This window comes from Terrimonas pollutisoli (assembly GCF_029360765.1).
Classification (GTDB): Bacteria; Bacteroidota; Bacteroidia; order Chitinophagales; family Chitinophagaceae; genus Terrimonas_B; species Terrimonas_B pollutisoli.
Map to the genome: position 1 here is coordinate 1 of NZ_JARKNA010000013.1, position 57,671 is coordinate 57,671.

A 57,671-nucleotide genomic window follows, 5' to 3' on the forward strand; every position below is an offset into this window, starting at 1 on the left:
TTAAGCAAGTCGAGTATTTGCTGATTGTTTCGCCTGATACGAGACGACTTATTGGTAATTTGCTCCATGAGAGCAAATCTATTTGAAGTAAGGTTTGAAAACTATGTGTAGTTAGTCGTGTGCTTACGCTGCAGCAACTACAATCATTCAAATCCCCAGCGTATTAAAATGTATTATGTAGACCGTTTATAAACATATTATTCCTCTCGTACCGCTTTACATAGGAACCTCGCTGTTAGAGGTAGTATAATTATTTGCTCTTCATTTCTATTTTTACAACTTTCTCCGCAACTTTTGGAAACTTAGAAAAAATTAGCGCATCATGTCCCGGAATAATAAGTGCACTATCGGATACTAATCGTTTCATTCTTACCATAGAATTTACATATCCTTTTGGATCAAATGTTAGTGGAATTGGAAGTAAATGCTCCAGGTTATAATAATACCAAATATTATCAGACGCTATAATTGTATTTCCTGATGTTCCTTTTACCAGAATATACTGGGACTCATACGTGTGCCTTGATCCTATAAAGACCTTTATGCCTGGAATGATTTCAATGCTGTCACCTTTCACTAAAGTTAATTTGCCATCTATACTTTTTTGAATAAGTTTATTGACATCTTTTTTATTTAGCCCGGTCGTGAACCCATTCTTTTGCCAAGCTGCATTAACAAAGTAGTCAAAATCGTCTTTCTGCATCCATACCATAGCATTTGGAAAAAGATCAATTCCACCTATGTGGTCAAAATGCGGATGCGTTACAATTAAATCAGTAATGTCCTCTGGGGTTATATTAATTTTTTGTAGAACAATATCCGGCCTTACATAATCACTAAAAAAAGGATATTGAGCGGTGTCAGTAAATCCTGCATCAATCAAAACTATTCTTCCGTTGTTCCCTTTAAGCAACCACACCATCGCACATCCGGTTATGCTATCATTTCCTGTCGCACCTACGGCGATTTGAGAAACGGGCATTTTATTGTATCCCGTGTATGCAAGCGCAAAAATATTATACGTATTGTCTTGTCCGAAGGAATTAAAATGAAAAACTGTGAGTAACAGAACTGTTATCAACTTAAATGTCCCAAGAGATTTAACCTTTCTCATATGCAGTGTTTTTTATGTCAGGAGGTCAAATGGTATTACCGCTTTACATAGGATACTTTTGTTGGCAGTAGTGTTACTCTACCTGCCATGTGGTACCATGTCTGGAAGCTTCTTATTATCACGTACATAGTAGTCAAAGTGCTTTTTCATCTCGGCTAATCTTTCATCACGAAATTCTGTTATTCCGTGGTCTGCTCCTTCGTAAAGTATAAATCTTGTTGGGTGCTTGTATTGATATAACTTATTGACCAACTCTAATGATTCAGAAGGAAGAACTCTCCAGTCTGAGCTGCCATGCATAATTAAAAGAGGTGTTTTGTTACATATTTTATCAGCCCAAAATACTGCAGACCTTTCTTTCAACTCAATCTCTTTGTGTGCCCAATAATTTGGAACAAGTTGGCTAAAGACATTTTTCTCCATTTCTGGTCGGCTTGATATATTATTAAAGGCATTTGCTAATCCTGCAGTTACAACCGCTGCTTTGAATACACAAGTTTTCTTTAGTGCTAAATATGTCATCATACCACCTCGGCTAGTTCCTTCAATACCAATTCTTGATGTGTCAGCATTCGGTATTTGACCAAGCACTGGAATTAAGTTGAGTACATCATTAATGTCTTTTCCACCGAATTCTTCAATCCCATCTCCGCCATCATTCCCCCTGAATTGACTTGCTATTATGATGTAATCCCAACTCGCCAACACACCAAGAAATCGTCCAATACCCAATAGACTCCATTGCCCAAAGTCTCTGCTTCCACCACGATTTGATATTATACAAGGATACTTACCTTCTTTATTTGGCTCAACACTATAGGCTGTAACCTTTAAGCCGTCGGATAAATAAGTAATTCTATAATATTTTAGATTTAAAATTTTGACTGCTGTTTGCTCGTCAAATCTTTCTTTAATATTTGCTTTTACGCTGTCTGGTAAAACAAATTCTTTTCTCTCGATAATTTTCCCGTCAGTCTGTGAATAAACAGAGAATGTCAATCCAAAAATCAGGAATATCAGAATGAAATTTTTCATGTTGATGTTTTTGTTCTTGATAAATATACTACCTAGCAACATTACTGCCAACGACCGGGGCTTTGCGTTTGTTCCCGAATTTGAAAAACGTCAGCCCGGATATGTAGCCGAATAAAGATACAGAAGATGAAGATAGATTTATGTCGTTCATCTGTGATTCGGTCAGCCGGGACAGAAGTTGAGTAGAGTTCGATCAGGATATGTTCTGAAGCCAGCATAGCAGAAAGCCCCTTTAGCTGCTGGTTTATATTTGTTTGAATTCTGTTCCTGTCCATTCGTATTCTTCTGGAATGACATAGGGAACAGTGATGTCGTACCAATTTGTTGAATCGGGTGGATTAACGATCATTAGGCGACTATCTTTTCTGAAACTGTAGCCAATACCTGATGGTAGTCCGTTGTAGACTTTCCCTGTCTTTAAATCTACAACAGCACTTAGTTTGCAAGGTGAACCACAGCCCCAAAAAACGAAGCAATAATGTCCGGCGAAATTTGTTCCATTTTCTTTTACGAAGTCTGTTGTAACTGTGATGTACATTTTCTTGAATTCATAAGTCGAAAAGTCTAGTTTTTTGTCAAAATTGATGTCAGTGGGCTGCACGGAAAAGTCCGTGAAAGCAAGGGGTCTGTATTTCACCAATGTGTCATTCGATCGTCCGTCTTTGACTAAAATAGTGTCAGAAGTCTTGTATAAAGTGTCGCTGTCTTTAAAGTCCTTTGATGTTGCCGCGTCTACCGGAGTCGATGCCGACTTGTCTTGATTACAAGAAAGGAAAAAAGTCGCGATCGAGAATAATACCGTCTTTAGGATTGTACGCATAAAACTTGCAGCTAACGGCCAGAGCTTGGCGAAGTGGCGGTATTCCGTGATTCGTCAGCCGGGACAAAAGTAAAAATTGAAATTCGACTGTTGAAAGTTTATTCTAAAGCTGAATAGAATTGGGTCAGATGGAACTGGTGATGATAAGCGATATGAAGATGGGATTTCCCCACGTCGCCCCGCCATTTTGCCAAACTCCCTGTTATCGGCTTTGCTTTTTTACGGTCACTCACCGACAACGTCCCGTCACAAGTCAAGTAAATACTATCCGTTACGTATGTTTTGACTAATGCGGCTTTACATCATCTATTTTGTCGTCCGGCTTCGTCGGCTCGTAATTCCGAATTATCAACTCATGTAGGGCAGCACCAGACTTTAGAAAAACAGAAGCAGCTTGACGAAAATCTAAGTCATCCTTTAGTTGATTGTCATGTCCCTCTGGGTAGTAGTCCCTCAATAATTCAGAATGAGGAATGTTTGAATATCCCAAATGAACAGCCATCGCAGATAATAAAGCCGCTCGTTCAATCTCCCAATTCTTTTCAGAGTTTGCTTGGTTCTTTATTTGCAGAGAAGCGAAATGAGTCCGCCATGCCTGTATCACTTGGGGGACATCTTCGAACACCACCTCAATCTGATTTAAGCCTCTTACAAAATCGTAGTGGACAGGATGCCCTCTTAATGAAAATAGTAACAGGAAAAGACTACGTTTAGCGTCGTCTTTCTTTTGCTCTTTATTTAATTGTCTGCCGACTTTAACAGCATCTATTGGGGAATAGATTGAACGATAGATAAAATAAGCAGTAACACATAAAATACCAACATTTGCGAAACCAAATGCTATTTCAAAATAATCTTTTGTTGACATGAACGCTGAGTTATTAAATGATAATGATTTAATCTTTGGGAGGCCCGTTGAAGTTGAGTTTATATCTAATGTAGGCCGACCTTATATGCTTTTCAGAGTTTTCAACCGTTGGGTTTTGAGTGTAGAATTTTTGGAGTGTAAGAGTACTCTTGTTATTCTTAATATACCAGTTAAAATCAGGTATTGCGGATTTTATCGTAGCAACCGCAGTTAGCATAAAATCTGGATGGTCTGAACTATTCAAATCGTTATCCCAATAATAGTCGCTACAGGTTCTAAATTCATACATGGGTTCTTTGGTGTCATAGTTCATTACCCTAAAGAATAGTTGAACCTGAAAATATGTCTTTCCGTCTTGTCCAATAAAAATCGGCGTGCATCCATGTTGGGGGATGAATTGTTGCCCTAAGTGCATTTCAGGAAATGTGTTTATTACAATCCTTGTATGTTTTGGTTGTTGGTCTGCCATTTTAAATAATTTGTAATTGTCAAGCCAATAGTAAATGTGTCGCCTATCAGAATGTTGAATAGAATCCCTCATCTTGTTTAGCATTGCCACCAACACGTAAATTTATGGCACTCAAACCTACCTTTCAAGAAAACGACCTTTGATTTTCAAATCTTTGATCTTCGCCATTTCAATTGTTATTGTACCAATCCACCATTCGCCATTTTAATTGTTCAGTACCCATTATAACCTGTTATGGCTATAGTGAAAAATGCTGCATTGCAAATAAAAAGTCCCTCCGCTTTGGCGAAAGGACTTTCTATTGTCAAGATTCGGGGTTTTCGTTTTATCTGCGCTTCGATTAGCTATCCTTCGCCAGGCTCAGGATGACAATTTTTTATTTCGCAAACTGTGCTCTTATCACATTCAACGCACCACCTGCTTTAAACCATTCAATCTGCTGTTCATTATAGGTGTGGTTTGCTTCAATATATTCGCTGGTACCGTCAAGATGTTTGAGCTCGATACGCAAAGGTTTGCCGGGAGCAAACTCCGTCAATCCTTCAATATCGATATTATCATCTTCCAGTATTTTATCATAATCTTCCTTGTTGGCAAACGTGAGAGCCAGCATGCCCTGTTTCTTCAGGTTTGTTTCATGTATACGGGCAAAACTTCTTACCAGGATAGCCCTTACTCCCAGGTGTCGTGGTTCCATCGCCGCATGTTCACGGGATGAACCTTCACCATAGTTTTCATCTCCTACAACGATGCTTCCAATATTGGCGGCTTTATAAGCACGGGCCGTAGCGGGTACAGGTCCATACTCACCCGTCAATTGATTTTTTACAGAATCCGTACTATCGTTAAAATAGTTGATAGCACCGATCAGCATATTATTGCTGATATTATCCAGGTGACCACGGTATTTCAACCACGGACCTGCCATGGAAATATGGTCAGTCGTACATTTTCCCTTTGCCTTGATCAACAATTTTAAATTAAGCAAATCAGTTCCTTCCCAGGGTGCGAAAGCCGACAACAATTGCAAACGATCACTGTCAGGACTAACCACTACTTTTACCTGGCTGCCATCTTCGGCAGGCGCCTGGTAACCGGCATCTTCCACTGCAAAACCTTTGGGCGGTAATTCATATCCTTTTGGTTCAGCCAATAATACTTCCTCACCGTTTGTATTTTTCAATTTATCCGTGAGAGGATTAAAAGCAATGGTACCGGCAATAGCCATGGCTGTTACCACTTCGGGTGAAGCAACGAATGCATGGGTTGAGGCCAAACCATCATTACGTTTGGCGAAGTTGCGGTTGAACGAAGTGATGATGGTGTTCTTGCGTTTTGGATCATCAATATGTCTTGCCCACTGACCGATGCAGGGGCCACAGGCATTGGCCAATACCACGCCGCCTACACTTTCAAATGTATCAATGAAACCATCTCTTTCGATAGTAAACCTTACCAACTCACTGCCGGGGGTGATGGTAAATTCAGAATTCGCTTTTAATCCTTTGCTGACCGCATCTTTCACAATGGAAGCGGAGCGGCTGATATCTTCATATGAAGAATTGGTACAGCTACCAATCAACGCCACTTCCAGCTTAGCCGGCCAATCATTGGCTTTTACCGCTTCGGCCATTTTGGAAATCGGTGTAGCCAGGTCGGGAGTAAATGGCCCATTCACATAAGGCTCGAGTGTGTTCAGATCCAGTTCCAATACCTGGTCATAGTATTTCAATGGATCGCCCATCACTTCTTCATCAGGGCGAAGATGATCTTTGATCTTATCGGCCATTGCCGCTACTTCTTCACGACCGGTCGATTTGAGATAAGCACTCATTTTTTCATCGTAAGCAAACAACGAGCAGGTGGCTCCGATTTCAGCACCCATATTACATACGGTGCCTTTCCCGGTTGCGCTCATGCTATCCGCACCTTCCCCAAAATACTCTACAATAGCACCGGTACCGCCTTTTACAGTCAACTGACCAGCCACCCAAAGAATCACATCTTTTGCTGATGTCCAGCCACTCATTTTACCAGTCAGTTTTACACCAATCACTTTCGGCATTTTCAATTCCCAGGGCAAGCCGGCCATCACATCTACTGCATCTGCACCACCCACGCCAATGGCCACCATCCCTAATCCACCGGCATTTGGTGTATGGGAGTCTGTTCCGATCATCATACCGCCAGGGAATGCATAATTTTCCAACACTACCTGGTGAATGATACCGGCACCGGGTTTCCAAAAACCGATGCCATATTTATCTGAAATGGAGGCAAGAAAATCATATACTTCTTTATTCACTTCATTAGCGGTAGCAAGGTCAGCTACAGCACCTGTCTTGGCCTGTATCAGGTGATCGCAATGCACCGTGGAGGGAACAGCTACTTTACTGCGGCCGGCCGTGCTGAATTGCAGCAAGGCCATTTGGGCCGTTGCATCCTGCATGGCCACCCTGTCGGGAGCAAAGTCTACATAATCCTTTCCTCTTGTGTAAGCAGCCTGCGGCAGAGCACCATACAAGTGGGAGTACAAAATTTTCTCGGTTAGCGTCAAAGGTTTACCAAGCAGCTGGCGTGCAGCAGACACTTTGCCCGGCATTTCATCATAAGTTTTTTTAATGAGATCGAGGTCGAATACCATTGAGAATAGTTTGAGGTTTGAATGTCAAATTGCGACCACGGTCGATGGACAACGGACCACAGCATTGGATATTGCTGTCGACTATAGACTGCCGACTATGGACTCTTTTTAAAGTGCAGCGAATTTACGATAAAACAATCTTTTTTCCGGCTTGATTGGTCGCTTTGCAAGGATTTTTTAAATTTACAATATGAACAGGTTCAAAAGCTTTGTAGAATGGAATGCCTTTGGCGTTTGTTCAGCCATCGGCGACAAGATAGGTATTGCCCCCAGCCGCATCCGCCAGTATTTTATTTATACATCCCTGCTGACAATGGGATCTCCGATCATTATTTATATGATCCTTGCTTTCTGGAAAAATATACGCAGCTACGTAAAAGCAGCCAGAAGAAATCCGTGGTATTATTTGTAGGGCCGGGAATGGTGTATGGGAAGTGGCTAGTGGGGTATTCGAAAGTTTTAAACCCATATCATTTATAGCACATCTCTTACATCCCACTCACCACTAGCCAAGCCCTATCCCCCTTCCTAAATCAATTCCTTCACCTTCTCCACCACGGCATCCACTTCTTCTTTGGTGTTGAATTTGGAAAAGGAGAAACGAACGGTTACCAGGTTAGGATTGTTATTGATGGCACGTATTACATGCGATCCCTGGTCGGCGCCGCTGCTGCAGGCACTTCCACCCGATACACAAATATTGCTCATGTCAAGATTGAAAAGGATCATCTCGGATTTCTCCGTTTTTGGAAATGCTGCACTTAATACGGTGTACAAACAACTGCCCGTTTGGTCGCCATTGAAAACAACACCGGTTATTTTTTCCTGCAGTTGCTCCATCATATACGTTTTCAGCGACTGGATATATCCGCTATCCTTTTCATGATTGGCCATAGCCAGTTCAAGAGCTTTTGCAAAACCGACTATGCCATATAAATTCTCCGTCCCGGCACGCATATTACGTTCCTGTCCCCCGCCATAGATAAATGGCTTGGCTTTTACATTGTCATTAATGTATAAAATGCCAACACCTTTTGGCCCGTGAAATTTATGACCGGCGCCGGAAATAAAATGCACCGGTATTTTTCGCAGGTCGATGGGATAGTGACCCACGGTTTGCACACAGTCCGAATGAAAGATCGCATTGTATTTATTGCACAAGTTGCCCACTGCTTTTATCGGCAGCAGGTTACCGATTTCATTATTGGCATGCATCAGCGTCACCAAACATCTTTCTTTTTGGCCAGCAAGTTGTTCTTCCAAATCTTTGAGATCAATATGACCATCGGGCAACAACTTCACATAACTGTAACTTAAACCTTCACCACAGCCATAGTGCTCTACCGTGTGCAATACAGCATGATGCTCGATTGGCGAAGAGATGATATGCCTGCAACCCAAGTCACGGATAGCGGAAAGAATAGCGGCATTATTACTTTCAGTGCCGCCACTGGTAAAAAATATTTCACCGGGATGAGCATTGAGCAACCGGGCCACCGTTTTTCTCGCTGTTTCAATTGCCAATCTTGATTCCCGGCCATAGGAATAGATAGAAGAAGGATTGCCAAAATGCGTAGTCATATAAGGCAACATGGCATCCAAAACTTCCTTATCAAGAGCCGTAGTAGCAGCATTGTCAAAATAAATACGATTCATCATAAAACTGTGAGCTTTGAGCTGCGGGCGACGAGCGGGCAACTCATTATTTTAAAGAGCCGCAAAGATAGGTAAGTTCAAATGTTTGTTCGTAGCTCTTAAAAAGGAAATATTCGTACACATCATGCGAGGAATTTTCTTTTAGCTGATGGGGAAGCACTTGACAGGGTGCATTTCAAATGTTCGCATACCTAAACCCACGCCATTCGAAATTTTCTTATGCGAAATTGCTTTAGCCCCCGACGGAGGGGAGGCAGGGTTCTCTAATCGTAAATGCTAAGAAGCCAGCATTGCGAAATTTGAAATGCACCCCATTGGCAAGTTCACTGATCAAAATATTTCAGAATAAAGTAAATTTAGAGAGCAATGACAATCTGAATTTTATGGAAGAACGCAAAATGTCGTCGGGCAAAAAAAATGGCAATGGCGAAACCCGCCGCAGCTTTCTAAAAAAATCTACAGCCGCCGCGGCTATTGCTATGTCTCCTCCCCTTTTGGTAAAAGCCGGTGAAAAAGATGAAAAAATAGCGGGCATGTTTGAAAAGATCCCTCTGCAATTGACCATAAACGGTACGACAGTAAACACGGCCGTCGAGCCGCGGGTAACATTACTGGACTTTCTTCGTGAGCAGTTGGGCCTGACAGGCACTAAGAAAGGATGTGACCATGGGCAATGCGGCGCCTGCACGGTGCATGTGGACGGCAAGCGGATCAACTCCTGCCTCTCACTGGCCGTCATGAATCACGGTAAAACAATTACGACGATTGAAGGTCTCGCCAAGGGAGATGAACTGCATCCCATGCAAACAGCATTTATAAAACATGACGGGTTTCAATGCGGCTATTGTACACCGGGGCAAATTATGTCTGCCGTAGCCTGTGTTAGTGAAACCAATGCTGATAACCGTGACGAGATAAGCGAGTATATGAGTGGCAATATTTGTCGTTGTGGTGCTTATCCCAATATTGTTGACGCCATCATGGACGTAAAAAAAGGAGGGCAATAGCTATGATCAACTTTGAATACACAAGGGTATCAACCGTAAAAGATGCGGTCAATGCATTAACCAAAAATTCCACCGGTGGTTTTATTGCGGGTGGTACCAACCTGGTTGACCTGATGAAAAAAGGAGTCATGACTCCCACCCGTGTTATTGATATCAATAATCTTCCGCTCAGGCAAATTGAAGAAACGGACAAGGGAATATCAATTGGTGCCCTGGCCATCAACAGTGACGTAACTGCGCACGGTATAGTCAGGGAAAAATTCCCTTTGCTTATTATGGCACTAGAGGCCGGCGCATCCGGGCAGTTGAGAAATATGGCAACCGTGGGTGGCAATATAATGCAGCGAACCCGGTGCGTTTACTTTTATGATACGACAATGCCCTGCAATAAACGAAAGCCGGGCAGCGGTTGCGGCGCATTGCAGGGTTTCAATCGCATGCATGCCATCTTTGGCGCAAGTACCAGTTGCATTGCTGTTCATCCCAGCGACATGTGTGTGGCGCTGGCAGCATTGAATGCCGAAGTGAATGTAACCGGACCAAAGGGCGACCGGAAAATTTTATTTACCGATTTTCATCGTCTTCCGGGTGCAACACCTGAAAAAGACAACAACTTACAAAAAGGAGAATTGATAACCAGTGTCGCGATTCCCAAAAACAATTTTACCCATAGTTATTATTTAAAGATCAGGGACCGGACCTCCTATGCTTTTGCATTGGTTTCTGTGGCCGTGGCATTGGAATTAGATAACAACACGATTAAAACCGCAAGGCTTGCACTCGGTGGTGTGGCGCACAAACCCTGGCGGTTGAATGAGGTAGAAAAATTCCTGGCCGGTAAAACATTATCAAAAGAAACGATCAGCACGGCAGCCACGATGGCGATAAAAGGTGCAAAGTCGTATGGCCATAATGATTTTAAAGTAAAAATGGTTCCTGCGGCTATACAACAGGCATTACAATTAGTTTCTTCTCAAAAATCATAACTACAAACATGGATACTTTTTTCGATATAGAAACGCCGGGCTTTACCGACCGTGTGGATGGAAAGGATAAAGTGACTGGTGCTGCCCGTTATGCTGCCGAGCATAAGCTGCCGCAAATGACCTATGCCGTGATTGTCGGCAGCAGCATTGCAAAAGGAATGATCAAATTATTGGATACAAAGGCAGCGGAAAATGCTCCCGGTGTATTAGCCGTGATCTCACATTTAAATTCACCCAAAGTGCCGGGTTTCGCACCGGCTGATAAAAAAACAAATCCGGATGCAAGAGATTGGGAAGGGCTTAAAATTTTTTACAATAACCGTGTTTATTCAAATGGCCAGCCTATTGCCATTGTTGTGGCGGATACGTATGAGAGGGCTGTATATGCCGCTTCATTAGTAAAAGCACAATACGCCAAAGAAGAACATCATACAGACTTTTTAAAAAATCTTTTCAAAGCCAAAGGACCGAAAGAAGGCTGGGACCCTGCCGAATATAAAAGGGGTGAAGCGGATGCCTATAAAAAAGCACCGGTAAAAGTGGAAGAGGAATATATTCTTCCAATTGAAACACATAACCCAATGGAGATGCATGCCATCATTGCCAATTGGGAAGCCGATGATAAAGTAACCGTATACACAAAAACACAGGGACCAAAAGATACGCAGGATGCCATAGTGCAGGCTTTCAAATTGCCGGCAGCCAATGTAAAAGTAATTGCAGCATTTGTTGGCGGCGGCTTTGGCAGTGCCTTGCGCACCTGGCCGCATGAAATTGCAACAATAATAGCCGCCAAAAAAGTAAACCGCCCGGTGAAACTCATGCTGAGTCGCGACCAGATGTTTACCATGGTTGGTTATCGTCCCTGTGCCTGGCAAAAAATTGGCATTGGCGCCACAACGGATGGAAAATTATCAGGCATCACACATCATGCAATAGCTCAGACATCATCGTATGAAAATTTTACGGAAGGCATCGTGAATGTTTCAAAATTTTTATACGCTTGTCCCAATGTAAACACAAACTACAAACTATTGCCACTGGATGTAAGCACTCCCATCTGGATGCGTGGGCCCGGTGAAGCTACCGGCACTTTCGCATTGGAATCAGCATTGGACGAATTGTCGTATAAATTAAACCTTGATCCGATTGAGCTGCGCATTCGCAATTATGCCGAAACGGATCCGGAAAAAAATAAACCCTGGTCGAGTAAATACCTGAAAGAATGTTATCAAATGGGTGCAGAAAAAATCGGCTGGAGTAAGAGAAGTCAAACCCCCGGAGGCTTGACGGAAGAAGGTATGCAGGTTGGCTATGGCATGGGATCAGGAGTGTTTTTTGCCTTACGGTGGGCAGGCGCCGCCAAAGGAATTTTAAAAAACGACGGCTCGCTTATTCTGCAAAGTGCCGTAAGTGACATGGGGCCCGGTACGGCCACGGCTATGGTGAGTATTGCAACCGAACAAATGGGCATACCAAGAGAAAGGATACAATTCCAGTTGGGTGACACCAGTTTTCCGCCTGGTCCTACGCAAGGAGGTTCAGCAACGGTTTCCACTTTGGGATCTGCCGTTCATGAAGTATGTGAAGCGTTGAAACAACAATTGGTTCAACTGTCTTTAAAAGAAGGTACAGTATTTCATACCAAGGATATCCATACCGTAAAGCCGGAAGATCTTGTATTTGCAGATGGTAAAGTGGCATTAAAAACTAATCCTGCTGTGAATATGAGTTATGCCGATGTGTTGAAACAAAACAATATTCCGCAGATCGAGATTGTTAAGGAATCAAAAGGTGGTGAAGAACTAAACAAATATTCCATGTATTCATTCTCGGTTCATTTTACCAAAGTGCATGTGAATCCAATAACTGGCGTGGTGAAAGTAAAACAGGTAGTAACAACCGGCGATGCAGGAAAAATTGTCAATGAAAAAACAGCCCGCAGCCAAATGATCGGTGGTGTGGTCGGCGGCATTGGAATGGCATTAACGGAAGAAGCAATTATCGATCATCGCTACGGCCGGTATATCAATAACAACTTTGCCGACTACCATGTGCCGGTGAATGCCGATGTACCATTTATCGATGCATTATTTGTCAATAAACCTGACCCCGTCATCAACCCGATGGGTGCAAAGGGAATGGGAGAAATTGCGCTGATAGGCTATGCCTCCTCTGTAGCAAATGCTGTCTACAATGCTACGGGCAAAAGAATCAGGCAGTTGCCCATCACACCTGATAAACTGTTGTAGCAATTTATTGGCATTACCCTGCCGGTATGGCCCCTTTTTTGATCCAACATCATAAACACAAGTTTATGGATCAAAAAAAACTTGAAAAGCTGTTTGTAGACTACGAACATGCTTTTAACAAACTTGATATCGCCGCTATTGCCCATCACTATGCGGACAATTTCATCTCTGCCGGCCCCAAAGGAACAATTGCCCGGGATAAAAAAGATTTTTTAAGCAAGGCCAAACAAGCCAGTGATATGTATAAAAGTATCGGGCAAAAATCAGCCAAAATTTTAAGTAAGAAAATAATTCCTATTAGCAATGAATATGCAATGGTAACAGTTCATTGGGGCGTGACATTTGAAAAAACGGGTGATGAAGTGACTGAGTTTGATGTGAGCTACATTGTGCAGCAAATTGGGAATGAAACAAAAGTTATTCTTTTTGTTACTCACCAGGATGAAGAAGAAGCCATGAAAAAGCTGGGTTTAAAACCTGAAATGATCAGGTAATGTTTCAAAATACAAAAGTTCACAAGCTGAAAGTATATATTGTCAACTTGTGAACTTTTAACCCTGTTTGCCGACAGGCAGGCTTGTAAACTACAGAACTATATAAACTCCTTGATATCCTGCATCAGTCGTACAGCGATATTATTAGCTTTTGTTTCAAAATCACTTTCTGAATAAATGCGAATGATGGGTTCTGTATTGGACGTACGGAGATGCACCCAGTCGTTATCGAACTCTATCTTCAAACCATCATCAGTGTTAACGGGCTGATTCTTATATTTCTTTTTAATCTTTTCAAAAACAGCGTTTACATCAATTCCATCCTGCAGTTCCATTTTCTTTTTTGCAATGAAATAATCCGGGTACTGTCCCCTTAGTGACCGCATTCCGTTTTTGTGATTGGCCAAATGGCTAAGGAATAAACCAATGCCGATGAGGGCATCACGGCCGTAATGAAAGTCAGGAACAATGATGCCGCCATTTCCTTCACCACCGATCACAGCATTTACTTCCTTCATTTTTTTCACTACATTCACCTCTCCCACTGCCGACGGAAAATATTCCCCCCCGTTCTTTAATGTTATTTCTTTAAGGGCCTTGGTGCTGCTCATGTTACTGACGGTATTCCCTTTTGTGTTGCGTAACACGTAGTCAGCAACCGCTACCAGTGTATATTCTTCGCCAAACATGCTTCCATCTTCATTGACAAAACACAGACGATCTACATCGGGATCAACGGCAATACCTAAATCAGCCTTTTGTTTTACCACTTCGCTGCTAAGCTGTACCAGGTTTTCAGGCAACGGTTCCGGGTTATGAGCAAACTTACCCGTTACTTCACCATTCAGTACAATCACTTCTTTTATACCTAATGCTTTTAATAAGGCCGGAACATAAGTTGCGCCGGTAGAATTAACAGCATCCACTACTATCTTCAGCTTTTTCGCAGCAATAGCATCGGCATGCACCAGTGGATATGCCAGTACTGCGTCAATATGTTTTTGTAAATAGCTATCATCAATGGTAACGGTACCCAACTTATCGACAGGGATAAAATTGAATTCTTCTTTTGCTGCCAGCTCCAATACTTTGGCGCCTGTTTCGGCGGAAATAAATTCGCCATCGCTGTTCAGCAACTTCAGTGCGTTCCATTCTTTGGGATTATGACTGGCTGTAAGTATAATACCGCCATCCGCATTTTCCATCTTTACCGCAACCTCGACAGTAGGTGTAGTGGAAAGTCCGAGATCGACAACGTTTATCCCCAGGCCGGTTAATGTGCTTACAACAAGATCACGAACCATGGCGCCGCTAATGCGGCCGTCGCGACCTACAACGATCTTTGTTGATTTATTTTTACCGGAAATAATTGTACCGTAAGCAGCGGTAAATTTTACTACATCCAATGGAGTGAGATTTTCCCCTGGTTTTCCGCCGATAGTTCCCCTAATGCCAGAAATACTTTTAATTAATGCCACAAATTCCTAATTGTATGATTAAAGGTTTAATGATTGCTATCGCAAAACTGCGAACAAGCAAGTCGGGTTTCAAAGGTATGGATGTTGAAACCCTGTTCTTAATGAAGAGATTTTCAACGGGCAACAAAAATACGGATTTAAGCGGCAGGAAATTATAGCCTCCTTACATTTGTGCAAACGTTGCGATGGCGAAAGAATCCTGGTACAAAGAATGGTTCAATTCTCCTTTTTACCACAAGCTATATTTTGAAAGGGATGACAGTGAAGCTGAAGCCTTTATTCTTCAACTGGTTAAATATTTGAAACCTGTACCGAACAGTCGTATGTTAGATATTGCCTGCGGAAAAGGCCGTCATAGTAAAACATTGGCGTCTCTTGGTTATGATGTGACCGGCATTGATATTTCCCCTGATAGTATCGAATGGGCCAGGAAATATGAAAATGAAACCCTGCATTTTTTCCTGCATGATATGCGGCTGCCCTTCTGGGGAAACTATTTTGACTACGCTTTTAATTTCTTTACCAGCTTTGGTTATTTCAATACCCGTCGTGAACATGATGATACAATCAGGACGATCGCTTCCGGGTTAAAAGCCGGCGGATTGCTGGTGATTGACTATTTAAACACACATTACTCAGAAGACCACCTGGTAGCTAATGAAATAAAAAAGATCGGCGACACATATTACGAAATTCACCGATGGGATGACGACGCTCACTTTTATAAAAAAATTACGATCACTGATCCAACATTAAAATCGCCGCTTGAATTCACGGAAAAAGTTGTCAAGTTCTCGCTGGGTGACTTTACGGATATGTTCAGTTACCAGGGCCTGCAGGTGCAGGAAGTATTTGGTGATTATCATTTCCAGTCTTACGATATAAGGAAAACGCCGAGGCTTATCATCATTGCGCAAAAAAAGATCAATGAACCTGCAGATAAAGAAAAAAGATTATATAGCGATGGGCGAAGGACGGATGCGCTGACATGATAAAAAGTCAGGACCACTGCTTTTATTTTTTGAATACATTATTTTTAATAAAATATTCTCCTGATGAAAAGACAACTATGCTTGCTGATTGCAATCTCTTCCTTCGCCACTTTTGCGAATGCTCAAAACAAAGTAAATAGAGACACGATCAATCCCAAACTGACGGAAGTCTGGTCCCCTGTTCCCCCTATTGTTACACCGGGCAAGACCAGCAGTGATGCACCATCAGATGCTATTATTTTATTTGATGGAAAAAATTTGGATCAATGGCGTTCTGTAAATAATCCGGATCAACCGGCCGCATGGCCTGTAGAAAAAGGAGTTTTTACAGTGAAAAAAGGAACAGGCAATATAGAAACCAAACAATCTTTTACCGATTATCAACTACACCTTGAATGGCGCATACCGGAAGTAATACATGGCGAAGGACAGTCCCGCGGCAACAGTGGCCTGTTTCTCGCATCAACTGGTAAAGGTGATGAGGGATACGAAATACAAATACTCGATTGTTACAATAATAAGACCTATGTCAATGGACAGACCGGTAGTGTGTATAAACAAGCCATCCCATTAGCCAATGCCTGTAAAAAACCCGGTGAGTGGCAAACCTATGACATCATATGGACAGCCCCCCGTTTTAATGAAGATGGCACATTGAAATCGCCCGGCCGGGTTACTGTGATTCACAACGGCATACTGCTTCAAAATAATACTGAAGTAAAAGGTGAAACGGTCTACCGCGGTCAGCCTTCGTATGAAAAACATGGGCCTGCATCAATCAAACTGCAGGATCATGGCGATCCCAGCGAGCCAATCAGCTTTCGCAATATTTGGATTCGTCCATTGTAGTGTTATTGGCTAACGACCTCAGCTTCTTTATTGGTTATATTTTCTTCAGTAGCCGCGGGGTCAGGCATCGGTGTATCATTAATGATCCGCAATTGCAAATCGGCATTTAAAATAAAATGATAGTGATGCTCGCGGAGTAATTTTTTCGTTACCTCATCTTCCAACAAAACAGCAACCAACTCTTTAGCTGCTGCGGATTGACTAACGGTATTAAACCGGCCATTAGTGACCTTTACATTGAATGAACAGGATGGTTTCCTGTTACGGTTCCCTTTTTCAAAATCAGTTCTGTTTAAACCGAGTCTTTGTTCTTCAGTGGCCGACTTCTTCAATAAAATCCTAATAACTGGCAAGTACTTATTCCAGATTTGTGTGTACATACAAACTCATTTACAGGTAAAAAAATACTGGCAGCTCTACAAATTTACTGATCAATTGCTCCGAAACCATCATTTAATTTTGCCGGCTGGCAATTCCTTGAATGCAGGCAGGCCTTTTTGCTCGATCAAATTTTTTAAAAACTGGTGTAAGTTTTGCCGTCTCAACCTTTTATCCCCGGTTTTGCTTTGTTGAAAAAAAAGCCGGGTTACTTATTTTCTGCTCCTTAATTTAAATAAAAAAATCATGAAGCGACCTGTACTCGTTCTGCTATGTGCTTACGCATCTTCTGCGCAGTCACCATAGGAAGAAGTGTCCAATGCGATAAAAGATTATGTTGATGCGTTTTACTATGGCGACACCGCCAGGATTCATCAAAGCATCAGCCGTGATGTTGTAAAATATGGATATTATATCCCGAAAGGCAAAACGGTTTACGAGGGTGAGCCGATGTCATTCCAGGAAATGATTAACTACGCAGCTGATGTAAAGAAACGCGGCGTAAACCCTAACGTGGAGAAATTTCCCAAAAAAATAGAAGTGCCCGATGTGCAGGATCAAACTGCCAATGCAAAGCTGACGGCCTGGTGGGGAACGGATTATTTACTACTTGCCAGGCTACAGGGACGCTGGATGATCACACATGTATTGTGGCAGTCACCACCGCCAAAAAATAAATGCTAATTTGCCGTAAAAGGTTTTATGCTAACCAGCTTTTCCAAAACAGCAACTGCGTATATGATCATACTGCTCATTTTAGCCTGGCTGGCTCCCGCATTGCAACTATATATCTTGTTGCATAATGTTCCCGGCAATGGTCTTACTTACCTGCAGGCCGCGGGTCGGTTTCTACTTTTCTTTACCATACTCACCAACCTTCTTGTTGCCATCTCCATTACCTCAATCCTCTTAGCCCCGCAATCAAAGTGGGGACAATTTTTTTCAAAGCCCACTACGTTAACCGCCGTAGCGCTTTACATTTTTATCGTCGGCCTTGTATACAATATTATTTTACGCAACATCTGGGAGCCGGTTGGCCTGCAAAAATGGGTGGATGAAGCTTTACATGTGTTGGTACCCCTGTTATTTATTTTCTTCTGGTTATTTTTTGTGCCGAAGGGAAATTTGAAATGGCGTCATGCATTTTCCTGGCTCATCTACCCTGCACTATATCTTATCTATGCCGTGCTAAGAGGAGCCACGGAAGGATTCTATCCCTATCCTTTTATTGATGCAGGCCAGCTTGGCTATAACAGGGTCTTAATAAATGCAACAGGCCTGCTGCTTGTCTTTATTATCGCAGGCTTTTTATTTATAGGAATTGATCAGTTAAAGAGGCCAGCGCTAAAACCCGTTTAAAGGGCTGCTCGTTCAAATTTTTAAGAAAATATTTCGCAATGGCTATTTTTGGCAAAAGAATTTCATGATCTCTTACAACCCGAAAGATTGGTTCACTTACCTTTTTCGCTTTCATAAAGCTGATACCGTTCGCAAACTGGCGCCACTTATTATAGGAATTTGCGTTTATTCTGCACTCATCGCTTTTCTCGAGTTGGAATATTGGAAACTTTCAGCCAACAGTTATGTTAAGAATATCCCTGTGATGCATACATTATTGGGTTTTGCGATTTCCATGTTGCTGGTGTTTAGAACGAATACGGCTTATGATCGCTGGTGGGAAGGCCGCAAGCTTTGGGGAAGCCTGGTTAATAATAGCCGTAACCTCGCTTTAAAACTTTCATCTTTTTTGGCCATTGAGGAAAATGCACAACGCTCTTTTTTCAGGAAAATTATACCGGCTTACGCTTACAGCCTGCACAATCATCTGCATTCCGAAAAAATACGTATAGAGCTTTTTGAAGATGAAGAGCACGGCCATGTATTTAAAAAAATCGATCAAAACAAACATGTTCCTAACCAGATAGCATTGCTTATATTTCATCATGTACAAAAATTGTATAAAGAAAACAAAATCACCGGTGACCAATTGATCGTTCTTAATAGCGAACTACAATCCTTTACTGATATTTGCGGCGCCTGCGAACGCATCAAAAACACTCCCATCCCTTTTTCTTATAGTGTATTTATCAAGAAATTTATTTTTATTTATGTAATGACATTGCCGTTTGGGTATGTATTCTCACTTGGTTATTATGTTATCCCTGTAGTGGCCATTGTGTTCTATGTATTGGCAAGTCTTGAATTGATCGCAGAGGAGATTGAAGACCCTTTTGGCGGTGATCCAAATGATGTTCCATCGGAGAAATTAGCGGCAACCATTCATCGCACCATTGCAGAAATTATTTAAACGGTCCCCTCCTAAAAAGCAGAAAGCAATCACCATGACTAAAAAAGCCTGTACGGTCATTTTCATTGTAGCAATCACCTCTTCGCATGCACAGCAAAAGCCGGACAAACTCACTGTTGAAAAAATAATGCGTGATCCTAAGTGGATCGGCACTTCGCCTTCATCACCACAATGGAGCGCTGATGGGAAGACTATTTTCTTCAATTGGAATCCCGATAAGGCCATAGCAGATTCGTTATACTATATCACACTGGAAAATAAGGTGCCGGTTAAAGCCAGTGTTTTTCAAAAACAAGCTCTTCTTACTGCTAATTCCCTTGTATATAATAAAAACAGGACAGCGTATGCTTATACAAAAGATGGAGATGTTTTTTATACAGATATAAAATTGGCTAAAACAAAAAGGATCACCGAAACAACTGACAATGAAAGCAACCCACAATTTTCGTTCAATGATCGGAAAGTCATTTACAATCGCAGCCAAAACCTTTATGCCTGGAATATCGCCACGGGAGAAACACAGCAACTTACTAATCTTAAAAGTGGAACAGCGGGTCAGAGCGGAGGAGCAGCTACACGGGGCGTTGCCACTTCGTCAAGGACAAGCACCGAAATTCTCAGCCAGCAGGAAACCTGGTTAAAAAGAGATCAACTGCAATATTTTGAAGTATTGCGTTCAAGGAAAGAAAAAAAAGATGAAGCAGAAAAATACACCAACGCAACTAAGCCAAAAGAATTACGCAGCATCAGCATTGAGGATAAAATTTTGCAAGGCTTAGCCATTAGCCCTGATGGCCGCTTTGTGAGTTATCGTTTGTCAAAACCAGTATCAAATCAAAAGACAACGATTGTTCCCAATTTTGTAACAGAAACGGGCTTCACGACAGATATACCTGCCCGTACAAAAGTAGGTGCAGCAGAAGGCAGCACTGAATTCTTTATCTACGACCGGGAAAGAGATACTGTATATGCTGTGAAAATTGATTCTATCCCCGGTATTAACGATCTGCCCGATTATGTAAAAGATTATCCAAAACAGTTGGAAGAAAGAACAAAAGAACCTGTAGCCCGGGCTGTTACTGTTTTTGGTCCTTATTGGTCGCCAAACGGAACGCATGCAGTTGTTGATCTTCGTTCGCAGGATAATAAAGATCGCTGGCTGATGACATGGGACCGGTCATCCAACCAATTGAAATTATTAGATCGTCAGCGTGATGAAGCGTGGATCGGAGGCCCGGGGATCTTTGGCAATATTGGCTGGACAGATGAAAATACCCTTTGGTTTCAGTCCGAAGCAACTGGCTACTCCCACCTTTATACCATCAACGTAGTGAAAGCAGAAAAGAAAGCTCTGACGGCCGGCAACTACGAGATACAACGGGCACAACTTTCCAACGACAAGAAATATTTTTATATCACTACCAACGAAGTACATCCCGGAGAACAACATTTTTATCGCCTGACCATTGCCAGTGGTAAGAGGGAAAGATTAACTACGCAAATGGGGGCTAACCAGGTAAGCCTTTCACCTGACGAAAAATATTTAGCCATATTATATTCTTATTCTACTAAACCATGGGAATTGTATTTACAGGAAAATAAAGTAGGTGGCAAAACAGAGCAAATAACCGTCAAGGCTCAAAGCGAGGAGTTTAAAACCTATGCCTGGAAAGATCCTGAGGTAGTAACATTTCCTGCCCGGGATGGAGCCAATGTGTATGCAAGATTATACAGGCCCACCAACCCCCATTCCAATAAGCCAGCCGTTTTGTTTGTACATGGAGCCGGTTATTTGCAAAATGCTCATAAATGGTGGAGCCAGTATTTCAGGGAATACATGTTTAACAATCTGCTCGCCGACAATGGTTACTACGTATTGGATGTTGATTATCGTGGCAGTGCGGGTTATGGCCGGGACTGGCGCACAGGCATTTACCGGTTTATGGGTGGCAAAGACCTGAGTGATCATGTAGACGGTGTAAACTGGCTGGTAAAAAAATTTGGTGTTGACCCGAAACATGTCGGTTTATATGGTGGATCATACGGTGGATTTATTACGCTGATGGGAATGTTCAATGAGCCTAATACATTCGCCGCAGGCGCAGCATTGAGACCCGTTACAGACTGGGCAAATTATAATCACCCTTACACGTCCAATATTTTGAATGAGCCTTTTACCGATTCAATTGCCTATCGTAAAAGTTCTCCATTTTATTTTGCAGAGGGCTTGAAAGGCGATCTCCTTATCTGCCATGGCATGGTGGATGTAAATGTGCACTACCAGGACGCTGTAAAGCTGGCTCAACGATTGATCGAATTAGGAAAAGATAATTGGGAACTCGCATCTTACCCAATGGAAGATCATGGATTTATTGAACCCAGTAGTTGGACAGATGAGTATAAAAGAATCTTTAAACTGTTTGAGAGAGTATTGAAAAGTGAAAGGTGAAAACCAGAAAAGCCCCGTAGGGGCGTGATGTTTGTAGAAGGAATGGTGTTGATTGAATGAGCTCCGTAGGAGCGATATAATTGATGAATAGAATTACAGTTGTACAAGAGTGCAACAGACGATGATAGAAGCAATGCAGATAGAAACCATAAACCACAAACTTCTCTATATTTGTACCTCAACAAAAAAAGGTCATGGCCAAACAAATCGAAGATTTTGATGCGAACCTGGCAGGCGAAGAAGGAAAAACAGAAGAGACGAAAAGCAACTGGTTCAAACGCATAAAAAAAGGGATCAATACCAAAACCTCGGAAAAGAAAGAAACACCGGAGGGGCTATGGACAAAATGCCCTAATTGTAATTATATCTGTACGATCTCTGAACTGCGGGAACACCTGTTTGTATGCCCGAAATGCAACTATCATCACCGCGTCAACAGTGCGGAATATTACGATATTCTTTTTGACAATGGAGAGTACGATGAGTTGTTTGAAAATATCCGCAGCAAAGATTTCCTGGAATTTACCGACCTGAAACCGTATAAAAAAAGATTGGAAGAAATATGGAGTAAAACAGACCTGAAAGACTCAATGCGGGTGGCAGTCGGAAAAGTTGGCGGCTATGATATTGTAATTGCTTGTATGGATTTTGAATTTATCGGAGGTTCGCTCGGTAGTGTGATGGGTGAAAAATTTTCCCGGGCAGTTGACTACTGCCTCCAGCATAAGATGCCTTATATGGTTATAAGCAAAAGCGGTGGCGCCCGAATGATGGAAAGTGCATTTTCGCTGATGCAACTGGCCAAAACAAGCGGTAAACTATCACAACTGAGTGATGCCAAACTGCCCTATATTTCTTTATTAACTGATCCTACCTTTGGCGGTATCTCTGCCTCCTTTGGCATGTTGGGCGATTTAAATATTGCTGAACCCGATGCATTAATTGGATTTGCCGGCCCAAGGGTAATTAAAGAAACAATTAAAAAAGACCTGCCGGAAGGTTTCCAGCGAAGTGAATTTGTATTGGAGCATGGGTTTTTGGATTTCATCGTGCCGAGGAATGAGTTGAAACAAAAATTGGCAACCGTATTAGGTCTTTTTAAAAATTAATAACAACAATTTTGCATTTAGCAACCCTGGCCAAGGCCGGGGTTCATTATATTTAAAAGCCTTTAACCGGGCTTCCTATATTTGTAGATTAGTGGTGTATGAACGAAATAAAAAACAGGTCGGCCTATCATGAATACTTCATTGATACGAAATATGAAGCAGGAATGGTCTTGTTGGGTACTGAGGTAAAATCAATAAGAGGTGGCAAAGTAAGTTTTAATGATAGTTATTGTTTAATTCATAAAGGAGAAGTGTGGATTAAGTCGTTGCATATTGCTGAATACTCACATGGCAATCTCAATAATCATGACCCGGTACGTGACCGGAAGTTGTTATTGCAAAAGCGAGAGATCAAAAAAATAGAAGCAAAACTGAAAGAAAAAGGTTTTACCCTCGTGCCGCTCCGAATGTACCTGAATGAAAAAGGATTAGTAAAAATTGAGATTGGTCTTGCCAAAGGGAAAAAACTGCATGACAAACGGGAAACTCTCAGGAAAAAAGACGTGGAGCGGGAAATGAAGCGTTATATCAAATAAATAATATCCGCCGTTACCTTATTTAAGCATGGTTTTTGACAATCATCGCACCATACCGGGGCATGATTCTATGATGAAAATTGTGCGTGGCTTCTTCCATCAACGGAAGATCAACCGGCAAAAAAATAAACACTAAGTGGATGAAAAAACTGATCCTGCTCGCTTTTATAATTGTTTCAATACAATCCTCCTCCCAATCCGTTTTTGGATACTGGTATGGTAAAGCCAATGTAAAAACAAAAAGCTCGGCCAGCAATTATTTGGTCGAACTAATTCTGCAACCCGGCAAGGGCCAGGTAAATGGAATCCTTAGCTATTACTTTAAAAATACATTTCGCAGTGTACAGGTAAAGGGAACCTATGATACCAAAACCCGTCAACTAAGATTGTTTGACATACCGGTTACCTACTATGGTTCGTTGAGCACTATGGAAGTGGATTGTATGATGAACCTGCTGGCTACTTTGCGGGTAGCAAAAGCCGGATCAAATCTCGTAGGTAGCTTCCTGGGCATGCCGGATAATAAATACATGTGTGTTGATGTAAACTTTAATCTTGTACTCAGCGCTGATATGAGCAAGCAAGACTCAGTGCTGACAGCTTTACGAAACTTTAAAGAAGCCAACCAGGTTTGGAAACCTACTACATTCGATACACTGCCACCGGCAGTAACCGTATTACAGCGAAAAGTAATCAACTATGTGGTAGAAAATCAATTCAAAGAAAGAGAAAACGTGGTCGCTGACGAAATAGAGGTAGATTCTGATTCATTAAAAGTTGATTTTTACGATAATGGCGAAGTAGATGGGGATTCTATTTCTGTATTCTTCAACAACCAGCTGATGGCTTTTTCACAAAAGTTGAGTACAAGATCGCTTCATTTTGATATTGCGCTCGATAACAGCAAAGACTTAAATGAATTGAGTATGTTCGCCGACAATCTCGGCAGCATACCACCCAATACTGCGTTGATGATTGTAACAGACGGCGAGAAAAAACACCAGATACGACTGTCGAGCAATTTTGAAAAGAATGCCACGATCAGGATTCGAAAGAAGAAGTGATACCCTTCAAACCTCCCTAAAGGGGAGGCTTTGGACTCCGATTGAAAAGGGATATCTTCTTTAACCCGCAAGGTTTTTTCCTATTTTTTAAATACGAATAGTTTTATACTCACCTCTTCTTACCAATAGGATAATTATTCATCAAAAGCATCTTCAATAAGCAGGGGCTGTGCGATGGAGGCCTCCCTTTAGGGAGGTTGGGAGGGTTTACAATGAAAAAGCGGTAATATGCCTATTGTTCACCAGGTATTCTTCCAGCCATTTCAATTTTTTCACCCGGATGGATGCCTCTACCGAAATGATGATTTTATCATCTCTTAGTTCCAATCGTTTTTCTTCAACCGAAATTCCCTGGTCCCTGATAGCGGCCAGAATTTCATCCCTGAAATGACTGTTACTTTTTTCCATCTCAAAAACGAGATCCCTTCCCTGCTTTCGTGGCCGGAAAACTTTATTGATCCATTTGCTGGAAAAAACAATGAATAGGGCTGCCGCTATAAATGTTCCGGCTAGATAAAATTCGCCAAAACCAATCGCCATACCCACGGCAGCAGATAACCAGATGATGCCAGCTGTGGTCAAACCCGACACATCGATCTTATCCTTGAAAATCACACCTGCGCCAATAAAACCAATACCGCTTACAACGTAAGATGCAATACGGGTAGCTTCTTTGTCGCCGCCGCCAATTTTATAAGAAAGAATCGTGAACAGTGCAGAGCCGAGACAAATAACAGTAATCGTTTTTAACCCGGCCGCTTTATCCTTCAATTCCCGCTCGAGACCCAGAATCATACCGGCGGCAACAGCGAGCAATGCTTTATAAAGGTCTAATATTTCCCAATGGTCAATCATAAAACCACAAACCCCTAACGGGGCTTATCCTCCGTGTTTTGTAAGTTGCTTAAGTATCGAACTTTCAACACCAAAAGACAAACGAAATAATTAAGTATTTCACAGCTTCATTGATCGGCGGCCGTGAAAAAATAATACTATGCTTCCAGTCGGCTTTGTGCGGCGGCAAGCCTCCCTTTAGGGAGGTTTGGAGGGTTCGGGTTTTAAAACAACTCCGGCTGATTATCATCCTTTTTTTCTTTCACCCACTCCATCTGCACACTCTTATTGTAGTCAAGCAATTTCGTGCCAACTGTTTTCCATCCCATCACTTCAGCCACCTTCGCTATTTTGAACTTTGCTTTACGCACCTGGTCACCTCTTCCACTCTGTACTGCCAATATCGGCTCGGCATCTGTAGATACAGCTTCGAGATAGTTGCCATCTCCTTCTTTAATGAAGAAGAATTTATTTTTCAACGTAGTGGTTTCAATCCTGAACCGCTTTACATTGAATTGCAGATTTTTCTTGTCGAGATAAATGGCGGAAATCACTTTTTCCGGATCAAATTTTTCGATGAGCAAAATATTCTCCGCATCAAAACGCTGTGTCATTTCCTGGTCGGTGATCATATAGTTACCATCATTGAAAACAACCAGTATTTTATCTTCTGCTTCAAAGCTTCCCAGTAAGATTCCTTTTTCATCAGCATTAAGCCTGCCAAACTTATCGTCGAACCAAAGTTTTCTTCCGCTAAGAGTGGCCTTGCCGGCTTCCTTAAATTTGACGGACTTTATCGGGTATTTTGTTACGGTTATTCCTTTGCTGTTGCGCCCCTGGATATCTAATTCTTCAAAATAATAATCAAACTCTTTTTTATGCGCTGATGATGCCGGGCTCAGCACAATTTTTACCACTTCCGCTTCGCCATTGGGATTAACACTCAGGTAATGTACTTTACTCTTTTCTTCACCACCGGTAAGGTTATATTCTTTATCTCTTGTTATACCCGTAACATTAAATCGCTTTGCAAAGCTTTTTTGCTTTCCGTCAAAGTAAATCATGTTATAAGTAGTGCGTTCGTCGTTCTTCTGAAAAACCGCTGCATGTAAAATGTCCTTGCCGATGAAAACCTTTTCCTGCACCTTCACCACTTTCATCACGCCTTTTTTGGCAAAAACAATAATATCATCCAGGTCCGAACATTCCAGCAAAAACTCGTCTTTCTTCAGTCCTGTGCCGATAAATCCTTCTTCCCGGTTCACGTAAACCTTTGTATTGGCAATGGCTACTTGTTTGGCTTCGATTACTTCCAATTGTTTGATCTCTGTTTTTCTCTCCCGGCCCTTACCATATTTCTTCAACAGGTTTTCATAATACGCCACCGCAAAATCAACCAGGTTGTTCAGATCATATTTCACCTGTTTAATGTCAGCTTCGAGTCCCTTGATCTGTGCATTCAGTTCATCAATATCCAACCGGTAGATACGACGTACCGGTTTTTCAGTAAGCTTGAGGATATCTTCCCTTGTGATTTCTCTTTTTAATTGCTTTTTGAAAGGAACAAAAGCTTTGTCGATAGCATCAATTACTTTATCCCATGTCTCGTGTTTTTTCTCGAGTTCCTTGTATATCTTTTCTTCAAAGAATATTTTTTCTAGCGAAGTATAGTGCCATTTTTCCTGAAGTTCACCCAGTTTGATCTTCAGCTCCTGCTCCAGCAGATCCTTCGTTTTATCGGTTGAAATCTTCAACAGATCCTCTACACCCAAAAACTGCGGTTTCATATCCACGATCACACAGGCGTTGGGTGAAATGGACGTTTCGCAATCGGTGAATTTATACAGGGCATCGATGGTAATGTCGGGAGAAATCCCCGGTGCCAGGTCAACCTGGATCTCAACATCAGCCGCTGTATTATCCGTCACCTTTTTGATCTTGATCTTTCCCTGGTCATTGGCTTTTACAATGGAGTCCATCAATTGTGATGTAGTAACACCATAGGGAACACTTTTAATCGCCAGCGTTTTTTTATCGACTTCTTCAATATGGGCTCTTACTTTTATTTTGCCACCCCGCTTACCCTTGTTATAATCGGTGACATCGATCATTCCGCCCGTTTGAAAATCGGGATACAATTCAAACTTCTTTCCGCGCAAATATTTTATCGATGCGTCGATCAGCTCGCAGAAATTGTGCGGCAATATTTTCGTTGACAAACCTACCGCGATACCGTCTGCGCCTTGCGCCAACAGCAGCGGGAACTTCATGGGCAACGTAACAGGCTCGTTCTTGCGACCATCATAGCTCAATTGCCATTCAGTGGTTTTATTATTGAACGCCACCTCCAGCGCAAACTTGCTGAGTCTTGCTTCAATATAACGGGGAGCGGCGGCATCATCTCCTGTTCTTACATCACCCCAGTTACCCTGTGTTTCGATCAACAGGTCTTTCTGCCCCATATTCACCAATGCATCACCGATACTGGCATCACCGTGCGGGTGGTATTGCATCGCCTGGCCAATGATATTGGCTACTTTGTTGAAACGGCCATCGTCCATTTCCTTCATGGCATGAAGGATACGGCGCTGCACCGGTTTCAATCCATCCTCTATTGCAGGAACAGCTCTCTCCAATATTACATAGGAAGCATAATCCAAAAACCATGTTTTGTACTGGCCATGAATACCGCTGTCGTTGTTTTCTATCTGTTCTGTATTTTTTGCTTTGGACATAATTTTTTAAATGCAATAAAATGTTCAATGATCAATGTTCAATTTTCAATGCTCAAAGAAAATACCCGTGATCAGCTCTGTACATCTAATATTCAAATTTTATTTATTGTCTTTGCCTTTTTTGAGCTTATTCTTTTCAGCAGTTTCAATACTCCTTGCAAATATGGCAATTAACTCTTCAGTCTCTTTATATACACCATCGACTTTTGAAACAGGCTTTATCAATGCTTTCTTGATAATTATTTTTAATGCCGACCGGCATTCTTTGAGTTCCTTCAAAACAACACCCAGCTTATGGATAAAATCATTTCTGGATTCCGCTCCCTGTACCTCACCATAATTAAATGTTGGTGAGATGCATGATTTTATCAACTGTCCTGCAATATAATTCCCAGCTCTTGAATTGGGCAATGCTTCAACCACATCAATCATCCTGCAACTTTAATTTACCAACCTGTCCTCAAGATCATATTTTCGATTCTCCATAATTGAAAATTGCGCATTGAAAATTGAACATTGAACATTTCTACGATTTTCAACCAGAAATCTCTCCTTACCCTTCCGCCTCTTTCGTCTCACTCACCACTTCTTCTTTTCCCTTTGCACCGGCCAACTTCACATCAAAATCTTTCCATCCTTTATTGACATCGCCGGTTACTTCAATTTTTCCTTCGCTGATCAATTGTTTCATCCGCCACATCAGGAACACGTCGCCGGTCTTTATCTTCATCCGGTGCAGCGTATTGGTCAGCACACGGGTCGCTTTTTGCCATTCACCAGTGAGGTTCTTGATGATCTCCGCATCATAAAATGTTTCGTCCTTGCTGGCAATCTTCTTACCGCCTTCCAATATTCTTACCAGCCCATTTTCTTCACACAACTTTCTCCATTCATCCGGATCCACTTCAAACTCACTCAATGTAATAGGGCGGGCCAGTTTTTTGGCTTTCAAAAACTCTTTCGGCTGAATTTCACTCAGCCACGAAGGATAAAATATTTGCCCTTTTTCATTGATGAAAGGCAGATTGTTCAAATACAACACCATCACTCGTCCTGCAAACTCACTCATTTGTGACATGAGCCAGTAATAGCCGCTCACATCATGCTGGTTTTGCCCCATCCAGATCCAGAGTTGTTCGGCCGGTTCGTTGGCTAGCTTTTCTTTGATGGTCTTTACGGTTTCGCGGTCATCAAATTTCACTTGATTAGTACCTGCATAGTGTGAACCTTCCAACAATCCCATCCACCAGTTATAACGTGCCTGCCAGCCTTCTTCGGTTTCGAGAGCAGTCAAAGGTCCTACGGCAAAATCATCTTTTATCTGGATCACTTCACCCGCCAGGGTTTCATCCTGTTCGATCACCTGTTTCATCAGGTCTACCTCTGATTCATTAAAAACGATATGTATCATACTGCTTTGTCTTTATGTATAAAAATCAGATCACCCGGTGCATCTTCTTTGCCCGCAACGGCTTTCTTCAGCGATGATCCTTCCAGGTAATATTTTTCAAAGCCGGCACTGTTCAGCGCAGCTTCTACAATGGGTTTATGACTTCCCCATGTTTCTATCTGTATCGTCGGTTTAAATCTTTCCAATACCGGCAATATCTCCGGTATCACCACTTCCTCATAACCTTCGATATCACATTTTAAATAATCGATCTTTTCAAAACTCTCAAACAGCTCTTTGGCTTTTTTCATTTCCGCTTCAAATGAAAACTCATACTCTGAAAGAGCCTTATTATTCTTCTCATCATAAATATGTGGCAACCCTGTGCGGAGATAACCAAAATGATCCGGCGTTACCAAATGCACTTTTTTATTTTCTTTTCCGAGTGCATAAGGAAACAGCGTTATGTTCTTTCTGTTCTTACAGGTCCAGTGGATGATTTTTGTGTAAAGCGGTACCGGCTCGATGGCAATCACTTTGCCTTTTTCTCCTACCCATTTGGAAAACAATTTGGTGAAATAGCCGAGGTTAGCACCAATATCCACCACGGTATCCCCTTCTTTGATCAGTTGCTTGGCGAAGTAGTGATACTTATACCCCTCATCCGATTTTAACAACCCCGTATTGTATAAAAAAAAGAATCCCCTGTTGAGCAGTTTCAAATAGTTCTCCTGGCCCAGCAACCTGAATAAATATGCTTTGATCTTTTTTTTCATAAATTAATATGACAGTTGACCGATGTCAGTTGACAGTTAAAGGCCTAAGGCATATAATTGCAATTACTGATAACGGCTATTGAACTTTTGAACCTCTTAAACTTCCTTTTCCTCCACTATATCCAGCTCCACTTTCAGGTTATTGATGATAAACTCCTGCCTTTCCATGGTGTTCTTGCCCATGTAATATTCCAGCAATTGCTGAATATGATCGCCATGCTCCAGGTTCATTAGCGTGGTCTTCATTTCAGGGCCAATAAAACGGCCAAACTCATCAGGCGATATTTCGCCCAATCCTTTGAAGCGGGTGATCTCCGGTTTGCCGCCCAACTTTTTGATCGCCGCTTTTTTCTCTTCCTCGCTATAGCAGTAAATCGTTTCCTGTTTGTTCCTTACCCGGAACAATGGCGTCTCCAGTACATGCACATGATTATGCTTTACCAGGTCAGGAAAGAATTGCAGGAAGAAGGTCATCAGCAACAAACGGATGTGCATACCATCCACATCGGCATCGGTAGCAATTACGATATTATTAAAACGCAACCCATCCAGTCCATCCTCAATATTCAAGGCATGTTGCAGCAGGTTGAACTCTTCATTTTCATACACCACTTTCTTCGTCAGGCCATAACTGTTCAGTGGCTTACCCCGCAAGCTAAACACTGCCTGCGTTTCTACATTCCGGGATTTGGTAATAGAACCACTGGCACTATCACCTTCGGTAATGAAGATGGTCGTCTCCGCCTGCTTCGCTACAAAATCCTCCTTGCCCCTCGATGGCGGATCATCATTCAGGTGAACACGGCAATCACGCAGTTTCTTATTATGCAGGTTGGCTTTCTTGGCTCTTTCATTCGCCAGCTTTTTAATGCCTGCCAGTTCCTTACGTTCCCGTTCGCTTTGTTCGATGCGTTTCTTCAAACCATCCGCCACCATCGGATGCTTGTGCAGGTAATTGTCCAGTTCTTTGGCAAAGAAATCAATCATAAACTGGCGCATGCTCTTACCCCCTTCTTCCACGTATTGCGAACCCAGTTTTGTTTTCGTCTGGCTTTCAAACACCGGTTCTACCACCCTTACTGACACCGCCGCTACAATACCCGTGCGGATATCCGAGGCATCATAATCTTTCTTATAAAACTCCCGGACTGTTTTTACATACGCTTCCCTGAAGGATTGCTGGTGTGTACCACCTTGTGTAGTGTGCTGGCCATTCACGAAGCTGTAAATGTCTTCACCATAATCATTGTTGTGCGTTATGGCTACTTCAATATCATCACCACTCAGGTGAATGATAGGATAGCGTATCTCGTCTTCATTGGTCTTGCGTTGCAGCAGGTCGAGCAAACCGTTTTTGCTCATGTAGGTCTTACCGTTGAAGATGATTTTCAACCCCGCATTCAGGAAACAATAATTCCAGATCTGGTTTTCTAAAAACTCGGGGTGAAACTTAAAATTCTTAAACACCGATTCGTCGGGGATAAAGCTCACCATCGTACCATTCTGCTCACCGCTTTTTCCTTCCTTATGTTCTTTGATCAGGACACCTCTTTCAAACTCGGCCGATTTCTCCTTGCCTTCCCTGAAAGCGGTTACCTTAAAATAATTGCTCAGGGCATTCACGGCTTTTGTACCCACGCCATTCAACCCCACGGATTTTTGAAAAGCCTTGCTGTCGTACTTAGCGCCGGTATTGATCTTGCTCACCACATCCACCACCTTGCCCAGCGGGATACCCCGGCCATAGTCACGCACTGTCACCGTTTTGCCTTCAATCGAAAGCTCCACGGTTTTACCATAGCCCATGGTGTATTCGTCAATGCAGTTGTCCATTACCTCCTTCACCAGTACATAAATACCGTCGTCGGGGCTGCTGCCATCGCCGAGCTTGCCGATATACATGCCCGGCCGCAGGCGGATATGCTCTTTCCAGTCGAGGCTCTTGATGCTCTCTTCCGTATACTCAAATAAGTTCGTGTCTTTTTCTTTTGCCATAGCTCACATTATTTTCAAAAGATATTTGTTTGCCATCGTTTGGTTCATTGGGCATCGTCCCTTGCGTCGCACTCTTGTACGTCCGGTCCGCTGCTCAGCATTTTTGTCTGAACCATGATTTTGAAAGATTTAAGAGATTTTGAGGAGATCCCATTTCCCATAAATCCCAATAATCCACCCCAATCCCCGTTCAGACCATTCAACCGCCTGCGAATTTAGCGGATTGCAAATAAAGAAGGACAGTCTGATTTCCAATGGCCTGACTTATCCACAGGGAGGGGATAATTGTGGAGAACCTGTATGATTCAGCATAGAAACCGAAAGTCAAGCCAACATATTCAGTAACAAAAAAATATTAGTATATCTAAAAAAACATTGGCTGCAATGGATTCCAGAAACTTACCTGCAATCCTATATTTGCTTTACCATTACAAAAACCAATGAAATATTATTTACTCACAGGAATTTTTCTTTTTTCAGCCTTAACAACTCGGTGCCAAGATTTGCTCGTACCATATCGTGTGAAAGACAAATGGGGTTACTCGAACACTGAAGGCAAAATAATTATTCAACCAATTTTCCAGCTAGCTTGGTTTTTCGAAGTGGAGAAGGTTGGAAATACGACTCTTGAGTTTGCAAAAGTTCAGCTCAACAACAATAAGGGATTAATTAATAGACAAGGAAAGCTAATTATTCCCTGTGCCTTCGATTGGTTTGATATCGTTATTGGGTCATTCTGTATTCCATTTACCGCAAGCGGCGGGCATGGTCTTTACTCCTTACCAGATGGTAAAATGCTTTTAGACACAATCTATACTCACATTCAACAGGAAGCTGGAACTGGCGGTGATTTTAGTTTATTTTTTCCAACAAACCGAGCCGGCAAAGTTGGAATTTATGATGGGAATAAACGTAAGTGGATTACAAAACCAGATTTTGATGGAATTGTTGCTTATAGCACAAGAGAAGTATTTATTAGAAAGGGGAAGAAACAATTTGTTGTAAATCTAAAGTCCGGGATAATAAATCCCTTTACCCCCAAAGAGGAAACACTTAAAGCCGCAAAAATTGGAGAAAAGATTTCTGTGAATGGAAGTTCAAACCAGACCAAAGAGATTGATAAAAATCATCAGCAAATATCCTTTGATTTGAGTCAGCCGGAGGTCATATACGAAAATGGCAAGTACGGATATCGGTTTATAGAAAGTTTCAAAAGAAGATACAGACACCCTGACTCGATACTAGTAACGCCAGATATTATAAATCCGCAATATGATAGTATAGATGCTATACGCGGATTTATGAACCGCCTTGCTGTTAAACAAAATGGGAAATGGGGTATCGTTGATAACAAGAATAGAGAGATTTTACCTATTCAATACACTGAATTTGACATGTCGGCATCTAATGCGAATGAAGATATTTATGCTATTAAAGTTGGTAAAAAATTAGCACTAATAAGTCAGAACAGAGATACTCTTGTGTACGACTGCGATGAAATTCGTTTTAAGGGAGAATACCAACTGTTACGTCGTGGTAGGTTGTATGGTGCCTATGTCGCAGGCAAGGGCAGTGATTACGAGTACACCTTCCGGCACACTTTAATTCCTATACGCTATAATAGAATTGAAAAAGAGGTGATAGGCTATCGTGGAAAGGCGTATCCTTTTTTTTATGTTCAGAGCCAAACTGGCAGTGGTTATCTAAGCCCCGAAGGCAAAGAATACTTCGAGTAGTAGGTATATAGATGTAAAAACATCGGCTTAATAACCAATCTCCGCAAGTTATGTCTTTGCCGGTGTTTCCTCACCGGCAAACGTTGAATAACAACACGACAAAAAAACCAGCCGAAGCTGGTTTTAACTTTGATGTTCAATTTCTTTTTAAGAATTGTACCAGGCCCAAACCGTAATAACGGTTGTAATCAGGAATACAGCCGCAATGACTAAAGTAGCCACTACGTTTTCATTGTGCAAAATGGAGTTGAATTTTTTCATCCGCAAAGAATTTAAGTGAACAATACATTAAGCGTCTCAACGGGAAACGGAATGATGAAAACAATTAAATCTTTGTGTTTTACAAGGGCGGGCTGTATAAAGTTAACTGATTCTTAACTGCCAACAGGATTTTTTTCAGGACAAGGCTTCATACAATACTTCCACGGGGTGCAACGCTTTTCTGCCGGTGCCGTCCTTTACCTGGTGACGGCAACTGGTACCGGGAGCAGCAATGATCGTATGTTCTGCTTGCTTACGAACAGCGGGAAACAATACCAGCTCCCCGATTTTCATCGACAGCTCATAATGTTCCTTTTCATACCCAAAGGAACCGGCCATACCACAACAACCGGATGGGATCACTTCCACCGAATAATTTTCCGGCAACGATAAGAGTTTTACCGACGGAGCAACAGAAGACAAAGCTTTTTGCTGGCAATGCCCGTGCAACTGGATCTTTCTTTTTTCTTTGGTGAACTGAGCAGCGCTGATATTTCCTTTTTCAATTTCGCCGGCAATAAACTCATCTATCAAAAAAACATGTTTGGCCAGTTGTCTTGCCGTGGTCAAATGTTCGTCATCAGCCAGGTCAATATACTCGTCTCTGAATGTAAGAATAGCGGATGGCTCAATACCTATCAACGGTGTATCCGCAGTGATGAGTGGATGCAATAAAGCGATGTTCTTATTGGCGATCTTTTTAGCTTCACGAATCAATCCTTTTGACAGCCATGATCTGCCACTTTCAATATGTTCCGGTATCACCACTTCATAGCCCAGTTTTTCCAGCAATAAGATCGCCTTAATGCCTATTGAAGTATCATTATAATTAGTAAACTCATCGCAAAAAAGATATACTCTTTTTAGTCCTTTTGAAACTGCTTCCTTGCCCCCCTTTAGGGGATGGGGGCTTCTTTTCCTATACCAATTTTTCAAAGTAGTTTTATACAGCGTGGGCATTGATCTTTTGACAGCAAACCCCGAAACTTTTTTTATCAACGCACTGACGCCACGGTTGGTCATCATAAAATTATAGATACCGGGTGCTATGGCCCCCAGCCTCGCCGATTTGGTAAAATTGGCAATCAGCTTCGAACGAAAAGGAACGCCATTGGCATCATAATAATGCTGCATGAACTCGGCTTTCAGTTTGGCTACATCTACATTGCTCGGGCATTCCGACTTACAACCTTTGCAGCTTAGACAAAGATCCATCACCTCGTAGATCTCTTTATGATCAAAACGGTTGAGCTTATCGGAGTTTGTCAAAAACTCTCTCAGTATGTTGGCCCTTGCACGGGTCGTATCTTTTTCATTGCGGGTGGCCATAAAGGAAGGGCACATCGTTCCTCCCGATAAATGTGTTTTGCGGCAATCTCCTGACCCATTGCATTGCTCGGCATGTTGCAATACATCCTGGTTATGAAAACGAAAAATGGTTTTGAATGCAGGCGTTTGCTGGCCGGGTGCATAGCGCAGCATCGTATTCATCGAAGGGGTATCAACGATCTTGTTGGGGTTAAAAATATTATCAGGGTCCCAGCTTCTTTTTACCTCTTTCAGCAGTTGATAATTTTTTTCTCCGATCATTTGCCGGATAAATTCACCCCGCAGCCGTCCATCGCCATGCTCGCCGCTTAAGGAGCCATTGTATTTTTTAACCAGCGTAGCAATTTCTTCCGCAATTACACGGAACAACTGGTTGCCTTCTTTGGTCTTGAGGTTAATGATAGGACGTAAATGTATTTCACCGGAACCTGCATGCGCATAATGCACAGAAAACAGATTGTGCTTCTCCAATATCTTATTGAAGTCGCTGATAAAATCCGGCAGGTCGTTTACATCAACCGCCGTATCCTCGATCACCGGCACGGCTTTATCATCGCCGGGCAAATTGCTTAGCAATCCCAACCCGGCTTTACGCAATGTCCATATCTTTTTGGTGTCGTCACCAAACAACAAAGGAAAATGATAACCCAATCCTGCGGCCCGCATCTCAGTTTCTACCTGGTGAGCAATAGCAATCACCTCTTCCCTGTTTTCTCTGGCAAACTCCACTACCAATATCGCACCCGGGTCTCCCTTGACAAAAAAACGATTTTTGATTTGCTCTTTATTCTCTTTCGTACATTCCAGGATATAATGGTCTATCAGTTCGCTGGCGCTGGGTTTATATTTTAATGCAATCAAATTGGCTCTTAATGATTCATCAATCGTATTGAAATGCACACACAATAAGCCGACTTCTTTTGGCGGCAGCGGAACCACATTCAATTTTATCTCGGTAATAAAAGCCAGGGTACCTTCCGAACCGGCAATCAGTTTGCAGAAATTAAAATCAGGCTCACCGGCTGTAAAGGGTGCGGTGTCTAACAATACATCAATGGCATAACCGGTGTTTCTTCTTTCCACCGTTTTCTTGGGAAACTCTTTTCGGATCTCCACCTGGTTTTCATAATTACTCAACAGGCTGCGCAGCGACCGGTAAATAGTTGCTTCCAGGTTACTGCCTTCACATTTTTGATGAAACTCGTCTATGTTCAGCGATTTAAATTCCGTTTCACTGCCATCACTGAGCAGCGCTTTTACTTCCAGCAAATGCTCTCTTGTACTTCTGTACACTACCGAATTGGAGCCGCAGGAATTATTGCCGACCATGCCGCCGATCATCGCCCGATTGGCGGTGGACGTCTCGGGCCCAAAGAAAAGACCATGCGGTTTCAGGAACATGTTCAGTTCATCACGGATTACGCCGGGCTGTACCCGCACCCATTTCTCTGCTGCATTCAATTCGATGATTTGGGTAAAATATTTGGACACATCTACGATAATGCCGTTGCCCACCACCTGGCCGGCCAATGAGGTGCCGGCTGTCCTTGGTATCAGCGATGTTTTTTCTGCCCTGGCAAAATGGATGAGTTTTTTAATATCGGCAACCGACCGCGGAACTGCAACCGCCAACGGCATCTCCCGGTAGGCTGAGGCATCGGTAGCATATAAGGTACGGATCGTGACATCATCATACAGTTCTCCTTCCAATTCACTGGCCAGGCGCCGCAGTTTTTCTTTCATTGATCACTGGTTTATTCATCATGATGACTTGATTCTTAAGTGAAACAAATCATGAAGTTATTGTAGCTGAAATTTTTGCAAATATATTAAAATGGGGCTCAGGTTTGCCGGTTGGATATTTGGCCTTATAGAAGTTGATCTGCCCCTATTGTACAAAGCACTTAGCCATTTTTCTTCTATCCGTTTTAATGAAGTTAATTCTTGTATATCTAAAAACTGCGCTGGTTTTGGGTGTCCTTTTGTTGGGTTATATCCTCTTGGATAGGATAGCCAGGTTCAGACATAATTGCATCGTTATTCATCATTCATACTTATCCAATCAATTTTCTTTGTTTTATATCCTGAAATATTTCCCTTATTGAACAAGTTTTTAAGTCTTTCCGTAATTATCCAATTAAAAGAAAACCCGCCGATTTGAAAAATATCATAATTGATTTCTTTTGCAAACGATAGCGATTGCCCATGTACCCTTAAACGGCTATTTTGGCTTTCAAAACTTTTAATATTTGAAATGTTTTTAAACTTGACATTTTTCGTCACAACTTGATTTGGCAAAAACCTATGACTTATTAGAAAGTTTGATTTCGAAAAATCAATTAACGAATACATGTTCCCAATTGGAAAGAACCAATAATAGTTAGCCAACATTCTATTGTCGACTTCTATATGTAATTCGAAAAATCGATGTTGCGGCAAATTGCAATTACATAGAATATTCTTCACATTTTCACTTACAATAAATCCCCAAAATAAAATGCTATCGGATACAAAGTCTGTGAGTTTAGCTCCCTTATGTAAAACCAGATAATCTAATATTAATGACTCTTCAGGTAAAACATCGGGTCTTAGTTGTGAAAGAAGGCTATAATTATCATAGCACCACCCTTTATGTTGTGAAATTTGCGGAAAAACTTTTCCAGTTGTATTCAGTTCGTTATCATTGTTAAGTAAGTAAAAGCCTGGCATTCTATGTGTAACGATTTATTTCAATAAAATAAAATGGCGCATGAATTACTGCTAAAAATTTTATTTCTGCTAAAATACTCTACTTATAATAGTAAACAATTTTTTCAATTTCTTCTTTTTTGGCTACCAAGCAACGAAAAAAAAGTGGCAGCTGATATTGCTGCCACTCCTAAACAAATTTTTCAACTATTTCTTTTTCGTTGTATCCATAGCCGGCATTTGCTGCATCCATTTCATCATCTCTCTTGGCTCCATAAACCCCCAATGCTCTATGGCTTTGCCATCTTTGAACTTAACTACTTCGATTGATCGCATATCATATGGCCCCGCAGGCATACCCATAGAACCATCGCTGGTACCGGTGAACCGCATCCAGGAAAACACGTATTCATCGTCAGCCAACTCCTTAATTATTTCCATTTTGTTGTCCTTACTGGCGCCATGCCACATTTTTATCATGGATTTAAGGCTATCCCTGCCCATATCACCCCGCTCCGTATGGTCAACAAAATCACTTGCTACCGCATCGTCAATTTTACTGACATCACCTGACTGAAAAGCATCGACGACAACATGCGAGGCAGCGATATTTTTCTCTGTCTGGTCACTCATTTTACCAGCACCCATTTTATCATCGCCGGCTTTATTATTGCAGGACATGCAAAAAAGAAATAAGCATGATGAAATTGCTAGAAGAGACTTTTTCATGTTACGTTTTTATTTAGGTTAAAAAAAATACATGCAAAAGGGCAGGATTGATTTGTAAAACCTCAAGGAAAGAAGTAGAAAAAAGGCAGGCTTGTAAAGAAAGGTTAAGATAAACAAATTTATGTAAATAACCCCGGAAGAAATAATCGCAGTAATGCAGGCAATGATTTACGCGTTGCCGTTGTTTCCCACCGGCAGCCGGATTAGAGTGAACTTTGAATATTAAAGAAGGTCCACCGACGTCATTTGTAACAATACAAGATATCTAACACTATTTTGCTGGTTATGAATATTGAGTATTAGTAAACATATTGCGAATTTATTAAGAACAATGTAGGCGAAACGAAATGAATAAGATTCCCATTATTTTTTTCCTTATTGCTATTGGCCTAGTTCTATTCGTTCTTTGCTTATCTTCCTATGACTCTAAAGAGTGGGAGTTTTTTTCAGGTATTTTAGCACTATACACAGGATCTATTATACTGCTACATAGTATCAAATATAAGAAGACCTCTATGCACGGATTGAGGTTTCGGGGAATATTAGCTGGTCTAATGGGAGTTATTATCGGACTAATTTTAGTAATTGAATATTTCAAATAAGAACACTAGCTTTCCTTCAGCAATCCCTCCACCGTTGCATAAAACTCTTTTTTAAACTCTTCATAATACTTCCCACTACCCGGTCCATAAAAAGAAGAATGAATTTCCTTTACCGTTCCATCCCTGCTGAGAAAGATAGTAGTTGGAAAGGCTTTGATCGGCGTTATTTGAGGCAACGTTTTTTCGGTACGTAAGGAATCACCAACAGCTACTCCTGTTATCAGCATCGGGTATTTTATAGCAAACAACTGCTGAAATTTCCTCACACTTTTCTGCGACCGTTGAAAGTCCGTGCTGTATTCATAGGCCAGCGAAACGACCTCTACTCCCCTACTTTGGTTCTTATCATAGTAATCACTCAGAAATTTTGTTTCATCCAGGCAATTGGGACACCAGCTTCCCATAATTTGGATGATGACCACTTTATTTTTAAACCGTTCATCGTTGATGGAGACCTTATTGCCATCAATATCATTGAAGGTAAAATCAAGTGTCGAATACCCTGCTTTCAATTGCGGTGCAAGACTCTCCGGCAACTTCGCTGCAGCACTCTTTTCAGCCACCCAGCTTTCTTTGCCCGCAATGCCCGAACCAAAAAAGCCTTCAACAATTTTATTATTGCCGGCAATTTTTGCAGAGAAGGTGTAAGCATGGGCGCCATCAAACGTGGAAAGCAATAACAAATCGCCTGTAACAATTCCCTGCAGGTAGCGGTAGTCACCCGTAGGTGTCAAAAAGGTACCCGTGAGCTGGTTGCCTTTCTGAACAAACTCCGCTACGGCCAGTCTCGTAGTGCCATTCGGTCTTGTAATGGTCACCGCCCACCGGCCACTGATATTATTTTTCGCAGCACCCTTTATCGCATCAAATCTTTTTTTACCGGGAAGAGCTACAAAGGGCCATTGCTGCGTTTTGCCGGCTATAGCTTTCAACCATATTCCTTTTAACGAACCATCTGGTTGCACCCTGGCTTTGAACTCCGATTCAAATACCGGCATCCGGAAAGTAACGGAATCACTATTTATGTTTAGATCTCTGACCTGTATCTTTTCTGTTGCATTGATGATGTACAATTGAGTTTGATTACCGGTCCCTTTTATCGCCATATTGAAAACAACTTCTTTTCCATCTTCCCGGTAAAGAATGCCACGGTAGTCACCGGGCTTTGGCTGGGCATTTGAAAAAAATGAAACACAACATAACCCGGCTACAACGAATAAAATCTTCATGCACATTTTTTTGAACTGCAATACTAAAATAAAACATCGGTTACCGACCGGTTACATGACTTAAAAAACTGTTTAATTGTTCCGTTTCAGCAGCTACCAGTATGTAAATTTCAGCTCGATCTAAACAATAAATCCTTAACTTTTACCACTTAAACCAGGGACTATTTTCAACGGCTAATCTGGTTACCCTGTTATTTCTTATTAGTAGCACCGTTATTTCAATCTTTAAACCTTAATCAAACAGGATGAAAAAAACAAAGCTTCCACTTCTACTCTTCTTCATTTTAATAGGGCTGTCATCCTGCAAGGGAAAAAATGCAGCGGTGGCAACACAAGCCATCAGCGAACTTGATCTCAAACGGGGTGATGTGGTTGTATGTGGCCCGGCAGATAAACAATTTGGAACGGTTGAATTCAGCACTTCCTGTTCACCCAAAACAAAAAAAGATTTTGACATGGCAATCGCCCTGCTGCATTCTTTTGAATATGACGAAGCGGAAAAAGTATTTGCAAAAGTGATTGAGCAGGATCCGGAATGCGCCATGGCCTATTGGGGTGTAGCGATGTCAAATTATCACCCGCTTTGGGCGCCGCCGACCCCACAGGAGCTGGAAAAAGGAGCGAAAGCCATTACGATGGCGCAATCGCTTTCCCAACAACCCGGCGTAGAGACTGAGTACATCAATGCGATGGCTTTGTTTTATAAAAATTGGAACACAACAGACCATCGTACCCGCAGCCACAATTATAAGAATGCGATGGAAAAAATCTATACCGCCAGCCCTGCCAACAAAGAAGCGGCTATATTTTACGCATTAGCACTTAATGCAACGGCTGATCCGGCCGATAAGTCGTTTGTCAATCAAAAAAAAGCTGGCGACATTCTCACCACATTATATCCCGAAGGTCCTGATCATCCCGGCATCGTTCATTATATCATTCATAGCTACGATTATCCTGAGCTGGCAACCCTGGCATTGCCAGCTGCAAGAAAGTATGCGGCCATTGCTCCTTCCTCCGCACATGCACAGCATATGCCATCACATATCTTCACCAGGCTTGGGTTGTGGGATGAATGTATTCAGTCGAATCTTGTAGCCGCATCTTCGGCCAAATGCTATGCTGAAAACGCAGGCCTGAAAGGTCACTGGGACGAAGAATTGCATGCCCTTGACTATCTCGTGTATGGGTATTTACAAAAAGGACAAAATAAGAAAGCCAAAGAACAATGGGATTATCTCAGGACGATGAAAGAAGTTCACCCTATAAATTTTAAAGTGCTATATGCCTTTGCCGCCATTCCTTCACGATACGTGCTGGAAAATAAAATGTGGAAAGAAGCAGCCAGCCTGGAACCCTATCCCGCCAACTTTCCCTGGGAAAAATTTCCGTGGCAAAGAGCGATCATTTATTTTACCCGGCTATTGGGTAATGTTCATACCGGCAGGCTGGATTCCGCAAAGATGGAATTAAGAAAAATGCAAATACTTCGGGACACATTACTGGGACGAAAAAATGCTTACGAAGCCAGTCAGGTAGAGGTACAGCTAAAAGCGGGTGAAGCCTGGATACTTTTCGGTGAGGACAAAAAGGATGAAGCATTAAAATTGATGAGCAATGCTGCGGACCTCGAAGACAAAACCGAAAAACATCCTGTCACCCCGGGTGAAGTAATTCCTGCAAAAGAATTGTTGGCCGATATGCTGTTAGAAATGAACAGGTCGGCCGATGCATTAATAGCCTATGAAGCCGACCTGAAAAAACATCCCAACCGGTTTAATGGTTTATATGGAGCAGCACTTGCCAGTGAAAGAACAAACAACACCGGGAAAGCAAAATACTACTACGGACAATTACTAGCCATTGCAAACTCCTCTGATGCAGGCAGAGCTGAGTTAGAACAAGCAAGATCGTATTTGAAAAAATAACAAACACTATCTCGTAGGTTTGAATCTTAAAATGTTTCTTATATTTTTGAGACCATTCCACTTTCCAAATCCACTAACATATTAAATAATGATTATTTACGGAACCAGGTCTAAAGAACTTGCCAAACAAGTATTAACCGACAAATGCCCTAACTGCGGCACACAGAATAGTATGGAAATATATGTTTTTCAGAAATATGCCCATGTTTTCTGGATACCGCTTTTTCCAATGAGTAAAACAGCCCTGAGTCAATGCAACCATTGCAAGCAGGTGTTAAAAGAAAAACAAATGTCATCCTCTTTGTTATCGTCTTATTCTACTTTAAAAGAACAAAGCAAAACTCCTAAATGGACGTTTTCAGGACTAGCTCTGATTGTGGCCCTGGTAGCATTCGCATTCGTAAGTGAAAAAAAGAAAGATGAAAAGAATGCAAAGCTGATTTTGTCACCACAAAGCGGCGACATATTCGAAATTAAAACGGAAGACCATCAATATACTCTTTATAAAGTGGATGGCCTGCGGGGAGATTCAGTTCTTATTCGGGTTAACAACTATGAGACAAATAAAGTGTCCGGGTTAAATGACCTGAAGAAAAAGGGTGAGGCTGCTTATTCAGAAGATTTATTCGCTATTCTTAAAAAAGATTTGCAGCAAATGCTCGACAAAGGTGAAATTATGGATATTGAAAGAAAATAGATGATCACATCTATTCACTCCAGGGAACTGTGAATTTTATTATTTATAGAATAAAGTCTGAGAAATTATCTGCGATTTTTTATTCGCAAGGCTGTTTTGGGAAAAGAAAATCAGTAAGTATTTATTCATCGGCTATTCTTTCAAACTCTTTATCGTGACTTCAAAAGTTGTTTCACCGCATAGGAAAAACATAAGTGGCACATAGAATCTGTTACAAAACATCTATGTGTGTTCTTTCTATGTTATTATATACCTATGTGGTGAGTTTTTGATTTGCAGGTTTTTCAGGTTGATTCAAACTTGCGTTATGTATGTCCGGCAAAGCATTCGCGGATTTGTATTTATAATTGAAATATGCATAGGCAGTTGCCAGTAAAAAAATAAGAGCCAATAGTAACCCAACGATCAACCAGGGACGCTGATTAATTAATGGCTGACGGGGCAGCTTTACAGATAGTTTTCTATATGCCACTGCTTGCAAATTGTTGTTTGCTGAAATTACCGAAAGACGGTCAAATCTTTGCAAAATAACATTCAAGCTAAAATATTAAAACAACGTACCAGGATGACGGTTTGAAACCGTGCCGTCCCTAGCCAGGCAACTTGCCAACTCACCGTTTTTCCGGTTACCGCTAAACTTCCGTACCTTAAGTATGAGTCTGTGAGTAATGGAAGGATTATATGTGCGAAAGAAATACTCATCCCATAAAAAGAATATTTTTCCTCCTTTGCATTTTACTATGGCAGTTCGCCAATTCGCAAAGCCCTTCAACCATTTTATGCCGTGATACGGCACTTTATGTTTCAAAAAATAAATCTTCTGTAAAGTGGCATCAAACCAATGCATTCAGGATCACTGCTGCGCCTGCAATTCTCATCGGTTATGGCATTTCCACTATTGGCAACAATGGATTATTTCTATCAAGCCATGAAGTGCAGCAATGGAGACACAAAAACTTTTCCTCTTTTAAAACGGATATTGATGATCACATGCCCTCCGTTCCAATTGTCGTCATGTATGTATTGGACCTGGCCCGTGTCAGGCATAAAAATAATTGGGTGAATCAAACTATTATTTTTGGCATTGCCAATGCACTGAATGGTTTTCTCACAGATCAAACAAAACGCATCTCTCATATCCAACGACCTGACGGCACCGATTACCTGTCTTTCCCTTCTGCTCATACTACCTCAGCTTTTTTAGCTGCTGAAATACTGCACCAGGAGTTTAAGGATGAAAGCGTTTGGATTTCTATCGGCGGTTATACATTTGCTGCTACTGTAGCAGCATTGCGAATACTGAATAATAAACACTGGCTATCCGATGTAGCAGCAGGAGCCGGCATAGGAATATTATCAGCAAAAATTACCTATTTCGCTTTTAACTGGATTCAAAAAAAGATTTGCGAACGAAGAAAGAACTAATGAATCAAATCCTAAAAAGTCTTCCAAAAGGATATTCTTTCCTTCTTCACCTTTACCACTTTTTATACTTTACAAACACAAAACCCCGCAGTGCGGGGCTTTGCTATAAGAAGAGAAACGTTTATCAAAAGCTGTATCGCAATCCCAACTGGAATTGATAAGGGTCGCCGCCGGGATTGGCTACACCTGCTGTATTAACGCCATAGTTAAACCGCTTGTTGGCTGCATCAAATCCTTTGTTGGAATAAAGGGCTTGTGTGCCCAGATTTTCACTGTTGCCTTTATTCTTATCAATCAGGTTCATCACATTAAACAGGTCGGCTGATATTTCAAGGCTTTGCTTTTTACCAAACGATATTCTTTTAATGGCACGCAGATCAAAGAAACCATAAAAGCCATTGATGCCACCGTTTCGTTCAGCTATTTTACCTGCATATTTGGTGATATAATCTTTGATGCTCTGGCTTGCATTAGGATTGTCCAGTATAGCCTGCAAACCTTTTTGCACATCTGCTGATGTAGCGCTGTTTTTCCAATCGAAAATATAGGCCAGGTCGTTGGTGCCGGATACAAAATCGGCATTGCTGTTTACACCTGATAAAAGACTATAACGTGTGCCGCCAATGCCTGAATAGCGAAGGCCAATGCTAACACCCCAAAAGGTAGGCGATGTGCCATAAAATACTACTTTGTGACGGAACTGGTTGTCTGAATAGGTGATATTGCCAAGGTCTCTCGGATCGTCTTTCACCGGTAATACCAGCGTTGCAGTATTGGCTACATTTCCGTTATAGGAAGTGTTGTCTTTGGTATCATTCCATGTATAGCTTACGGATATTTCACCGTCTTTAAAATACTGCCAGCTTGCGTCAGCTACCAGAGCCATTTGATTTACTTTACCATCGCTGTTAAGTTGCAGCACTCGCCCCAGTTTATTGCTGATGCGTCCCTCTTGCCAGTCGCCATTACCATTAGCAGGCATGGTAGCCAGTGGCACATACACACCGCGGCCACCTTCAGCATCCAGTGTGAAGAAAGGAGTATTCACCATATTTCTGTCCACATACACATAATTATTTCTGCCCAATGTAAGATAACCGCTGAGGGTCACTTTCAATTTATCGGTAATCAGTCGTGTATAAGAAGCATTGGCTTTATATACTACCGGAATCTTTACATCAGGTCCATTGGTATTGATGGTAGATATCTGGAAGTCTTCCAGTGTAGGAGTAGTTGCAGGGTTGGCACGGTATCCATTAAAATCCGGAGTCGGAATATTAGGACTTCTTACATCCACGGTTGCTAAGTGATTACCGTCAAAAGCAAGGTTATTAATGATCATATAGTTATTGATATCTGATGCAAATACACCGGCGCCAATACGTACATAATCCCTGTGTCTTTCCTGCACATCCCAGGTGAGCTGAAAGCGGGGCTGAATAATAAATGACTTTAACTTATGATCGGTACGAATATTTAATTCATCAAACACTAACTGGTTGAATGGTGACGACGGGTAAATAGCATAATCAGCCCGCAAGCCTGCAGTGATCTCAACTCCTTTGCCGGCTCTTGTTTGCATCTGTGCATACAAGCCAAGATTATAGATATTAGAAACAACACTGTTGTCTGCATTAAGAGGTACTTCCCTGAAGAAGCGATAAGGTTTGTTATCTATAAAATTCTGAATGCCGTCATAATGAAAGCGACCATTTACTTCACTGCCATATACTGACCGGGCACGGGTGTACATCAGGTCAGTACCAAAAGTGTATTTAATAGAATTAGTGTTGTAATAAACATTATTCACTAACTGCAATACATTATTCCGAAACCATTCCTGTGCAAAGCGATGCCCGCCAAACTGGATAGACGTATTGCGTATGGCGCCATTTATTTCCGAAGGCACTCTTTCAATAATAGCTCTTGGGATATTGGCTTTGGGCAATGCATCGCCCGGCTCACTGCTTTGATAAGTGTAGAGGTGCTGCACCTTCAATTCATTGGTCAATTTTGAATTAATAGCCGAACGCAATGTAACCAGGAAGCTATTGTCGATGTTAAAATCATTACCTGTAGACTCGTACAGGTTGATAGCTGTATTATCTGTCAGGCCGAGTTTGTTTACATCGTTGGTGAGATTATTGCGAATAGTCAAAAGATTCTTTTGATTCAACTGCCAGTCAAGCCGTAGAAATGCAGCGTCTGAATTACGTCTTTTATCAAACGAGCCATATTGTGGCGTATTGGGAAGCCCGTATTTTTCACGACCTATTTTAACAATGGAGTCAAGTGTTTTGCGGGTAACATTAAAACGATTTTCATCCGCAGGCGATTGAACATCGGCAATCACCAGCGAACGATTGTCTACCTGGTGATCCCATGCTACAAAAAAATGAAGTTTATTTTTAATAATAGGCCCACCTAAGGAGAACCCATACTGATAAGTAGAATAATCATTGTTCCGTTTGTTGCCCCTGATATCATAAGGACTGGACAACCAGTTGGCACGGCCATAGCCAAAAACGGAACCACTTAATGTGTTGGTACCAGACTTGGTAACAGCGCTTACAGTGCCACCGCCACTACGACCATAAGTTACATCGTATTGATTGGTTACTACTTTAAACTCTCTTACTGCTTCAATAGAGATGGAATAAGGAGCGCCGCTGCGGCTGGTGGTAGAGCCGGCAGATGTGGGATTCTTTGCAGTCATACCATCAATGGTATAGTTGGTAGAAGAACCTAGTTGCCCCATCAGGTTGCCACCGCGGCTCAAAGGAGAAAGATCCATCAGGCTGGTAAAATTTCTTCCGTTCAAAGGCATGCGGGTAATAAGCCTGGATGAGATGGCAGTAGCCGCCCCCATGTTTTCAACTTTACCCCTTATACGGTTTGATGAAACTGTAACAGCATTGATCTCTTTAACCTGGTTTTCCAAGGCAAAGCTTACTGTTACCACATCGCCCTGGTTAAGGATATAATCGGGTTTTTGCTGTTCGGTAAAGCCGGTATATGAAACGATAATAGTATACGGCCCGCCAAGCGGTAATTCTTTAAAAACATAATCACCTTTGGCATTGCTGATAGTAGTAGAAGTAAAACCGGTGGATTCATTTTTTATCCTGATGCTGGCGCCGGTTAATGGTTTATTTTCTGCATCAGTTACTTTTCCCGTAAATGAAGCTTGTGTGGTTTGAGCAGACAGAAGATAAGGATTACAGACAAAAAATACTGCAGTTAGAATGAGTACAAGGGCTTTTTGCATTACTTGATTTTTGAACAGCGAAGCTATAAGCCCAATATGTACATAAGGTTAAATAAAGTTTACCAAACCTTTATTTTGATAAATGATTGACCGGCTAAAGAGAATGATAATAGTGGTTTGAAATTGCGCAGATTCATTGATTATTTGCACAAAAAAACCAGCCCGAAAGCTGGTTTTTGAATTCAGTGTCACGTCAATTTAGGAATTGACAATAGCCCAGACCGTAATAATAGCCGTAATCAGGAATACAGATGCGATAACGATTGTGGCTACTACGTTTTCATCGTGCAATAGAGAGTTGAGTTTTTTCATACGCAAAGAATTTAAATGTGAATAATAGAATACGTCGTTTCAGAGGGAGAACGGAACTGTGGAATTAAATTCTATGCTTTCAGAGGGAAGACTGCGACACAAAGTTATCAAATTCCGGTCGTCTCCAAGAGATTTTTTGCCAGCAACCCCAGACTGCATTGACCAGCCGGAGTCATTTCCCTGCCATCTCTCCTTTCCTGACAAGATTGAAGCCGGTTTCTGATGGGCCAGGTCAGGCTTTATTCGGACCCCGATACATCGGGGACATTATTTTCGGCATCATCGCTTCGACGAAAGCGGGCCGAAAACATTTGCACAAAAACTTAAACGGCTATGATTGTCCTTACCTTTAATAAGCAATCCGATATAGTTCTTTCAATCAAAAAAACAAAGGAGACTTTATGAAAAAAATCCTGTTTTTTGCCATCATACTTATCTTTTCCTGTCATCTTTCACTATCGGCGCAAAATCCTTCCGGAATGACCCACCCCACAAAAAGCCATGTGATATTGAATAGTACCGATCTAAATTGGGTAGATGGCCCGCCCGGTCTTCCCAAGGGGGTAAAGGTTGTTGTTTTAGAAGGAGATCCCTCCAGGGAAGGCACGTTTACACTCAGGGCTGTCATGCCGGCCAATTATAGGATACCGGCTCACTGGCATCCTACAACAGAACATGTTACCGTACTGGAAGGTAACCTTTATATGGGCATGGGTGAAAGTTTAGACGAACAAAAGGCCATTCAGCTCAAGACCGGCGGATTTTCTTCTCTACCCGCAAAAACAGCCCACTATGCTTTTACCAGAGAAGGCTGCACTATACAAGTGCATGCCATGGGACCTTTCGAGATCACGTATATTAATCCGGCCGATGATCCACGGAAGAAATGAGAATCAAGAAAAGCAATTCACAAGAGGCTGTCTCAAAAGTAGTTTCCCGCAGGGACGCTAAGAAAGCAAACCTGCCTGACGGCAGGCAAGGATCGCAACGATTTGAAAACCGCTTTTCTTTCTTTGCGTCGCTTTTCACTTTGCGATACTGAGCGGAGCCGGAGTATCCGTGAAATTAAAAGCCTTTTGAGACAGCTCCATTAATTTTTTTCACCACGGGAGAAATTTAAAAGGTTGGGCTGAAGTTGGCATCATTCATACAACAGTTTTTTGCCGGATAGATATCGAAGCTTTTTATCATTTCCTTTAGACATTTTATCAAATGAACTTATTGATCCGGTAGTTTATTGTCGTAGCTTAGAGAAGGATTTACCCAGCCCTGTAAAACGTCAAAGCTTCTCTCTTTCTGTCGAAATCCCTTCTATGGATAACCTGGATTTCAGGAACAATCAAAAACACACATATATGAAACCTTTCTACCTGCTTATTGCATTTATAGCAACCAGTAGTGTTGCCCCTGCACAAATGGAAGCAGGAGTGTCATACTCCCTGTCGCTTCCCCTGCAGGAAATGCACCAAAATATCAAGCCGGCGCACAACATGAATTTCATTTTCATGTCACCCTTGAAAAAAATTAAACAGCTTTCTGTTGGCGTGGAAGCCGGCATTGGCCAATATGCTTTTTTTTCCAAAGACCAGGATATCCGCTTTCCCGATGGCTCGGGTACTACCACCGAAGTAACATATAGCAGCAATGTAGCTTCCGCCGGTTTGGCAACCCGCTTTCAATTACATAAGGAAGCAAAATGGAATCCGTACCTGTCGGGCAAGTTGGGTTATGCAAACTTTTTCAGCAAGGTAATTGTCGCCGATCCTGAAAATGAGGATGACTGCAAGCCACTCGACAAAAAAACGCCAATCCGCGATCATAGTTTTTTTGCTGAATACGGAGCCGGTCTACGGATAGATGTAAGTAGCAAGAAAAAACCAAGCAACGCCTGGATCGATTTTTCCATCAACCAGGCACATGGAACCCGGCTCAACTATATCAATGTAAAAGATATTAAAGAACATGTGCACAACGATCCCAATAACCCGGCACCGATTCCGGATAAAACAGTTCCACTGAACATTCGCTTTGTCAATGTATCCACACAGACTATTCATGAGCATCAACTGGCGGAAGTATATAATAGTCCTTTGCGCCTGCTCAACCTGAAAATTGGGATGATCTGGCGATTGAACTGTGATTAACTATCATTTTCAAACACTATTTCTTTTTTTGGCGGCTTTGTTTTAAAAAAACAAAGCCGTTTTGTTAACTATTGCAGTCAATAACGATATTTTATCAGCGCCTCTTTTAATACCAAAAACTCAATATTATATTTGCCCGCCATCTTATTGCATTATTTAAAACGAACCAACCTTATGACTCATTTTAAAAGATTTTTATTTGTGATTCCTGTGATATTGTTATTTCCAGGCTGCGCCTCCATCGTTAGCAAGAGCAGCTGGCCTTTTTCAGTTACTACAGAGCCCGAAGGCGCCCGGGTTTCCATTACTAACAAAAGGGGTAGAGAAGTATTCCGGGGAAAGACGCCTGTCGCTATGAAACTGAAATCAGGGGCCGGATTTTTCGCCAAAGAATCATATACCATCACCCTGCAATTGAATGGCTATGAAACGAAAAAAATAAATGTAGAATGCAAGCTCAATGGCTGGTATTTTGGTAATATTTTGATTGGCGGGCTGCTTGGCTTTCTCATTATCGATCCCGCTACGGGTGCCATGTATAAACTCGAAAATGATGGGATCATCGAAACGCTGGACCGTACCTCCGATGCAGGTAATGCCTCGTTGAAAATTTTAGACAAAAACCAGCTTAATGAAAAGCAGCAGCAAAACCTGGTAAGAATAAATTAATTAGTCAACCAGGTTTTCTGCCTGGACCATCATGCTCCGGCAAGAACTTTGCCTTCCGATATAGATAAGAGGAAATTAAATTTTTAAGTATTTCCCATTTGTTGTCCAATCGAGTCTGGTCCGATTGTTATACTGGTATAAAATCAATTCAACAATCTAAAACAGAACATTATGGATGAGTTTATGCTGATTTTCCGGCATGAGGATGGTAACAAGGTAGCCTCGCCAGAGCAAATTCAAGTTTGGATGAAGCAAACCATGGACTGGATAGGTGGCATTGCTGCGCAAAACAAGTTCAGCCATGGCAATGGTCTTCCTTTTGAGGATGCAAAAGTGGTTCATTCCAGCAAAATGGTAACAAATGGTCCTTTTGGCGACATTAAAGAAACGATTGGCGGTTACGTTGTTGTAAAAGCTGATTCGGTGGATGAGGCGGTAGAGTTTGCCAAAGGCTGTCCTGTGTTACAGGGAGAAGGTAACACGGTAGAAGTGCGAAAGATCGTAAGACACTAAAACCGGCGAATGCCCCTGTACATTTGCAGGGGCATTTTTAATTATGCAACAGCAGGATTTAATACCGAATCTATTCCGGACAGAATATAGAAAAATTGTGTCTGTACTCTGTAAACACTTTGGTCTGGCTCAAATAGAAATTGCAGAAGATATTGCCAGTGATACCTTTCTCACAGCTGCGCAAACATGGCCGCTTAACGGTATACCCACTAACCCTGTTGCCTGGCTTTATACTGCGGCAAAAAATAGAACGAAAAATCATTTACAAAGGCATCATCTTTTTGAAAGTAAGATTTCAAATGAATTGGCAATAAGCGGCACACCGATTCAACAGGATGAAATTGATTTGTCAGCACAAAACATCCATGACAGCCAGTTGCAAATGATGTTTGCCATTTGCCATCCCTCTATACCACCGGAAGCGCAGGTAGGTTTATCACTTCGCATTCTTTGCGGTTTTGGCATCGAGGAAATAGCCAATGCATTTTTAACCAATAAAGAGACGATCAATAAGCGGTTACAAAGAGCAAAAGAAAAATTAAGAGAAGATAAAGTGGCTATAGAAATACCGGGAATAGCTGAGATGAATAAGCGAATGGAAGCCGTATTAAGAACTATTTATTTATTATTTAGCGAAGGATATTATTCCAGCAGCCAGGATACAACGATACGGAAAGATCTGTGCCTGGAGGCAATGCGGCTTTGTACCATGCTGGTTGAAAATAACTATACGAACCTGCCAGCAGCAAATGCGTTGCTGGCACTCATGTGTTTTCACGCCTCCCGGTTTGAAGCCCGGTTGGATAAAAAAGGAGAATTGATCTTATACGATGAGCAAGACACCAGTCTTTGGAATGATGAATTGATAGGCAAAGGCGCCTCCTACCTGCATCATGCCAGCACGGGCGATAAACTTTCAAAATATCACCTGGAGGCAACCATTGCTTATTGGCATACACAAAAACCCGATACCCATGAAAAATGGGAAAGCATTTTACAACTTTACAACAGGCTGCTTCAGTTGGAGTACTCTCCTATTGCTGCACTCAACCGGACATTTGCTTTATCAAAAGCCAACGGCAAGCAGCAAGCCATTACCGAAGCGGAAAAATTAAAACTGATCAACAATCATTTCTATTTTGTATTGCTGGGTGAGCTTTATACTGATGTCGATAATGAAAAGGCGAAAACAAATTTCAGGAAGGCCCTTGAACTGGCTAAAACACAGCCGGACAAATTGAGCATTCAGAAGAAACTGGATAAACTGGATGAACAATAAGAAAAATATTTTGTTGATATGTCTTTCAGTCATTCAAATGATTTACCATGAATCCTATACCAACTTTATACGAATGGGCCGGGGGAAAAGAAGCATTTGAGAATCTAACCCGGGTTTTCTATGATAAGGTTTTAAAAGATGAATTACTAGGGCCGGTTTTTAAAACCATGTCGGCAGAGCATAGCAGACATGTCGCACATTTTATCGCCGAAGTATTTGGTGGTCCTCCTCTCTATACAAATGGAGATAAAGGAACCCATGCGATTATGGTAGCGCATCATTTAGGCAAAATGCTGGATGAGCCAAAACGAAAACAATGGATGAAGCTTTTGCTGGATACAGCAGATGAAACAGGTCTTGCTGATGATCCGGAATTTCGTTCGGCATTTGTAGGTTACCTCGAATGGGGAAGCCGGATTGCTGTAATAAATTCTACCACTACAAATAATCCGATCAATGAAAACGAACCCATGCCAACCTGGGGTTGGGGTGAAACAAAAGGTCCTTATCAACCATAATCGCAGATAAAATCCGGGATCAACGCATTGCTGCCTTCACTTGCATTTCGATCATTCTTAAATAAATGAAAATGGATTTACAATTGAAAGACAAAACAGCGTTGATTTCCGGCTCTACGGCTGGTATTGGTTTTGCAATTGCCAACAGGTTTTTGCAGGAAGGCGCCAGGGTTATTATTAATGGAAGATCCAAAGAAAGTGTCGGCAAAGCAATCGAAGAATTAAAATCATCCGTGCATGGGGCAAAGGTTTCAGGCGTAGTCGCTGATTTTTCTAAAGTGGAAGAAGTAAACAAACTCATCCGCGAAGTAGAAGACGTGGATATTTTAATTAATAATGCCGGCATATTTGAACCAAAACCATTTGCAGATATACCCGACGAAGATTGGTTTCGTTTTTTTGAAATCAACGTGATGAGCGGGGTACGATTGTCGAGACATTATTTTCCAAAAATGCTTAAGAAGAATTGGGGGCGCATCATTTTCATCTCAAGTGAGTCAGCTGTTTTTATCCCGGATGAGATGATCCATTACGGCATGACCAAGACCGCTCAACTTTCCATAAGCCGGGGCTTAGCCGAGTTAACAAAGGGAACCAATGTGACGGTCAATTCAATTTTGCCCGGCCCAACAAAATCGAAAGGCGTGGGAACATTTATTGAAGATTTGTCCAAAGCAAATAATGGTTCGGTTGAACAGGTGGAAAAAGATTTTTTCACCAATATGCGGCCTACTTCACTGCTCCGGCGTTTCGCATCTATAGAAGAGGTTGCTGATACAGTAGTGTATTTTTCGAGTCCGCTTGCCTCGGCTACCAATGGTGCAGCTATTCGCACAGATGGCGGATTGATACGATCTATTTTATAAAATAGAGTTTACAGGTTAAAACATATGAATCTGCGGCTGCACAAGCAATACCGACTCGGTTGCTTCCGCCTGCAAGCATATATTTCCTTATCTTGTTTAGATGAATGTGTCTTTATTGCAGGTGATCCTTTCTATGCTTGCCGGCATATTGGTGATCATTTTCTTAACTACACGGTCAAAACTGCCCGCATTTTTTGCCATGTTGATAGCCTGTCTTATTACCGGGTTAGGCATTCAACTATCCCTGCCTGAATTGATCGCTATTTCTAAAACAGGTTTTGGAAATACCATGCAGTCACTCGGCTTCCTGATTGTATTAGGGACTTTGCTTGGACTATTACTTGAACATACGGGCAGCACCAAAGTGATGGCGGAATACATTCTGAAAAGAGCCGGCGAAAAAAATGCTTCGTTAGCTCTTGGCATTACCGGCTTCATTGTAGGCTTACCGGTATTTTGTGATTCCGGGTTTATTGTACTTAGCGGCTTGAACAAATCGATGATCAAAAGAACAGGAATTTCGGCCGTTACCATGAGTGTATCACTGGCATCTGGTTTATACGTGGTGCATTGCCTGTTGCCGCCGCATCCGGGAGCTGCGGCAGCGGCAGGTGCTATTGGTGCCGATATAGGCAAAATAATTTTATTCGGAATCATTATCGCTTTTCCGGTAATGCTGGTTGGTCACGGGTGGGCGGCATATGCAGGAAAAAAAATTACGCATTCTGCATTTGACGATGAAGAAATTATTGTTGAAAACAAAGTATACCCCTCCGTTCAACAATCTTTCCTGCCAGTGATCGTGCCCATTGTACTGATCGCAGCAAGGTCATTTTTTATTACAACTCCTCATGCATCCCAGCCATGGATGAAAAATCTTCTTGCATTAGGTGATCCTGTTATTGCATTGTTGATAGCCGTTCTATTGGCATTAACAGCCCAAAAAGGTTGGCAGAAGGGAAGTATCAGTAAGTTAATGCATGAAGCCTTGGAAAAAGCCGGCACGATCTTATTGATTACCGGCGCCGGTGGCGCATTTGGAGCCATATTAGCTTCCACCAATATGGGGAATCATTTTGCGTCGATGCCATGGTTAAGCAGTATTGGCCTATTCTTTCCGTTCCTGTTAGCATTTCTATTAAAAACAGCTCAGGGTTCATCAACCGTAGCTATTATTACTGCTGCTTCTATTGTATTGCCCTTATTGCCGGTACTAGGTCTCGATTCTGAAAATGGGAAACTTCTTTGCGCACTGGCCATGGGCGCCGGATCAATGATTGTGTCCCATCCCAATGATTCTTATTTCTGGGTCATTGCCAAATTCGGCGGCATCGATATGAAAGCGATGCTGAAGGTATATTCCGTTGCCACTATCATCATGGGACTAACGGCCATTTTGTTGATTTGGATCTTGTCACTTGTTATTATGTCGTAAATAAACCGGCCAACAGTTTAATTTTAAAAAAGCACCAGGCGCATTTAATGAGAATAAAAAATTATTTTCAAGTACTCATTACTCATTCTGTACGTTTAAAAAAGCATTTAACATGTCTGTTGCTAAGCAATTACTTTTAATCATTACCAGCCTGGCGGGGGCAATTACAATTAGCCAGTCAATGGAAGCACAAAGTACAACGGGCACCGCCCCGGTTCGTATAGCAGTAGCGGGCATTACACATGGGCATGCTGGTTTTATATTAGGCCGAAAACCTAAGCCAGATATTGTGTTGGTGGGTATCTATGAGCCAAACACTGATCTCGCAAAGCGATACGCCAAATCATTCAACATAAACCCGGCCCTGTTCTATACAGACTTGGAAAAAATGCTGGCAGCAACAAAACCTGAAGCAGTAGTAGCATTCGGTTCTATCTATGAACATATGGCGGTTGTAGAAGCCTGTGCACCTAAAGGAATACATGTGATGGTGGAGAAACCGATGGCTACCAACCTTGCACATGCGTTAAAGATGGAGCAGCTTGCAAAAAAGCATAACATTTTGTTGCTGACAAATTATGAAACATCATGGTACCCTACCACCGAGAAAGTATACCAGTTGGCCAACGACAGTAACTACATGGGTGCTATAAAAAAAGTAGTGATTCATGATGGTCATAAAGGGCCGAAGGAAATCGGCGTCAATAAAGAATTTTTGGATTGGCTAACCGACCCCATACAAAATGGCGGTGGCGCTTTGATCGATTTCGGTTGCTATGGCGCCAACCTGATGACCTATTTGATGCGTGGCGAAAAACCGGTTTCTGTCACGGCCATTACCCAACAATTTAAACCTCATATTTATCCAAAAGTAGATGATGAGGCAACCATCATTGTCACTTATCCATCGGCGCAATGCATTATCCAGGCTTCCTGGAACTGGCCGTTTAGCCGAAAAGACATGGAAGTGTATGGCGAAACAGGGTATGCTATTGCCGTCAACAATTCGACATTGCGTTTAAAAAATAAGGAAGCGGAACCAGAAAAAAGCCTGCAGCTAACCGCTAAAAAAATGGGCGTATATGATGACCCTATCTCCTACTTCGCAGATGTAGTGCGAAATAAAATTCGAGTGCCGGCATATGGCTTGTATTCACTGGAGAACAATGTAATGGTAGTGCGGATATTAGAAGCTGCCAGTGAATCAGCCAAATCAGGAAAAACAATTATGCTTTCCAATTTGCGGTAAGCAATCCTGTTCCGAAATGATTATTTCGCAATAGGCGCTTCATCTCAAAAAGCAGGCGTTGATTAGTTATTTCTTCTCATCATCGAAAACATTCAACCGCTGATGGTTGGTATTGCTGGCGATATACAACGCAAAGCCGGCAATAGCTGTATCCTTCAGCAAATTGGTGAAGTTCATCCGCTTTTCCACCAGGTCCCCGGCTTGTGAATAATTGGGCCAGTGTATCAATATCACAAACAGGATAAGCATAGCGGCCAACAGGTACCCCGCAAGGGATACATAACGGTTGATGATAAAAGAAATAGCTGCGAGGATAAATGCAGCACCAACAAAATAAACCCAAATAACACCACCTGGCAGATAGGTGGGCACAAAACTCATCATCTCCTTCGGGTATTTAAAATGCTGTATACCAAAAACGATCATTACAATGGCCAATAGCCAAACGGCTATGCGTGAGATAATGTGTTGGTTCATAAAAAGAGCTTTTTGATGCTTTTAAGTTACACACTTTCCGGCATTTATTAAACAGCTTTTTTTACACAACAATTTTTGA

Annotated in this window: 49 protein-coding genes; 27 read left to right on the forward strand and 22 right to left on the reverse strand. The window is 41.9% G+C overall.

Going from position 1 to position 57,671, the window contains the following annotated elements; translation table 11 throughout:
* Positions 1-250 precede the first annotated feature (250 nt).
* The 6 genes from P2W73_RS18170 to P2W73_RS18195 form a co-directional block, all read right to left on the reverse strand.
* Positions 251-1,114 carry an N-acyl homoserine lactonase family protein gene (locus tag P2W73_RS18170; RefSeq protein WP_276503511.1) on the reverse strand — a complete coding sequence of 288 codons (864 nt, stop codon included), beginning with the start codon at positions 1,112-1,114 and terminating at the stop codon, positions 251-253.
* 78 nt (positions 1,115-1,192) lie between these two features.
* Positions 1,193-2,149: an alpha/beta hydrolase family protein gene (locus P2W73_RS18175; protein ID WP_276503512.1), complete on the reverse strand. Its 957-nt coding sequence runs from the start codon at positions 2,147-2,149 to the stop codon at positions 1,193-1,195.
* A gap of 244 nt (positions 2,150-2,393) precedes the next feature.
* Positions 2,394-2,687, reverse strand: a complete 294-nt coding sequence (locus P2W73_RS18180) for a hypothetical protein (RefSeq protein ID WP_276503513.1) — start codon at positions 2,685-2,687, stop codon at positions 2,394-2,396.
* Positions 2,688-3,255: 568 nt separating this feature from the next.
* Entirely contained in the window at positions 3,256-3,837 is a 582-nt protein-coding gene (locus P2W73_RS18185; RefSeq protein WP_276503514.1) for a DUF6680 family protein, read from the reverse strand.
* Between the two features lie 28 nt (positions 3,838-3,865).
* Positions 3,866-4,306 (reverse strand): hypothetical protein, encoded by a 441-nt coding sequence (locus P2W73_RS18190; protein WP_276503515.1) that lies wholly within the window; start codon positions 4,304-4,306, stop codon positions 3,866-3,868.
* 376 nt (positions 4,307-4,682) lie between these two features.
* Positions 4,683-6,950, reverse strand: a complete 2,268-nt coding sequence (locus P2W73_RS18195; RefSeq protein ID WP_276503516.1) for an aconitate hydratase — start codon at positions 6,948-6,950, stop codon at positions 4,683-4,685.
* A 190-nt stretch (positions 6,951-7,140) separates the two neighbouring features.
* Between P2W73_RS18195 and P2W73_RS18200 the strand changes: the two genes are divergently transcribed.
* Positions 7,141-7,362: a PspC domain-containing protein gene (locus P2W73_RS18200; protein ID WP_276503517.1), complete on the forward strand. Its 222-nt coding sequence runs from the start codon at positions 7,141-7,143 to the stop codon at positions 7,360-7,362.
* Positions 7,363-7,478: 116 nt separating this feature from the next.
* Here P2W73_RS18200 and P2W73_RS18205 read toward each other — a convergent pair whose 3' ends face one another.
* A complete protein-coding gene (locus P2W73_RS18205) occupies positions 7,479-8,606 on the reverse strand; it encodes a cysteine desulfurase family protein (protein ID WP_276503634.1) in 1,128 nt (375 codons plus the stop codon).
* A 383-nt stretch (positions 8,607-8,989) separates the two neighbouring features.
* Here P2W73_RS18205 and P2W73_RS18210 point away from each other — a divergent pair, with 383 nt between their 5' ends.
* The 4 genes from P2W73_RS18210 to P2W73_RS18225 all read left to right on the forward strand — a co-directional run bounded on the left by P2W73_RS18210 (position 8,990) and on the right by P2W73_RS18225 (position 13,345).
* Entirely contained in the window at positions 8,990-9,613 is a 624-nt protein-coding gene (locus tag P2W73_RS18210) for a (2Fe-2S)-binding protein (protein WP_276503518.1), read from the forward strand.
* 2 nt (positions 9,614-9,615) lie between these two features.
* The gene (locus P2W73_RS18215) at positions 9,616-10,599 is read left to right on the forward strand and encodes an FAD binding domain-containing protein (protein ID WP_276503519.1); all 984 of its coding nucleotides are present in this window, start codon (positions 9,616-9,618) and stop codon (positions 10,597-10,599) included.
* 8 nt (positions 10,600-10,607) lie between these two features.
* The gene (locus tag P2W73_RS18220) at positions 10,608-12,851 is read left to right on the forward strand and encodes a xanthine dehydrogenase family protein molybdopterin-binding subunit (protein ID WP_276503520.1); all 2,244 of its coding nucleotides are present in this window, start codon (positions 10,608-10,610) and stop codon (positions 12,849-12,851) included.
* 65 nt (positions 12,852-12,916) lie between these two features.
* On the forward strand, positions 12,917-13,345 hold the full coding sequence (locus tag P2W73_RS18225; RefSeq protein ID WP_276503521.1) for a nuclear transport factor 2 family protein: 429 nt from the start codon (positions 12,917-12,919) through the stop codon (positions 13,343-13,345).
* A 98-nt stretch (positions 13,346-13,443) separates the two neighbouring features.
* Here the strand turns inward: P2W73_RS18225 and glmM are convergent, their stop codons facing one another.
* Entirely contained in the window at positions 13,444-14,823 is a 1,380-nt protein-coding gene (gene glmM, locus P2W73_RS18230) for a phosphoglucosamine mutase (RefSeq protein ID WP_276503522.1), read from the reverse strand.
* Positions 14,824-15,008: 185 nt separating this feature from the next.
* Here glmM and P2W73_RS18235 point away from each other — a divergent pair, with 185 nt between their 5' ends.
* Positions 15,009-15,815, forward strand: coding sequence for a class I SAM-dependent methyltransferase (locus tag P2W73_RS18235; protein WP_276503523.1), 807 nt, complete (start codon positions 15,009-15,011; stop codon positions 15,813-15,815).
* A gap of 63 nt (positions 15,816-15,878) precedes the next feature.
* Positions 15,879-16,664 (forward strand): 3-keto-disaccharide hydrolase, encoded by a 786-nt coding sequence (locus P2W73_RS18240; RefSeq protein WP_276503524.1) that lies wholly within the window; start codon positions 15,879-15,881, stop codon positions 16,662-16,664.
* A 2-nt stretch (positions 16,665-16,666) separates the two neighbouring features.
* On the opposite strand, the gene P2W73_RS18245 is transcribed toward P2W73_RS18240, so the two are convergent.
* A complete protein-coding gene (locus tag P2W73_RS18245) occupies positions 16,667-17,044 on the reverse strand; it encodes a hypothetical protein (RefSeq protein ID WP_276503525.1) in 378 nt (125 codons plus the stop codon).
* 310 nt (positions 17,045-17,354) lie between these two features.
* Between P2W73_RS18245 and P2W73_RS18250 the strand changes: the two genes are divergently transcribed.
* The 7 genes from P2W73_RS18250 to P2W73_RS18280 all read left to right on the forward strand — a co-directional run bounded on the left by P2W73_RS18250 (position 17,355) and on the right by P2W73_RS18280 (position 24,508).
* Positions 17,355-17,726 carry a nuclear transport factor 2 family protein gene (locus P2W73_RS18250; RefSeq protein WP_276503526.1) on the forward strand — a complete coding sequence of 124 codons (372 nt, stop codon included), beginning with the start codon at positions 17,355-17,357 and terminating at the stop codon, positions 17,724-17,726.
* 54 nt (positions 17,727-17,780) lie between these two features.
* Positions 17,781-18,401, forward strand: a complete 621-nt coding sequence (locus P2W73_RS18255) for a Pr6Pr family membrane protein (protein ID WP_276503527.1) — start codon at positions 17,781-17,783, stop codon at positions 18,399-18,401.
* A gap of 64 nt (positions 18,402-18,465) precedes the next feature.
* A complete protein-coding gene (locus P2W73_RS18260) occupies positions 18,466-19,350 on the forward strand; it encodes a bestrophin family protein (protein ID WP_276503528.1) in 885 nt (294 codons plus the stop codon).
* Positions 19,351-19,384: 34 nt separating this feature from the next.
* Positions 19,385-21,799, forward strand: coding sequence for a S9 family peptidase (locus P2W73_RS18265; RefSeq protein WP_276503529.1), 2,415 nt, complete (start codon positions 19,385-19,387; stop codon positions 21,797-21,799).
* A 194-nt stretch (positions 21,800-21,993) separates the two neighbouring features.
* Positions 21,994-22,908: an acetyl-CoA carboxylase, carboxyltransferase subunit beta gene (accD, locus tag P2W73_RS18270; protein ID WP_276503530.1), complete on the forward strand. Its 915-nt coding sequence runs from the start codon at positions 21,994-21,996 to the stop codon at positions 22,906-22,908.
* 98 nt (positions 22,909-23,006) lie between these two features.
* Positions 23,007-23,444 (forward strand): SsrA-binding protein SmpB, encoded by a 438-nt coding sequence (gene smpB, locus P2W73_RS18275; protein ID WP_276503531.1) that lies wholly within the window; start codon positions 23,007-23,009, stop codon positions 23,442-23,444.
* A gap of 140 nt (positions 23,445-23,584) precedes the next feature.
* Positions 23,585-24,508, forward strand: coding sequence for a hypothetical protein (locus P2W73_RS18280; protein WP_276503532.1), 924 nt, complete (start codon positions 23,585-23,587; stop codon positions 24,506-24,508).
* A 207-nt stretch (positions 24,509-24,715) separates the two neighbouring features.
* Here the strand turns inward: P2W73_RS18280 and P2W73_RS18285 are convergent, their stop codons facing one another.
* The 6 genes from P2W73_RS18285 to P2W73_RS18310 all read right to left on the reverse strand — a co-directional run bounded on the left by P2W73_RS18285 (position 24,716) and on the right by P2W73_RS18310 (position 32,238).
* Positions 24,716-25,363, reverse strand: coding sequence for an MgtC/SapB family protein (locus tag P2W73_RS18285; RefSeq protein WP_276503533.1), 648 nt, complete (start codon positions 25,361-25,363; stop codon positions 24,716-24,718).
* A gap of 203 nt (positions 25,364-25,566) precedes the next feature.
* Entirely contained in the window at positions 25,567-28,077 is a 2,511-nt protein-coding gene (locus tag P2W73_RS18290) for a DNA gyrase/topoisomerase IV subunit A (RefSeq protein ID WP_276503534.1), read from the reverse strand.
* Positions 28,078-28,176: 99 nt separating this feature from the next.
* Positions 28,177-28,509 carry a four helix bundle protein gene (locus P2W73_RS18295; RefSeq protein ID WP_276503535.1) on the reverse strand — a complete coding sequence of 111 codons (333 nt, stop codon included), beginning with the start codon at positions 28,507-28,509 and terminating at the stop codon, positions 28,177-28,179.
* 121 nt (positions 28,510-28,630) lie between these two features.
* A complete protein-coding gene (locus P2W73_RS18300) occupies positions 28,631-29,488 on the reverse strand; it encodes a DUF1835 domain-containing protein (RefSeq protein ID WP_276503536.1) in 858 nt (285 codons plus the stop codon).
* Positions 29,485-30,243: an FkbM family methyltransferase gene (locus P2W73_RS18305; protein WP_276503537.1), complete on the reverse strand. Its 759-nt coding sequence runs from the start codon at positions 30,241-30,243 to the stop codon at positions 29,485-29,487. The genes P2W73_RS18300 and P2W73_RS18305 overlap by 4 nt, the downstream gene beginning before the upstream one ends.
* A 96-nt stretch (positions 30,244-30,339) precedes the next feature.
* Positions 30,340-32,238, reverse strand: coding sequence for a DNA topoisomerase IV subunit B (locus P2W73_RS18310; RefSeq protein WP_276503538.1), 1,899 nt, complete (start codon positions 32,236-32,238; stop codon positions 30,340-30,342).
* A 440-nt stretch (positions 32,239-32,678) separates the two neighbouring features.
* On the opposite strand from P2W73_RS18310, the gene P2W73_RS18315 reads away from it, so the two are divergent.
* On the forward strand, positions 32,679-33,974 hold the full coding sequence (locus P2W73_RS18315) for a WG repeat-containing protein (RefSeq protein WP_276503539.1): 1,296 nt from the start codon (positions 32,679-32,681) through the stop codon (positions 33,972-33,974).
* A gap of 396 nt (positions 33,975-34,370) precedes the next feature.
* Here P2W73_RS18315 and P2W73_RS18320 read toward each other — a convergent pair whose 3' ends face one another.
* From P2W73_RS18320 to P2W73_RS18335, 4 genes are all read right to left on the reverse strand, one after another.
* Complete coding sequence (locus P2W73_RS18320) at positions 34,371-37,307, reverse strand: FAD-binding and (Fe-S)-binding domain-containing protein (RefSeq protein WP_276503540.1); 2,937 nt, start codon at positions 37,305-37,307, stop codon at positions 34,371-34,373.
* Positions 37,308-37,601: 294 nt separating this feature from the next.
* Positions 37,602-38,273, reverse strand: a complete 672-nt coding sequence (locus tag P2W73_RS18325; RefSeq protein ID WP_276503541.1) for a hypothetical protein — start codon at positions 38,271-38,273, stop codon at positions 37,602-37,604.
* Positions 38,274-38,459: 186 nt separating this feature from the next.
* Positions 38,460-38,981 carry an ester cyclase gene (locus tag P2W73_RS18330; protein WP_276503542.1) on the reverse strand — a complete coding sequence of 174 codons (522 nt, stop codon included), beginning with the start codon at positions 38,979-38,981 and terminating at the stop codon, positions 38,460-38,462.
* Between the two features lie 607 nt (positions 38,982-39,588).
* The gene (locus P2W73_RS18335) at positions 39,589-40,812 is read right to left on the reverse strand and encodes a peroxiredoxin family protein (protein ID WP_276503543.1); all 1,224 of its coding nucleotides are present in this window, start codon (positions 40,810-40,812) and stop codon (positions 39,589-39,591) included.
* Positions 40,813-41,057: 245 nt separating this feature from the next.
* Between P2W73_RS18335 and P2W73_RS18340 the strand changes: the two genes are divergently transcribed.
* Entirely contained in the window at positions 41,058-42,740 is a 1,683-nt protein-coding gene (locus P2W73_RS18340; RefSeq protein WP_276503544.1) for a hypothetical protein, read from the forward strand.
* 88 nt (positions 42,741-42,828) lie between these two features.
* On the forward strand, positions 42,829-43,437 hold the full coding sequence (locus P2W73_RS18345) for a zinc-ribbon domain-containing protein (RefSeq protein WP_276503545.1): 609 nt from the start codon (positions 42,829-42,831) through the stop codon (positions 43,435-43,437).
* A 253-nt stretch (positions 43,438-43,690) separates the two neighbouring features.
* On the opposite strand, the gene P2W73_RS18350 is transcribed toward P2W73_RS18345, so the two are convergent.
* Entirely contained in the window at positions 43,691-43,909 is a 219-nt protein-coding gene (locus P2W73_RS18350; RefSeq protein WP_276503546.1) for a hypothetical protein, read from the reverse strand.
* Positions 43,910-44,118: 209 nt separating this feature from the next.
* Here P2W73_RS18350 and P2W73_RS18355 point away from each other — a divergent pair, with 209 nt between their 5' ends.
* A complete protein-coding gene (locus P2W73_RS18355) occupies positions 44,119-44,862 on the forward strand; it encodes a phosphatase PAP2 family protein (RefSeq protein ID WP_276503547.1) in 744 nt (247 codons plus the stop codon).
* Between the two features lie 124 nt (positions 44,863-44,986).
* Here P2W73_RS18355 and P2W73_RS18360 read toward each other — a convergent pair whose 3' ends face one another.
* Positions 44,987-48,130: a TonB-dependent receptor gene (locus P2W73_RS18360; protein WP_276503548.1), complete on the reverse strand. Its 3,144-nt coding sequence runs from the start codon at positions 48,128-48,130 to the stop codon at positions 44,987-44,989.
* 713 nt (positions 48,131-48,843) lie between these two features.
* Here P2W73_RS18360 and P2W73_RS18365 point away from each other — a divergent pair.
* From P2W73_RS18365 to P2W73_RS18405, 9 genes are all read left to right on the forward strand, one after another.
* Complete coding sequence (locus tag P2W73_RS18365; RefSeq protein ID WP_276503549.1) at positions 48,844-49,332, forward strand: cupin domain-containing protein; 489 nt, start codon at positions 48,844-48,846, stop codon at positions 49,330-49,332.
* A 465-nt stretch (positions 49,333-49,797) separates the two neighbouring features.
* Positions 49,798-50,586 carry a hypothetical protein gene (locus P2W73_RS18370; RefSeq protein WP_276503550.1) on the forward strand — a complete coding sequence of 263 codons (789 nt, stop codon included), beginning with the start codon at positions 49,798-49,800 and terminating at the stop codon, positions 50,584-50,586.
* Between the two features lie 174 nt (positions 50,587-50,760).
* Positions 50,761-51,255: a peptidase associated/transthyretin-like domain-containing protein gene (locus tag P2W73_RS18375; RefSeq protein ID WP_276503551.1), complete on the forward strand. Its 495-nt coding sequence runs from the start codon at positions 50,761-50,763 to the stop codon at positions 51,253-51,255.
* Between the two features lie 171 nt (positions 51,256-51,426).
* Entirely contained in the window at positions 51,427-51,768 is a 342-nt protein-coding gene (locus tag P2W73_RS18380; protein WP_276503552.1) for a YciI family protein, read from the forward strand.
* A gap of 97 nt (positions 51,769-51,865) precedes the next feature.
* Positions 51,866-53,047, forward strand: coding sequence for an RNA polymerase sigma factor (locus P2W73_RS18385; protein WP_439145496.1), 1,182 nt, complete (start codon positions 51,866-51,868; stop codon positions 53,045-53,047).
* Positions 53,048-53,094: 47 nt separating this feature from the next.
* Positions 53,095-53,565, forward strand: coding sequence for a group II truncated hemoglobin (locus P2W73_RS18390; protein ID WP_276503554.1), 471 nt, complete (start codon positions 53,095-53,097; stop codon positions 53,563-53,565).
* Between the two features lie 71 nt (positions 53,566-53,636).
* Complete coding sequence (locus P2W73_RS18395; RefSeq protein ID WP_276503555.1) at positions 53,637-54,431, forward strand: SDR family NAD(P)-dependent oxidoreductase; 795 nt, start codon at positions 53,637-53,639, stop codon at positions 54,429-54,431.
* Between the two features lie 100 nt (positions 54,432-54,531).
* Positions 54,532-55,866: a GntP family permease gene (locus P2W73_RS18400; protein WP_276503556.1), complete on the forward strand. Its 1,335-nt coding sequence runs from the start codon at positions 54,532-54,534 to the stop codon at positions 55,864-55,866.
* A 112-nt stretch (positions 55,867-55,978) separates the two neighbouring features.
* On the forward strand, positions 55,979-57,115 hold the full coding sequence (locus tag P2W73_RS18405) for a Gfo/Idh/MocA family protein (protein ID WP_276503557.1): 1,137 nt from the start codon (positions 55,979-55,981) through the stop codon (positions 57,113-57,115).
* A 66-nt stretch (positions 57,116-57,181) separates the two neighbouring features.
* Here the strand turns inward: P2W73_RS18405 and P2W73_RS18410 are convergent, their stop codons facing one another.
* Positions 57,182-57,592 (reverse strand): DoxX family protein, encoded by a 411-nt coding sequence (locus tag P2W73_RS18410; protein ID WP_276503558.1) that lies wholly within the window; start codon positions 57,590-57,592, stop codon positions 57,182-57,184.
* Positions 57,593-57,671: the final 79 nt, after the last annotated feature.

Bases quoted from the DNA above. Each gene is read 5' to 3' on its own strand.
- P2W73_RS18170 (WP_276503511.1), bottom strand. From the start codon at position 1,114: ATGAGAAAGGTTAAATCTCTTGGGACATTTAAGTTGATAACAGTTCTG.
- P2W73_RS18175 (WP_276503512.1), bottom strand. From the start codon at position 2,149: ATGAAAAATTTCATTCTGATATTCCTGATTTTTGGATTGACATTCTCT.
- P2W73_RS18180 (WP_276503513.1), bottom strand. From the start codon at position 2,687: ATGTACATCACAGTTACAACAGACTTCGTAAAAGAAAATGGAACAAAT.
- P2W73_RS18185 (WP_276503514.1), bottom strand. From the start codon at position 3,837: ATGTCAACAAAAGATTATTTTGAAATAGCATTTGGTTTCGCAAATGTT.
- P2W73_RS18190 (WP_276503515.1), bottom strand. From the start codon at position 4,306: ATGGCAGACCAACAACCAAAACATACAAGGATTGTAATAAACACATTT.
- P2W73_RS18195 (WP_276503516.1), bottom strand. From the start codon at position 6,950: ATGGTATTCGACCTCGATCTCATTAAAAAAACTTATGATGAAATGCCG.
- P2W73_RS18200 (WP_276503517.1), top strand. From the start codon at position 7,141: ATGAACAGGTTCAAAAGCTTTGTAGAATGGAATGCCTTTGGCGTTTGT.
- P2W73_RS18205 (WP_276503634.1), bottom strand. From the start codon at position 8,606: ATGAATCGTATTTATTTTGACAATGCTGCTACTACGGCTCTTGATAAG.
- P2W73_RS18210 (WP_276503518.1), top strand. From the start codon at position 8,990: ATGGAAGAACGCAAAATGTCGTCGGGCAAAAAAAATGGCAATGGCGAA.
- P2W73_RS18215 (WP_276503519.1), top strand. From the start codon at position 9,616: ATGATCAACTTTGAATACACAAGGGTATCAACCGTAAAAGATGCGGTC.
- P2W73_RS18220 (WP_276503520.1), top strand. From the start codon at position 10,608: ATGGATACTTTTTTCGATATAGAAACGCCGGGCTTTACCGACCGTGTG.
- P2W73_RS18225 (WP_276503521.1), top strand. From the start codon at position 12,917: ATGGATCAAAAAAAACTTGAAAAGCTGTTTGTAGACTACGAACATGCT.
- P2W73_RS18235 (WP_276503523.1), top strand. From the start codon at position 15,009: ATGGCGAAAGAATCCTGGTACAAAGAATGGTTCAATTCTCCTTTTTAC.
- P2W73_RS18240 (WP_276503524.1), top strand. From the start codon at position 15,879: ATGAAAAGACAACTATGCTTGCTGATTGCAATCTCTTCCTTCGCCACT.
- P2W73_RS18245 (WP_276503525.1), bottom strand. From the start codon at position 17,044: ATGTACACACAAATCTGGAATAAGTACTTGCCAGTTATTAGGATTTTA.
- P2W73_RS18255 (WP_276503527.1), top strand. From the start codon at position 17,781: ATGATCATACTGCTCATTTTAGCCTGGCTGGCTCCCGCATTGCAACTA.
- P2W73_RS18260 (WP_276503528.1), top strand. From the start codon at position 18,466: ATGATCTCTTACAACCCGAAAGATTGGTTCACTTACCTTTTTCGCTTT.
- P2W73_RS18265 (WP_276503529.1), top strand. From the start codon at position 19,385: ATGACTAAAAAAGCCTGTACGGTCATTTTCATTGTAGCAATCACCTCT.
- accD (WP_276503530.1), top strand. From the start codon at position 21,994: ATGGCCAAACAAATCGAAGATTTTGATGCGAACCTGGCAGGCGAAGAA.
- smpB (WP_276503531.1), top strand. From the start codon at position 23,007: ATGAACGAAATAAAAAACAGGTCGGCCTATCATGAATACTTCATTGAT.
- P2W73_RS18280 (WP_276503532.1), top strand. From the start codon at position 23,585: ATGAAAAAACTGATCCTGCTCGCTTTTATAATTGTTTCAATACAATCC.
- P2W73_RS18285 (WP_276503533.1), bottom strand. From the start codon at position 25,363: ATGATTGACCATTGGGAAATATTAGACCTTTATAAAGCATTGCTCGCT.
- P2W73_RS18290 (WP_276503534.1), bottom strand. From the start codon at position 28,077: ATGTCCAAAGCAAAAAATACAGAACAGATAGAAAACAACGACAGCGGT.
- P2W73_RS18295 (WP_276503535.1), bottom strand. From the start codon at position 28,509: ATGATTGATGTGGTTGAAGCATTGCCCAATTCAAGAGCTGGGAATTAT.
- P2W73_RS18300 (WP_276503536.1), bottom strand. From the start codon at position 29,488: ATGATACATATCGTTTTTAATGAATCAGAGGTAGACCTGATGAAACAG.
- P2W73_RS18305 (WP_276503537.1), bottom strand. From the start codon at position 30,243: ATGAAAAAAAAGATCAAAGCATATTTATTCAGGTTGCTGGGCCAGGAG.
- P2W73_RS18310 (WP_276503538.1), bottom strand. From the start codon at position 32,238: ATGGCAAAAGAAAAAGACACGAACTTATTTGAGTATACGGAAGAGAGC.
- P2W73_RS18315 (WP_276503539.1), top strand. From the start codon at position 32,679: ATGAAATATTATTTACTCACAGGAATTTTTCTTTTTTCAGCCTTAACA.
- P2W73_RS18320 (WP_276503540.1), bottom strand. From the start codon at position 37,307: ATGAAAGAAAAACTGCGGCGCCTGGCCAGTGAATTGGAAGGAGAACTG.
- P2W73_RS18325 (WP_276503541.1), bottom strand. From the start codon at position 38,273: ATGCCAGGCTTTTACTTACTTAACAATGATAACGAACTGAATACAACT.
- P2W73_RS18330 (WP_276503542.1), bottom strand. From the start codon at position 38,981: ATGAAAAAGTCTCTTCTAGCAATTTCATCATGCTTATTTCTTTTTTGC.
- P2W73_RS18335 (WP_276503543.1), bottom strand. From the start codon at position 40,812: ATGAAGATTTTATTCGTTGTAGCCGGGTTATGTTGTGTTTCATTTTTT.
- P2W73_RS18340 (WP_276503544.1), top strand. From the start codon at position 41,058: ATGAAAAAAACAAAGCTTCCACTTCTACTCTTCTTCATTTTAATAGGG.
- P2W73_RS18345 (WP_276503545.1), top strand. From the start codon at position 42,829: ATGATTATTTACGGAACCAGGTCTAAAGAACTTGCCAAACAAGTATTA.
- P2W73_RS18355 (WP_276503547.1), top strand. From the start codon at position 44,119: ATGTGCGAAAGAAATACTCATCCCATAAAAAGAATATTTTTCCTCCTT.
- P2W73_RS18360 (WP_276503548.1), bottom strand. From the start codon at position 48,130: ATGCAAAAAGCCCTTGTACTCATTCTAACTGCAGTATTTTTTGTCTGT.
- P2W73_RS18365 (WP_276503549.1), top strand. From the start codon at position 48,844: ATGAAAAAAATCCTGTTTTTTGCCATCATACTTATCTTTTCCTGTCAT.
- P2W73_RS18370 (WP_276503550.1), top strand. From the start codon at position 49,798: ATGAAACCTTTCTACCTGCTTATTGCATTTATAGCAACCAGTAGTGTT.
- P2W73_RS18375 (WP_276503551.1), top strand. From the start codon at position 50,761: ATGACTCATTTTAAAAGATTTTTATTTGTGATTCCTGTGATATTGTTA.
- P2W73_RS18380 (WP_276503552.1), top strand. From the start codon at position 51,427: ATGGATGAGTTTATGCTGATTTTCCGGCATGAGGATGGTAACAAGGTA.
- P2W73_RS18390 (WP_276503554.1), top strand. From the start codon at position 53,095: ATGAATCCTATACCAACTTTATACGAATGGGCCGGGGGAAAAGAAGCA.
- P2W73_RS18395 (WP_276503555.1), top strand. From the start codon at position 53,637: ATGGATTTACAATTGAAAGACAAAACAGCGTTGATTTCCGGCTCTACG.
- P2W73_RS18400 (WP_276503556.1), top strand. From the start codon at position 54,532: ATGAATGTGTCTTTATTGCAGGTGATCCTTTCTATGCTTGCCGGCATA.
- P2W73_RS18405 (WP_276503557.1), top strand. From the start codon at position 55,979: ATGTCTGTTGCTAAGCAATTACTTTTAATCATTACCAGCCTGGCGGGG.
- P2W73_RS18410 (WP_276503558.1), bottom strand. From the start codon at position 57,592: ATGAACCAACACATTATCTCACGCATAGCCGTTTGGCTATTGGCCATT.